The sequence below is a fragment of the Streptomyces gottesmaniae genome (genome assembly GCF_031845845.1).
GTDB classification, from domain to species: Bacteria; Actinomycetota; Actinomycetes; order Streptomycetales; family Streptomycetaceae; genus Streptomyces; species Streptomyces akebiae.
Genome location: NZ_JAVRFJ010000006.1, coordinates 56058 through 113728, shown reverse-complemented (window position 1 = coordinate 113728; position 57671 = coordinate 56058). Strand labels below are relative to the sequence as shown.

Below are 57671 nucleotides of genomic sequence, written 5' to 3'. Positions count from 1 at the left end.
GACGCGGCCAGCCAGATCGCCGTCCCCGAGTTCGACGGCCGGCTGATCACCGTCCCGTTCTCCTTCAAGGAGATCGACGAGGACGGCCTCCCGGCCTATGTCGCCGACCCCGAGCGCGCCGCCCGCGTCGCCGGGATCGCCGTACGCCACGCGCGACTTCGCCACATCGCCAACCCCGACAAGCGCCTCGCGCTCGTCCTCTCCGCCTACCCGACCAAGCACTCCCGCATCGGCAACGCGGTCGGCCTGGACACCCCCGCCAGCGCGGTCGCCCTGCTGCGGCGCCTGCGCGAGGAGGGCTACGACTTCGGGACGGACACCGAGGTGCCGGGCCTGGCCTCCGGCGACGGCGACGAGCTGATCCGTGCGCTGATCGAGGCGGGCGGCCACGACCAGGACTGGCTCACCGACGAGCAACTGGCCCGCAACCCGGTCCGCATCCCGGCCGCCGACTACCGTCGCTGGTTCGCCGAACTCCCCGAGGAACTGCGCTCGGCCGTCGAGGAGCACTGGGGACCGGCGCCCGGCGAGATGTTCGTCGACCGCAGCGCCAACCCGGAGGGCGACATCGTCCTCGCGGCCCTGCGCTTCGGCAATCTGCTGATCCTCATCCAGCCGCCGCGCGGCTTCGGCGAGAACCCGATCGCGATCTACCACGACCCGGACCTCCCGCCCTCCCACCACTACCTGGCCGCCTACCGCTGGATCGCCGCCCGCGCCGACGACGGCGGTTTCGGCGCCGACGCGATGATCCACCTCGGCAAGCACGGCAACCTGGAGTGGCTGCCCGGCAAGAACGCGGGCCTGTCCGCCGCCTGCGGCCCCGACGCCGCCCTCGGCGACCTCCCGCTGGTCTACCCGTTCCTGGTCAACGACCCGGGCGAGGGCACCCAGGCCAAGCGCCGCGCGCACGCCACCCTCGTCGACCACCTCGTGCCGCCGATGGCCCGCGCCGACTCCTACGGCGACATCGCGCGCCTGGAGCAACTCCTCGACGAGTACGCCCAGATCTCCTCCATGGACCCGGCGAAGCTCCCCGCGATCCGCGCCCAGATCTGGACCCTCATCCAGGCCGCAAAGCTGGACCACGACCTGGGCCTGGCGGACCGCCCGGAGGACGACGGCTTCGACGACTTCCTGCTGCACGTCGACGGCTGGCTCTGCGAGGTCAAGGACGCCCAGATCCGCGACGGTCTGCACGTCCTCGGCACCCCGCCGACCGGCGCCGACCACGTCAACCTGGTCCTCGCCGTCCTGCGGGCCCGCCAGATCTGGGGCGGCACCACCGCCCTGCCCGGTCTGCGCGAGGCCCTCGGTCTCGACGAGTCCGCCGCCACCCGCACCACCGCCGACGAGGCCGAGGCGAAGGCCCGCGCGCTGGTCCAGGCGATGGAGGACGCGGGCTGGGACCCGGCGGCCGTCCCCACGGTCGTGGCGGCGACCGTCCCCGCCGCCCACGGCGAACAGGTCGCCCCCGTCCTGGAGTTCGCCGCCCGCGAGGTCGTGCCCCGGCTCGCGGCGACCACGGCCGAACTCGACCACACCGTCCACGCCCTGAACGGCGGCTTCGTCCCGGCGGGTCCCTCGGGATCCCCGCTCCGCGGCCTGGTCAACGTCCTGCCGACCGGCCGGAACTTCTACTCCGTCGACCCCAAGGCCGTCCCCTCCCGCCTCGCCTGGGAGACCGGTCAGGCCCTCGCCGACTCCCTGCTGGAGCGCTACCGCGCCGACAACGGCGAATGGCCCACCTCCGTCGGTCTCTCCCTGTGGGGCACCAGCGCCATGCGGACGGCGGGCGACGACGTGGCCGAGGCCCTGGCCCTGCTCGGCGTTCGCCCGGTCTGGGACGACGCCTCCCGCCGGGTGACCGGTCTGGAGGCCATCCCCCACGAGGAGCTGGGCCGCCCGCGCATCGACGTCACCCTGCGCATCTCGGGTTTCTTCCGGGACGCCTTCCCGCACACCATCGGGCTGCTGGACGACGCCGTACGACTGGCCGCGTCGCTGGACGAGCCGGCCGAGGCCAACCACGTGCGCGCCCACGTCCAGGCCGACCTCGCGGACCACGGCGACGAACGCCGGGCCACCACCCGGATCTTCGGCTCCCGCCCCGGCACGTACGGCGCCGGACTGCTGCAGCTGATCGACTCCCGGGACTGGCGCACCGACGCCGACCTCGCCGAGGTCTACACGGTGTGGGGCGGCTACGCCTACGGGCGGCAGCTGGACGGCCGTCCGGCCCGTGAGGAGATGGAGACGGCGTACAAGCGGATCGAGGTGGCCGCGAAGAACACGGACACCCGCGAGCACGACATCGCCGACTCCGACGACTACTTCCAGTACCACGGAGGCATGGTGGCCACCGTCCGCGCGCTGCGCGGCACGGCCCCCGAGGCGTACATCGGCGACTCCACCCGGCCCGAGACGGTCCGCACCCGGACCCTCGTCGAGGAGACGTCGAGGGTCTTCCGGGCCCGCGTCGTCAACCCCAAGTGGATCGAGGCGATGCGCCGCCACGGCTACAAGGGCGCCTTCGAACTCGCCGCCACCGTCGACTACCTCTTCGGCTACGACGCCACCACCGGTGTGATCGCCGACTGGATGTACGACAAGCTCACCGAGACGTACGTCCTGGACGAGACCAACCGCGAGTTCCTCCAGCAGGCCAACCCCTGGGCCCTGCACGGCATCGCCGAGCGGCTGCTGGAGGCGGAGTCGCGCGGGATGTGGGAGAAGCCCGACCCGGCGGTGCTGGAGGGGCTGCGTCAGGTGTACCTGGAGACCGAGGGCGACCTGGAGGGCGGCGACAGCTGACGACGGGCGGGGGTGCGGGGCGGTCCACCTCCCCGCACCCCCCCCGCGGGGGTGTCAGCGCCGGTCGCCGGCGGCCCGCACGAGGGCGTCGAACAGGCCCTGCTGCGCGGGGTCCTCGTGGGCGGTGTCCTCGGGGTGCCACTGGACGGCGGTGAACCAACCGGGGGAGCCGGGGAGTTCGAGCCCTTCCACCGTGCCGTCGGCGGCGCGGGCGGTGACCTCCAGTCCCTCGCCCAGCCGGTCCACCCGCTGGTGGTGATAGCAGGACACCTCCACCTTCTGCACGCCGGTGGCCCGCTCCACCACGGTTCCGGGGCGGAGCGCCACCGGGTGCACGAGGTGGCGGTGTTCGCGGCCGGGCCCGCCCATGTCCTGCTCCAGGGTGCCGCCCAGGGCGACGTCGACCACCTGGAGGCCCCGGCAGATCGCCAGCAGCGGTAGGCCGAGGTCCAGGGCGGCACGGGCGACGTCGAGATCGAAGGCGTCCTGCGTCTCGTCCACGTCGTACACGGCGGCGTGCGTGTCGGTGGCGCCGTAGCGGTGCGGGGCGAGGTCGCCCCCGCCGGGGAGGAGGATCCCGTCGAAGCGGGCGAGACGCGCGGCGACACCGCCGTCGGCCGGGTGGATGCTCGCGGGTTCGCCGCCCGCCCGCCACACGGCCTCGATCAGGGCACGGGCGTTGACCTCGGCGGCGTACCGCAGCGCGGAGGTCGTGGCGGCGAAGCGGGCGGGCACCGCTATCAGGGGTCGGGTCACAGCTGGATCCACGTCGTCTTCAACTCGGTGTACTTCTCCAGGGCGTGGGCGGACTTGTCACGGCCGTTGCCCGACTGCTTCATGCCGCCGAAGGGGACGGTCAGGTCGCCCTCCTCGTAGCAGTTGACCCACACCGTGCCGGCCCGCAGCGCACGCGAGACCCGGTGGGCGGTGGACAGGTCGGAGGTCCACAGCCCGGCGGCGAGACCGTACTCGGTGGCGTTGGCCAGCCGTACGGCCTCGTCGAGGTCGTCGAAGGTGAGGACGGACAGGACCGGGCCGAAGATCTCCTCGCGGGCCAGCCGCATGCCCGGCTCCACCCGGTCGAAGACCGTCGGTCGCAGATAGCTGCCGCCGGTGTGGTGCAGGGTGCGCTCGCCGCCCGCGAGCAGTCGCGCGCCTTCGTCGACGCCGGTGCCGATGTGGTCGAGGACCCGGTCGAGGTGGGCCTCGCGGACCAGGGCGCCCATCTCGGTGGCCGGGTCGAGCGGGTCGCCGACACGCAGCTCCCGGGCACGGGCCACGATCGCCTCGGTGACGCGTTCGGCGACGGAGGAGTGCACCAGGAGCCGGGAGGGCGCGGTGCACATCTCGCCCTGGTTGAAGAAGATGCCCCAGGCGGCGGTGGCGGCGGCCCTCTCCAGGTCGGGGGCGTCGGGGAGGACGATGTTCGGCGACTTGCCGCCCAGCTCCAGCCAGACGCGCTTGAGGTTGGAGTCGGCGGCGTAGCGCAGGAAGTGCCGGCCGACCGCCGTGGACCCGGTGAACGCCAGCACGTCCACGCCGGGATGGAGCCCGATGGCCCGCCCCGCGGTGGGCCCGTCGCCGGTGACGACGTTGAGGACACCCGCCGGCAGTCCCGCCTCGGTGGCGATCCGGCCGAGCAGCAGGGCGGACAGCGGGGAGTTCTCGGACGGCTTCAGGACGACCGTGCAGCCGGCCGCCAGTGCCGGGGCGACCTTCCAACTCGCCAGCGTGAGCGGGAAGTTCCAGGGCACCACCGCCCCCACCACACCGGCGGGTTCCCTGGTGACCAGGGCCAGGGCGTCGGGGGAGGTGTGGGGCGACTCGTCGGTGAGTTTGTCGGCCAGCTGCCCGTACCAGCGGAAGGTGTTGATCGCCGCGCGCAGTTCGATGTCGTGCGCCTCCGTGTACGGCTTGCCCATCTCCAGGGTGATGGTCAGGGCGAGCTGCTCCCGCTTCTCCTGAAGGAGTTCGGCGACGCGCAGCAGGATCCGGCCGCGCTCGGCGGGGGCGAGACGGGGCCACGGGCCGGAGTCGAACGCGCGGCGGGCGGCGGCCACGGCCAGGTCGACCTCGGCGCTCCCGGCGTCGGCGACCTCGACGAGGAGCCGCCCGTCGCGGGGCGACACGACGGCGAAGGAGGCGCCCCCGCCCGGCTCGTCCACCCCGTCGATGTGGTGCCGGTCGGGCAGATCAAGTTCCTCGGCGCGACGGAGCAGGGTGTCGTGGGCGGGGGCGGGCATCAGCTCTCCTCTTCTTGTCCTTGCGTGGCGGGTGTTCGGGGGCGGCGGTCAGTCCGTGACGGTCCGGGCGCCCCGGGTCAGCCGTGCCACGACGAGCCCCAGGACGAGCACCGCGGGAACGGTCAGTTGCAGCCACACGGCGGTGGTCCGGTCGCCGCCGATGAGCGTGGTGAAGTTCTCGATGATCAGCCAGATCGCCCCGGCGATGCCGAGCGCGCCCAGGACCGGGGCGATCAGGGTGTTCCAGGGCCGGGTGTCGGCACGTGAGCGGCGGAAGAAGACGACCACGGAGACGGAGGTCAGGAAGTACAGCAGCATCATCGCGAGGACGGCCACGCCGCTGAACCAGGAGAACAGGGTGAGCACGGGGTCCTTGCCCAGCAGTGCGAAGGGCAGGACCAGGGCCGCCGCGATCACGGTCTGGACGAGGCCGGCAGCCCAGGGGGAGTGGCGTCCGTTGAGTGCGGTGAGCCCGCGCGGCAGCAGGCCCTCGCGGCCCAGGGAGAACAGGTAGCGGTTGGCGGAGTTGTGGAAGGCCAGGACGCCGGCGAACAGCGAGGTGGCCAGCAGCACGGGCAGGACGTCGCCGGTCCAGGCGCCGAACTCCGCCGCGATGGGCGCGAAGACCCAGCCGGCGGCGTCGCCGCCCTCCAGCGCCTTGCCCGCCTCGGCCGTGGCCCGGGACGCGCCGTGCGCGGAGACCAGCATCCACGAGGTGAAGGCGAAGAAACCGGTGACGACCGCGACGGACAGATAGGTGGCGCGGGGGACGGTCCTCCGGGGCTCCCGGGCCTCCTCGCCGTAGATGGCGGTCGCCTCGAAGCCGAACATGGACGCCACGGCGAACATCAGCGCCACTCCGGGGGCGCCCTGGAGCGCCGCGTCCGGCGAGAAGCTGTCGGCGAGGCCGAGCCCCTCGGGGCCGCCGCCCTTGAAGAAGGTCACGAAGGCGAAGGCGATCAGGATGCTGAACTCCGCCAGGACGAACACGGCCAGGACCTTGGCGCCCATCTCGATCCCGGCGGCGCCGAGGACCTGGACCACGACCATCGTGACCAGCGCCCAGACCCACCACGCGATGCTCACGCCGGCGTGGTGCTCGACGAGGCCGCTCACCGTCGCGCCGTACAGGCCGTACATCGCGGCCTGGATGGCGCAGTAGGCGAAGAGCGCGACACCGGCGCTGCCGGAGCCGGCCGAGCGGCCCAGCCCCTTGCCGATGTAGGTGTAGAAGGCGCCGGCGTCCACGACGTGGCGGCCCATGGCGACGAAGCCGATGGAGAACAGCAGGATCACGACGCCCGCCGCGAGGTACGCGGCGGGGACGCCCGCCCCGTTGCCGATGACGACGGCGATGGGGACGGCTCCGGCGATGCCGGTCAGCGGGGCCTGGGCGGAAAGGACGAAGAAGAGGATGCCCAGGACGCCGAGCGAGTCGGGTTTGAGCCTGCCTGCTGTGGAGGGGGCTGGTGAGCTGTGCGGGGCGACCGCCGTCTGACTGTCCACTCGGATCACCTGTCGGGGACGGGGAGGATGGATTCGTTTAGGCCCAAACGAGTTGCCTCATCGTGAGCCCGAACTATCCGTTTGGCAAGGGGTCGGGTGAAGATTTTCGGCAGGTGCAACAGCGGGTGTGACAGGCGTGCGCCAGAACGCCGAAAGGCCCCGGACGTCGGACGCCCGGGGCCAGAACAGCACAGGTCAGAGGCTAGGTGCGGGCGGTGTCGCCCACCACGTCGGCCCGGCCTGTCGGGTCGGTCACGCCCGTCGGATCCGCGTCACCCTTCGGGTCGCCCGCCTCGTCGGTCGCGCCGTCCTCGCACCCCTCGCCGTCGGCGTGGAGCAGCCGCAGAAGGGCACGCAGCTCCTCCACGGCCCGCTCCGTGACCTCGGGCTCGTCGAAGACCAGCTGGTGCAGCACCAGACCGTCGAGCGCGGCGAAGACCAGCCGGGTCAGCGCCCTGTCCGCGCCGGCCGGCAGCATCCGGCCCAGCTCGCGCTGGGCGGCGTCGAAGTACTCGTCGTAGAGCTCACGGATCTGCGGCAGCAGCTCCGGCCGGCGGCGGGACTCCAGCAGCAGTTCGTACTGGAACGCCTGGGTGTCCGGATCGGCCGTGACCATCTCCGACAGACCGGTGGAGAAGTCCGTGACCTTGCCGGTGCCCGGTTCGAGGGAGCTGGTGTCGAGGGAGGTGCGGATCGTGTGGGCGAGGGCCTCCTCGATCAGGGCGTCACGCGAACCGAAGTGGTGCACCACGAGCCCGTGGGTGACCCCCGCCTCCTCCGCGACCGCCCGATAGGTGAGCTTGCGCAACCCGCCCCGCGCCACCACGTGCACGGCGGCGTTGAGCAGGGCCTCGCGCCCCTCGCCGTAGTGGAGGCGCTTGCGTGGCCGTCGGCTCTTCGGGACGTCGGCGGAGTCGGTCATGCGCGTGACCCTACCCGTCCGCCGTCCCCCCGTCCCCGCCCCGGTACGTCACCGCCGGGGTGGCCGGATGCCACGGAACTCCCAGTCGCCGCCGAGCGCCGTGGACAGGACCTCCTCGGACTCGGTGGGCTGCGCGCCGACGTCGGCGCGTACGGCGGTGGGGCCGGTGACGATGTGGTTGGTGAGCCGGCCGAGGCCCTCCACCTCCACCTCCACGACATCACCGGGCTGTACGGGCCGCGAGTTGGCCGGGGTGCCGGAGAGCAGCACGTCCCCCGGGTACAGCGTGATGGTGCGGGCGATGTCGGCGACGAGATAGTGCATGTCCCACTTCATCTCGTCCGTCGATCCGTCCTGGACGACCTCGCCGTTGACGTACGTCCGCAGCCGCTTGCCGTGGAAGTCCCAGTCGGTGACCAGGCCCGGGCCGAGCGGGCAGAGGGTGTCGGACCCCTTCACCCGCAGCATCGAACCGGCGTCGGTGTCACGGAAGTCGTGCAGGCCGTAGTCGTTGGCGATCGTGTAGCCGGCGATGTACGCGCCCGCCTCGGCCGGGGAGATGTTCCTGGCCGTCCTCCCGATGACGATGGCGACCTCGCCCTCGTAGTTGAGCCACTTGCAGCCCTCGGGGCGGACGATCGCGCCCTTGTGGGAGTTGAGGGAGGAGGTCGGCTTGTGGAAGTAGGTCGGCGTCCCGGGCAGTTCGATCCGGAACTCGTCGACCCGGCTGCGGTGGTTGAGGTGGACGGCGACCACCTTCGACGGCACGACCGGCGGAAGGTGGTGCGCCTCCTCGATCTTGACGCGACGGCCGTCCCCGGCGACGAGCTCGTCCCCGTCGACGGTGACCTGGACGGTGGCGCCGTCCAGGAGGATGCGGCGGTACTCGGTCATGACAGGCCTTCCTGGGGGAGTCGGGGAGAGGAGGCGGTCCAGCCGCCCGCGGGGCGGTCGAACCAGAGGTGGACCTGACCCGTACCGATGGAGTTCTCGTACCGCCCGTACTGCCGGGCCCTGGCCACGCAGGCCCGCTCGCCCAGGGCGCCCGCCATCATCAGGTAGTGGAAGAACCTGGCCTCGGGCTTGAACTTCCAGAACTCGTCCATGGTGTCGAGGACCTTGTCGTGCCGGCCCTCCTTGAACCAGGCGATCCGCTCGTGGTCGGCCTCGCGGGCCTCCGCCGTGAAGATGTGCGCCGGATCGGAGGCCTCGTGGTTGCGCAGCTCGCGCAGCGGCCAGAAGGTGTGCGACAGCGCGCCCGAGGCGATCACCAGAACCCGCCGTCCGGGGGTGGCGGCGATCCCGTCGGCGAGCGCCCGCCCCAGTCGCAGATGGTCCTCCATGTCCCCGGTCTGACAGACCCCGATGGTCACCCACCGCTTGTCGGGCAGCCCCTCGCCGAGGAACTTCCAGAGGTTGATCGTGGCGTAGTAGATCGGCAGGTACTCGTCCTCGATCGCGGTGATCCACGTGCCGTGCTTGTCCGCGAACTTCTCGATGTTGAGGGCGAGTTCGGGGTCGCCGGGGAAGTCGTAGGGCATCCGGCACATCCCGCGCGGCAGCTCCTCGGAGGTGAAGAGACCGGCGCGGCGCGCCTGTGCGGCGACGACGAACTCGACGGTGGTCGCCCAGTGCGAGTCGAGGACGACGACGGTGTCGTAGTCGTCACGGTCGAAGACGTCCCGGCGCAGCTCCCGCAGACCGGTGACGAGGGTGATCTCCTTGCCCTCGTTCAGCTCCAGCCGGTCGGCCTCCGGCAGGACGATGGTGGGGACGTGGGCGAGGAGGCCCGCCCCGACGATCTCACCCATGGCTCTTCCATCCGTTCGGCGCGGTCACGGTGTTCTTCAGGTCGCAGTAGAAGTCGAAGCTCCAGGTGCCGCCCTCCCGGCCCACCCCGGACTGACGGGAGCCGCCGAAGGGCGCCTGGAGATCGCGTACGAAGAAGCAGTTCACCCACACCGTGCCCGCGACCAGCCGCTCCGCGACCCGTGCCGCACGCGCGGGGTCACCGGTGGCGAGGGTGGCGGCCAGTCCGAAGCGGGTGTCGTCGGCGAGCCGGACGGCCTCGTCCTCGTCGGTGAAGGTCTGGAGGGTCAGAACCGGCCCGAAGACCTCCTCCTGCACGATCTCCGAGTCCTGCGCGACCTCGGTGAGCAGCGTGGGCGCGTAGTACTGCCCGTCCACGCGATGCCCGCCGACGACCACCCGGGCCCCCGACGCCACGGCCCGCCGCACGAACCCGTCGATCTTCTCCAGCTGACGGGGATGGATGGTGGGCCCGATGTCGGTGGCCTCGTCCCGGGGATCACCCTGCCGCAGGGCGCCGGCCCTCTCCGTGAACCGCCGGGTGAACTCCTCGGCGACCGCCTCCTCGACGAGGAAGCGCGTCGCGGCCAGGCACACCTGCCCGGCGTTGTCGTACTGCTCCACCGCGAGGTCCACCGCCAGGTCCAGGTCGGCGTCGGCGAACACCAACAGCGGTGACTTGCCGCCCAGTTCGAGGCTGAGGGGGGTGAGGTTCGGCGCCGCCGACGCGGCGATCCGCCTGGCCGTCGGCACCGACCCGGTGAAGCTGATCCGCCGGACGTCCGGGTGCGAGGTGAGCGTGTCGCCGATCTCCGAGCCGTACCCCTGGACGACGTTGAGCACCCCGGCGGGCAGCCCCGCCTCGGCGGCGATGTCCGCCAGCAGCGACGCGGTCAGCGGCGTCCACTCGGCGGGCTTCAGGACGACGGTGTTGCCGGCGGCCAGCGCCGGCGCGACCTTCCAGGTGGCCAGCATCAGCGGCGCGTTCCACGGTGTGATCAGCACGCACGGTCCCGCCGGGTCCCAGCTCACGTGATTGGTGTGCCCGCGCGTCTCGAAGTCCTCGTGCTCCAGTGTCAGCAGCCGGTCGGCGAAGAACCGGAAGTTGTGCGCCACCCGGGGCATGACACCCCGCCGGTGGGACCGCAGCAGCGCCCCGTTGTCGTGCGTCTCGACGATCGCCAGCTCTTCGAGCCGCTTCTCGACCCCGTCGGCGATGGCGTGCAGGATCCGGGCGCGTTCGGCGCGGGGGGTGGCGGCCCAGGAGGGAAAGGCCTCCCGGGCGGCGGCGACGGCGGCCTCGGCCTCGGCGGGCCCGCCCCGGGCGATCTCGCCGAGGACACGGCCGTTGATGGGGGAGACATCGGTGAAGGTGCCGGCGGAGCCGACCCGTCGGCCACCGATCCAGTGCCGGGTGTCGACGGAGACCCCGGCGACGATGATGTTGTCGGACATGAGAGGGGATTCCTTTTCAGCGAGGGGTCGGACCGACCCACCCAGGGGCGCGGGAGGTGTCGATGTGCGGCTCCGCCGCGCGGGCGCGACCAGCCACGGACGGCCCGCGGCCGTCCACGGACCTCACCCGGCGGACGCTTCGGACGTTCCGGACTCCAGCAACCGCCCGCCGTCCCAGACGACCCCCACCTGCCGGTAGTACGCGGCGATGGGTTCCTCGACCGACAGCCGGGCCAGTTCCTCCGTCGGCGCCTCGAACAGCTCCAACTCGGCCTCGCCGACCCATGGCCGGCCCGCCTCGAAGGAGGCCGCCCCGGTCTCGATCAGCTCGTCCAGCGCCAGCCCCTTCCCGGTCTCGATCGACGGCAGCCACCGGTGATGCGCCATGGGATGGGCGTTCACGAACCCGTTGGTCTCCGCCGGCTCCCGCAGCGTCACCACCGCCTGGGCCAGCCGCCGGTCGGCCGCGGCCAGGGTCGCCCCGAACCGGGCCCCGGCCTCGATCCGCGGAGCGGGCCCGTACGGATGCGGCCGCGTCTGGTGGATGGACCCGAGCTTCTTCGGGTATCCCTGGTGCAGCCCGCGGGCGATCGCGAAGTCCTTGTCGACCCAGATGTGGACGCACCGCGAGTACGTCCTCCCCTTGTAGGCGCAGCGGACGACCGCGAAAGCCTCCTTGTACTGGGAGCGCACGGGGTCGAGCAGTTCCGTTCCCGACGCCGAGCAGGACTGCCAGTCGGCCCAGATGAGGGCCACGGCTCCCGGGTCCTCGTCGGCCGGCTCCAGCGGCTCGGGCAGCAGTTCACGCACCCGCGCCGGATCCGTGCGGTACTCGATCGTCAGCAGGTCGCCCGAGTAGTGCCACGGCGGCGACGGGATCAGCGACGAGGCTCCGCTCGCCGTCTTGGGGTGGAGGAATCCACGGACACTGGTCATGGTCAGGGGGGTCCTTACGCGGTGAGGGCGGGCTGCTGGAGCAGTGCGGCGCGGTGACGGGCGGCGGCGGAGACGGTCGCGGGGCCGCCGAGCGCGACGACCCCCACCAGCCGGCCGTGGTGGTGGTAGCCGACCAGGACGTCCGTGGCCGGGTCGCCGTCCAGGACCCGTACGTCGTCCTTGCCGAGCGCGGGCGCGCCGAAGGACTGGAGCCGGAAGTCGTGCTGGTCGCTCCAGAAGGTCGGCAGCGGCGCGAAGGGCGCGGTCTCGGCGCCGGTGAGGACCTTCGCCGCGTGCTTGGCGGTGTCCGTGGGGATGGACCAGTGCTCGACCCGGCGCGGGACCCCGTCGTAGCGGGCGTTGGGGAAACGGGCGACGTCGCCCACCGCGACCACCTCGGGCCGTCCGCCGACCCGGAGCCGCTCGTCGGTGAGCACCCCGTCGTCCAGGTCGAGGCCGTTGCCGTCCAGCCACTCGGTGTTCGCCAGCGAACCGACCGACTCCACCACCACATCGGCGGGCAGCACGGTCCCGTCGGCGAGCACCACGCCCGTGACCCGGTCCCCGCCCTCGAACCCGGCGACACCGGCGCCGAGCGCGAACCGCACCCCGCGTTCCTCGTGCCGTCGCAGCAGCGCGTGCCCGAGCAGTTCGCCGAGGGGGCCGACCATGGGCAGCGGCAGCGGATCGACGACCGTCACCTCGGCGACTCCGAGACCCACGGCGGTGGCGGCCACCTCGCAGCCGATGAACCCGGCCCCGACCACGACCACCCGGGCTCCGGGCCGGGTCAGCTCCGCCCGCAGGCCCCGCGCGTCGGCGAGGGTGCGGACGGTGTGCCGGCCGACGAGCGGACCGGGACAGGACAGCCGCCGGGGCCGCATACCGGTGGCGACGACCAGGGCGTCGTACGACAGCCGCGACCCGTCGTCGAGGTCGACGGTCCGCTCGGCGAGGCGGGAGGCGACGACCCTGGTGCCGAGCCGCCACTCCACGTCCGCCACGCTCGCCCGGGGCCGGAAGGCCAGCGACTCGAAGGGCGCCTTCCCGGCCAGCACCTCCTTGGAGAGCGGAGGCCGGTTGTAGGGCATGTGCGGTTCCTCGCCGACCAGGGTGATCGCCCCGGTCCAGCCCGCCGCGCGCAGCTGCTCGGCGGCGCGCAGACCTGCCATGGAGGCACCGGCGACGACCACCCCGCCCGGCCCTGCCTCCGGCCCCGCGCCGGTCACCGTGTCGGTCGGCGTGTCCCTCGGTCCGCCCGTCCCTGTCATGCGGCTCAGCCCTCGATCCGGATGGCCTGGAGCGGGCACACGTCGGCGGCTTCCTCGACCTCGTCCACGAGCGCGTCGTCGGGGTCGCTGACGTAGGCCAGACGCCCGTTCTCGTCGAGCTGGAAGACGTCGGGGGCGGCGAAGACGCACTGTCCGTGGTCCTGGCACTTGTTCATGTCGACGACGACCTTCATGGCCGGTCCTCCTGAAGTAGCTCGTTTGGCTCCAAACAACATAGGAAGCCGCTCACCCCTGGTCAATACCTGTCCAGGTGGATAATTTTTTGGCCCCGGCCCTTGCGGGCCGCTTCACCCGTTCATATCGTTTGGCACCAAACAAACGGCCTCAGTCGTCGAGGAGACAACGGTGAGCGCATCCGAAACACCGGCCGTCAGGCAACACCAGGAGCGGCTGGCCGCCGAGGGCATCGACGTGGTCCGGGTGACCTACCCCGACCTGATCGGTACCGACCGGGCCCGGGACGTGCTGCTCGACCAGTTGCCGACGGCCTGCGAGCACGGGCTCGCCTTCTGCCGGGCGGTCTACCACACCTCACCCCAGGGCGACGTGGTCCCCGTGGCCGGCGGTCTGGACGCGGGCCTGCCCGACATCCATGTGCGCCCCGACCTCGACACCCTGGTCGCCCTCCCCTGGGAGCCCGGCGTCGCCACCTGCCTCGGCGAGACCGTCGACCCGGCGACCGGGGCACCCGCCCCCGAATCCCCCCGCGACCTGCTGCGCTCGGTGCTCGCCCGCTGCGCCGAACAGGGTCTGCGCCCGGTGGTCGGCCCCGAACTCGAATACTTCCTCTGCGACGCGGACCCGGCCTCCCCGAGCGGCTGGAAGCGCTACTCCGGCGCCACCGGCGCCGTCTACACCGCCGGCCTGCGCGCCGACCCCGACAACCACCTGCTGCGCACCCTGCGCCACCTCCGCGACCTGCGCATCGGCGTCACGGGCGGCAACCACGAGTTCGACGGCGGCCAGTTCGAGATCAACCTGGCGCACTCGGAGGCGCTCTCGGCCGCCGACCGCTCCTTCCGCTTCAAGGCCGCCGTCAAGGAACTCGCCCGCAAGGAGGGCCGTCTCGCCACCTTCATGGCCAGGCCCTTCAACGACGCGGGCGGCTCCGGCTTCCACCTCCATCTGTCCTGCGACGACGAGCGGGGCCGCAACACCTTCGACGACCCCGCGGGCCGCCACGGACTGTCCGACACCGCCCGCCACGCCATCGCCGGTGTCCTCGCCCACGCCCCGGCGCTCGCCGCCCTCGCCAACCCGACGGTCAACTCCTACAAACGCTTCGGCCCGGACACCCTCGCCCCCTGGTTGATCGACTGGGGCTTGGACAACCGCAGCGCCATGGTCCGCGTCCCGCCCGAGCGCGGTTCCGGCGCCCGGCTCGAACTGCGCCTCGGCGACGCCGGCGCCAACCCCTACCTGCTGATCGCGGGCACGATCGCCGCCGCGCTGCTCGGCGTCCGCGCCGGCGAGGAACCCCCGGCCCCGCTGGAGGGCTACGGCTACGACACCGCCAGGTCGGCCGTGCTGCCGATGGACCTCTCCGCCGCCCTCGACGCCCTGGAGGCGGACACCGCCCTCACCGAGATCCTCGGCAAGGCCTTCACCACCTCGTACCTCACCTACAAGCGCGACGAGGTCGCACGCTTCCAACGGCACGTCACCGACTGGGAGTTCACCGAGTACGCCTACCACCTGTGACGCCTGGGAGCACCCGACCATGACCACTTCAGCCCGCCCCGCCTCCGTGCGCGAGGCCGTGCAGGAACCCATGCCGCTGGACGACGTGGACCTCGCCGACCTCGACAACTTCACCGACGGCGTCACCCCGTGGCGCATGTTCCACACCCTGCGCCACCAGGACCCGGTCCACTGGCAGCCCGAGGAGGCCCCCAACTCCGGCTTCTGGGCGGTCACCCGGCACGCCGACATCGCCCGCGTCGACCGGGACGCCGACACCTTCACCTCGACGAGGTTCGTCAACCTGGAGGAGGTCGACGAGGACCAGATCAGGACCCGCGCCTCCATCCTCGAACTGGACGGCGTCCGCCACCGCGCCCTGCGCAGCGTGATCCAGCGCCAGTTCGGCGCGAGCGTCATCAACAGCTACACCGACTTCCTGCGCGGCCTGACCGCCACCACCCTCGACGCGGCCCTCGCCAAGGGCACCTTCGACTTCGTCGCCGACGTCTCCGCCGACTTCCCCATCAACGTCCTCGCCCGCCTCCTCGACGTCCCCCCGGAGGACAACCAGAAGCTCATCGACTGGGGCAACCGCATCATCGGCAACACCGACCCCGACTACGCCGACGTCCTGCTGAACAGCGCCGAGAGCGAGCAGTACCGGCACCTGCCGTTCCGCTCACCCGCCTCCCTCGAAGTCTTCGAGTACGGCCGCGAACTGGCCCGGCAGCGACGCGGCGGCGACGGCACCGACCTGGTCTCCAAGCTCGTCAACACCACCCCCCGCGACGGCGTCCCGCTCTCCGCGCAGGACTTCGACAACTACTTCCTGCTCCTGGTCGTCGCCGGCAACGAGACCACCCGCCACACCATCACCCACTCCATGCTGGCGCTGCTCCAGCACCCGGAGCAGCTCGCCCGCCTCCAGGAGGACCCGTCCCTGATCCCGGTGGCGACCGAGGAGTTCCTGCGCTGGGCGTCCCCCGTCTACCACTTCCGCCGCACCGCGACCCGTGACGTCGAACTCGGCGGCAAGCGGATCAAGGAGGGCGACAAGGTCGTCATGTGGTACGCCTCCGGCAACCGCGACGAGGAGGTCTTCGGCAACCCGTACGACTTCGACGTCGCCCGCGCCGACAACGACCACGTCACCTTCGGCAAGGGCAGCCCGCACCTGTGCCTGGGCAATCTGCTGGCCCGCACCGAGATCCGCATCATGTTCGAGGAGCTGATCCCGCGCCTCGCCGACATCCGCCTCGTCGGTGACGTCCCGCGCGTCCGCTCCAACTTCGTCAACGGCATCAAGAAGCTGCCGGTCGAGGTCACCCTCGCCTGACAGACGCTCGGGCACCGGTGGGGGAGATGCCCGCCGGTGCCCGTCACGTCTCCGTGTCACCTCTCAGACGTCACGCGCGCCCGTCACCTCGCTCCGTCTCAGCGGGCGAGTTCCTTGGTGATGCGGTCCCGCATGAACGCGGACGACTCCTTCGCCCGCTCCTCCCACGCGAAGACACAGGCGGTGGCCACCCCGTCGAAGTCCAGCTCGCGCAGGGTGCCGAAGAAGGCCTCCCAGTCCACCTCGCCCTGGCCGACGTCGGGTCGGCGCCGGAGAGATGGAAGGAGTGCGGGGCGCAGGGGAGGAACAAATCGATGAGCGGCGGTGCCTGGTCCCCCACCCGACCGGAGCGGGCACAGGATGTCGGGTGGGGCGGGGTGGCCGCTTCCTAGCGTGGTGGTCGAAAGGAAGGAGGCCGGGGTGCTGGAGCGGCTCAACCAGGCCATGGAGCACATCGAGCGCCATCTCGATCAGCCGATCGAGGTGGCGGACCTGGCACGGATCGCGGTGACGTCGGAGTACCACCTGCGGCGGCTCTTCTCCGCGCTCGCGGGCATGCCGCTGTCGGAGTACATCCGACGGCGTCGGCTGACCGTGGCCGGTGCCGAGGTGCTGACCGACGAGCGGACGCTGCTGGAGATCGCGGTGCGCTACGGCTACGGCTCCGGAGAGGCCTTCGCACGGGCGTTCCGTGCCCTGCACGGCGTCGGCCCCGGGGAGGCCCGGCGTACCGGTGCCAGTCTGCGGTCGCAGCCCCGGATGTCCTTCCGCCTCGTCGTCGAAGGGAGCAGCAGCATGCGTTATCGCGTCATGGACAAGGAGGAGTTCCGGGTGGTCGGGAGGAAGACCCGTGTGCCGCTCGTGCACGAGGGGATGAACCCGGCGATCGCCGACTTCATCCGGGGCCTCGGGCAGCAGACGCTCGACCGGATCGAGAGCCTGTCCGACCAGGAACCGAAGGGGATCGTCTCGATCAGTGACAACCTCGACGCCAGTCGGGCCGAGGGCACCGAACTCGACTACTTCCACGGAGCGGTGACGCGGGCCGCCACCCCCGAGGACATGGACGAACTCGTCGTCCCGGCCGGCACCTGGGCCGTGTTCGAGAACTCCGGGCCCTTCCCGCAGGCGCTGCAGCACCTGTGGCGGGACGTGTTCACCCAGTGGTTCCCGTCCAACCCGTACCGGAGCCGTCCGGGCCCCGAGATCCTGCGGACCAGGCTCTCGCCCGACGCGACGCGGGCCGACGCGGAGCTGTGGATCCCGGTGGAGCGGGCCTCGCTCTGAGCGCCGGCGCGCGGCGGCTCCACGTCGTCGCGCGCCTGCCCCCCGCTCTCGTCCGCCGGTAGCGTGGAACGACGTCGACCTGAGGTGGGGGCATGAGGGCGATCGTCGTGGGGGCGGGCATCGGCGGACTGGCGGCCACCCTGAGTCTGGGTCGCGCCGGCTGCGAGGTGACACTCGTCGAGCAGGCGCCCCGGTTCACCGAGACCGGCGCGGGCATCCAGCTCGCGCCCAACGCCACCCGCGTCCTGCGCCGGCTCGGCCTGCTCGACGCGGTCGACGCCCGGTCCACCCGGCCGTCCCGGCTGAGCTTTCGCACCTGGTCCGACGGCGGCGAGATCTGCCACTACGCGCTGGGACGCGAGGTCGAGGAGGCCTTCGGGGCGCCGTATCTCCAGGTCCACCGGGCCGATCTGCACCGAGCGCTGGCCGCCGCGGTACCGCCCGAGGCGGTGCGGCTGGACACCATGGTCGTAGGCATCGGACAGGACGCCGGATCGGCCCGGGTGACCACGGCCGGCGGGGAACAGCTGGAGGCGGACCTCGTCGTCGCCGCCGACGGCATACGGTCCTCGGCCCGCCGATGGCTCTTCGGCGCCGACGAGGCCCTGTTCTCTGGGACCGCCGCCTACCGGGCCCTGCTGCCGGCCGAGCAGGTGGCGGATCTGGACCTGCCGGAGTACGCGCTCTGGCTCGGCCCGGGACGGCACTTCGTGCACTACTGGGTGCGTCGCGGAGAACTGCTCAACGTCGTGGGTGTCGTCGAGACCGACGCGGCACAGGAGTCATGGACCGCCCGGGCCGAGCCGGAGGAGCAGCTCCACGCGTTCCGGGGGTGGGACCCCCGGGTGCGCGCCCTCCTCGGCCGGACCGGGACGGTGCTCCGTCACGGCATCCACACCCGTGCCCCGCTCGCCCGCTGGAACATCGGCCGGATCACCCTCCTCGGCGACAGCGCCCACGCGATGGCGCCCTTCCAGGCGCAGGGTGCGGCACAGGCCCTGGTCGACGCGGCCGTGCTCGGCGACTGTCTGACGGACGCGACATGCGCCGACGTACCCGACGCGCTCGACCGGTACGTACGCCGTCGGCTGGCCGTCGCCACGAAGGTGCAGGCCGGTTCCGCTCGGGCGGGCGAGGACTACCACCTGCCCGACGGACCCGAGGCCGACGCCCGCGACGCCCGTATGGCCGCCCAGGCGGCGGAGCACGAGTTCGGTCCCCACGCGGGTGCCTGGGGAATCGACCCGTTCGACGAGTGACGCGCCCTGGCGGAGCAGCGATGCCAGCCGCGCGGGCAGGACCAGTCCACGGACCTTCACGTGTTCCACGACGGACAGCGTGTCACGCCCGGTGCGCCCTTGACCGGCCGTGGTCCCGGGCCGGCTCCTGCCCGCGCCGCGTCGGCCGGCACCGTGGCCGAGGCGGTGGGTCGACGCGGGTCCAGGTGACGGCGCAGCCGTGCGCCGGGTTGTCCCGCGTTGTCGACAGCGACCGGCTCCCACCTCGTTCCGACCACGCAGGTGAACGGTTCACCGGCTCCACCGCCGCTTGCTGACCCCCTAGGCAAGCGGCCCCAGGAACCGTATGTGGGGCCCGTCGTCCGGGCCGGTGCGGGTGACCGTGGCCCGTACGCCGTAGACGTCGGCGACCAAGGACTCGGTGAGGACGTCGTGCGGGGTGCCGACGGCCACCACGCGGCCCTGGCGCAGTACGACGAGGTGGTCGCAGTACATCGCGGCGAGGTTCAGGTCGTGCAGGGCGACGACGCTGGTCAGGCGGAGGGTGCGGATCAGGGTCAGCAGGGCGAGCTGGTGCTGGATGTCGAGATGGTTGGTGGGCTCGTCCAGGAGGAGTTCGCTCGGCTCCTGGGCGAGGGCGCGGGCGATCTGGACGCGCTGGCGCTCCCCGCCCGACAGGGTGTGCCAGGACCGGTGGGCCTTGTCGGTGAGACCGGTGCGGACCAGGGCCGTGCGGACGGCCTCCTCGTCGTCGGCGGAGACGGACGCCCAGGCGCGACGGTGCGGGACCCGGCCCAGCCGTACGACGTCCTGGACCGTCAACTCGACCTGGGTGTCCGCCTGTTGGGCCACGACCGCGATCCGTCGGGCGACCGCGCGGCGGCCCACCCGGTCCAGTGGACGGTCGTCGAGGGTGACGACTCCCGAGGCGGGCGCGAGGACCCCGGCGAGCAGGCGCAGCAGTGTGGACTTGCCCGAACCGTTGGGGCCGAGCAGACCGGTGACGGTGCCGGGCCGGGGCGACACACTGACCCCGTCCAGGATCAGCGTGCCGTCGGCGGCGCGGGAGACCCGCTCGGCGCGCAGCCCGGAGGAGGCGCCCGGGTCGGCGGCGGTGTCGGTCATCGGGTGCTCCTGGTCCGGTACATGATGGCGACGAACGCCGGGACGCCGATGAGGGACGTCACCACGCCGACCGGGACCTCCTGCGGGTCCAGGACCGTACGGGCCAGGGTGTCGACCCACACCAGGAACACCGCCCCGGCCAGCGCGGTGGCCGGCAGCAGCCGACCGTGGCCGGAGCCGGTCAGCGCGCGGGCGGCGTGCGGCAGCACCAGACCGACGAAGCCGATCGCCCCCGACGAGGCGACCAGGGCGGCCGTGAGCAGAGCGGTGGCGCACAGCAGTACGAGCCGGGTGCGGGCCACGGAGACGCCGAGCGAGGCCGCTGCGTCCTGCCCGAACGCGAACGCGTCCAGTGCGTGGGTGTGCCCCAGGCAGACCAGCAGCACCACCACCAGCACCGCCAGACACACCGTCACATCCGTCCAGTCGGCCCCGCTGAGCGAGCCGAGCAGCCAGAACAGCACCGCGCGGGTCGTCTCGGCGTCGGCCGCGGTCATCACCATGAAGGAGGTGAGCGCGGAGAACAGTTGCATCGCCGCGACACCCACCAGCACCACGCGGTCCGTGGTGCCGCCGAGGGTGTGGCTGAGCAGCAGCACGAGCCCGAAGGAGGCCACCGCGCCCAGGAACGCGCCGCCGGAGACCGACAGGACCCCACCGCCCACGCCGAGCACCACGACCACGACCGCGCCGGTCGACGCGCCGGAGGAGACGCCCAGCACGAAGGGGTCGGCGAGCGGGTTGCGCAGCAGGGACTGCATCACCGCGCCGCACACGGCCAGTCCGGCCCCGCACACGGCGGCCAGCAGGGTGCGGGGCAGCCGTAGGTTCCACACGATGCCGTCCCGGATGGGCGTCAACTCCGTGTGCCCCCAGCCGAGATGGGCCACCACCGTGGACCAGACGTCGACCACGCCGATGTCGGCCGGACCGATGGTGATCGCGAGGGCGACGGAGAGAAACAGTCCCCCGAGCCCGGCCGTCCACGCCGATCCCGAGCGCAGCCGACGGCCGAAGGCCACCGCCACCACCGCCACCGACGAACCGTCCGCTCCACCGGTCTCCGCCAGGCTCGGCCCACCGGTCCGCGTGGGGGCCGGCCCACCGGTCTTCGCCGAGGGCGGCCCACCTGCCTGGGCCGGCGCCGACGTGTCGGTGACCGCGTCGCCGACCGTGTCGGGCTCCGCGTCGTGCTCCGTGCCGGTCATCCCGTGAGGCCGTACTCGCGCAGTGCCGCCGCGAGCTTCTCCACGCCCTCGACGGTCCGGACGGTCGGGTTCATGGCCTGGCCGGGCAGCAGCACATAGCGCTTCTCCCGCACCGCCGTCATGTTCCGGGTGACCGGGTCGGACTCCAGGAACTCGATCTTCTTCGCGGCCGTCTCGGCCGTCTGCTGCTTGCGGACCAGGTCCCCGATGACGAGGACGTCGGGATCGCGATCCGCCACGGTCTCCCAGTTGACCTGGGGCCACTCCTCCTCGGTGTCGTCGAAGACGTTCTTCGCGCCCAGTTCGCGGGTGATGACCCCGGGAGCGCCACAGCATCCGGCGAGGTACGGGGACTGGGCGTTGGCGAACCAGTACATGACGGTGACGTCCTCTGCGTCGAGTCCGGCGGTCGCCTTCCGCACCCGGGACCTCAGCTCGGCCACCAGCTTCTCGCCGCGCTCCTCGACCCCGAAGACGCGGGCCAGATCGCGGACTTCGCCGTAGACCGTCTCCATGGTCAGCGGCTCGGTGCGGACGCCGTCGCCGTCACCGCTGTTGTCCTTGCCCACACAGTCGGAGGGCGACAGATACGTGGGGACGCCGAGCTTCTCGAACTCCTCCCGGCTCGCCACACCGCCCTTGCCGAGCGTGGAGGCGAACGAGGAGACGACGAGGTCGGGTTCGGTGTCCAGGACCTTCTCGAAAGAGGGCGCGTCGTCGGCGAGCCGAGGCACCTTCGCGTCGGCCTTCTCCAGCCCCTTCGGCAGCGGATCGGTCCAGGTGGCGGTGCCCACCATGCGGTCGGCGAGCCCGAGGGAGAGCAGGATCTCGGTCGTGCCCTGGTTGAGGGAGACGGCGCGCTCGGGCGGGCTGTCGACCCGCACCTCCCGCCCGCAGTTGTCGAGGGTCACCGGATATCCGGCGGACCCGCCCGAGGCCGGGCCACCGCCCGGAGGCGCCGCGGAGCCGGAGCCTCCGCAGCCGGTCAGCAACAGGGAACCGGCGGCCAGGAACAGGACGGCATGGCGGACGGGGCGTGCGAGTGGCACGGGACTTCCTTCGGCGTCGAGGGCTCATGCGCGAAGCCCGGTCGTACGGTGCTTCCCCGGGCACCCCTCGGTGCCGGGGACCGCCAGCAGGTCTTCGGACTCGGGGTCACCCGGACGGGACGCCTTCCCGGACCGCGATCGTGATCGCCGTCCAGTGGCAGTTGTCCCGCCCGTCACCCTCACCGCTGCGCGTCAGCTCCGGATTCACACCGGATTCCCTGACCCGTACGCGTACTTACGTGTGCGTACGTGGGTTCGACTGGCGTCGGCAAGCTATCACAGGCCGCCGGAGTGCCTGGGCCGCCCGAGCGTCGGAGGCCACCCGGGGGCTCGTCAGGCCGCGGGCTTCCAGCCCGGGAGCGTCGGCAGGACCTTCTCGGCCACACGGAACAGGGCCGCGTCGTCGGGCACCTGCGAATCCTGGCGATAGATGACGAGCTCGAAGGTGGTGCCGCTGTCCTTCGGGTCGGTCGCGACCAGCAGCCGCCGGGCGACGCCGCCGGGGCCGGACTGCGGGTCACTGCCGTCGAGGCGGAACGAGATGGAGATGGTCTGACCCGAGTACAGGGCCGCCGCATGTCCCAGGACCGTCCTGCTCTCGACGCCGGCGCCCAGATGGCCGACCGACTCGGCGACAGGGAGGTCCTCGTACGACGCCGAGAGCTCCACGGTGTAGGTGTCGAGGTCGACGGTCGCCTCGGGGGTGACGGTCCTGGTGCCGTCGAACCAGGTGGACTCGTTCTCGCTGCCCGACGCGCTGACCGCCTGCTCGGTGGGTGTACCGAGGAGCTTCGGCAGGTCGGAGCGGTTCAGGGCGGTGCACAGCTGTGCGCCCGAGACCCTGCCCCGTGGGGTGGGAGAGGCGTCGTCCGAGGTCGAGCAGACGGCCGGCCCCAAGGTCTCCGGGGTCGTGTCGAGGAGGTCGGCCAGCAGCCACATCCCGCCCAGCAGCACCCCCACGGTCGCCACCGCCGAGACCACCTGTGCGCCCGTGCTCATTTCCTTCGGCGGGCCGACTCGGGAAGCCGCTCTCGCACCCGCCTCCGGATCCGCTGCCGATCTCGTCGCCGGATCTACTGCCGATCCCGTATCCGGACCTGCTGTCGCCGCCGTCGCCGGACTTACGACTGATCCCGTCGCCGGATCCACTGCCGATCCTGTCTCCGGACCTACGACCGCTCCCCTCGCCGGACCTGCTGCCGAACCCGTCTCCGCATCCCCATCACCTTCCGAGCCCGCTCCGGAATCGGCGAATTCGTCGACCATGTCCCCCGTGCCCCCACCTTGATGTGCACACGCCTGACGCGCGCCGGGGGAGCCTAACCGTTGATCGTCGCGCGGGGAAACGCAATTCCGCGTGGGCCGCTTGCCGTGGCCGGCGAAGCCCGTCGCGCAGGCGTGAAGAAGGGCTCCTCGGGGGAGACCGAGACCCTGTGCGCCCGCAGCCCCGGGCGCCGCCCCGGCCCGCACGAAAGGAAGAAGCGGTATGACCGAGCAGGGCTCCCTCGGTGTCGCCGTCGTCGGCACCGGCCGGATGGGCGCCGACCATGTGCGCCGGATCTCCGAGGTGATCAGCGGCGCCCATGTGACCGCCGTCGTCGACCTCGACACCGACCGCGCCCGGACGATCGCCGCCGGCATCGAGGGGTGCGTGGCCTACGGCGACCCGGCCGAGGCGCTGGCCGCACCGGGCGTCGACGCCGTCCTGGTGGCCTCACCGGGCCCCGCGCACGAGGCGGCCCTGCTCGCCGCGTTCGCCCACGACCTGCCCGTACTGTGCGAGAAGCCCCTCACTCCGGACACCGCCTCCGCGCTCCGGCTGCTGGAGGCGGAGCAGCGGCTGGGGCACCGCCGGGTACAGGTGGGGTTCATGCGCCGCTACGACCGTGAGTACGTCAAGCTCAAGGCCCTGCTGGACAGCGGTGACCTGGGCCGGCCGCTGCTGCTGCACCACCGGCACCGCAACGCCGAGGCCCCGCCCGGTTTCACCGACGCCATGGCCGTCAACGACTCCGTGGCCCACGAGATGGACGTCACCCGCTGGCTGCTCGGCCAGGAGATCACCGCCGTCAGCGTGCTGCGGCCCCGGCCGTCCGCGCACGCCCCCGAGGGTCTGAGCGACCCGCAGCTCGTCGTCTTCGAGACCGACGGCGGCGCGGTGGTCGACGTCGAGATCTTCCTCAGCGCCCGCTACGGCTACCAGGTGCAGGCCGAGGCCGTCTGCGAGGACGGCACGGCCCGCATCGGCGACGGGCACGACATGCTCGTCAACACGGCGGGCCGCTGGGGCGGCACGGTCACCCCGGGCTACATCGAGCGGTTCGAGGACGCCTACGACCGACAGGTCCAGGCCTGGGTGGACGCCACCCGTCGCGGCCAGGTCACCGGACCCAGCACCTGGGACGGGTACGCCGTCGCCGCGATCTCCGAGGCGGGCGTCCGCGCCCAGACCGAGGGCGTCCGCACCGAGGTCGAACTCGTCGAACGCCCCGCCCTCTACCGCTGACCTTCAGCACCCGGCGGTCGTCGGCACCTGACGCCCGCTCACGCCCGCTCGGTCAGATCCAGCAGCACCTTGGAGGCGACCGTGCGGTCCCGGGCGGTCTCGAAGGCGACGGCGGACCGTTCCAACGGGAAGGTGTGCGTGACGACCGGATCGACGGGGAGGCCCTGGGCCAGCAGGGACAGGGCCTCGTCGAACTCGGTGTCGAAGCGGAAGGAACCGCGCAACTCCAGCTCACGGGTGACCGCCACATTGCCGAGCAGCCCGATCTCCCCGAGCGGCAGCAGCCCGAGCATGACCACGGTGCCGCCGCGCCGCGTCCGCTCCACACAGCTGCGCAGCCCGGCCGGCGCCCCGGACGCCTCCACGGCGACGTCGAAGACGCCGGCCCAGGTCGGGTCGCCGGGCCGGTCCGCCCGCACCGTGGCGGTCGCGCCCACCTCTGTCGCGATCCGCAGCGGCTCCTCGTGCAGATCGCTGACGACGACCTCGGCGGCTCCGGCGTGCCGCAGCGCCGCCACGACCAGACAGCCGATCGGACCTGCCCCCGCCACCAGGACCCGCCTGCCCCGCACATCGCCGGCCCGGCGCACGGCGTGCAGCGCCACCGCCAGCGGCTCGGCGAGCACGGCACGGCGCAGGTCGAGCCCGACAGGCAGCTCCCGGACCTGACCGGCGGGCACGCCGAGGCGCTGTGCGAACCCGCCCTGCACATGCGGGGTGTGGGCCGCGCTGCCCAGATAGCGGGTGTGGGCACAGACGTTGCGCATGCCCCGAGCGCACTCCGGGCAGACCCCGCAGGGCGTGGCCGGATGGATCGCGACCGGCGCTCCCACCGCCGGGACGTCCGGCCCCTCGACCCCGGGACCGAGCGCGGCGACATGGCCGACCACCTCGTGACCGAGCACCATGGGCTCGCTCACCGCGAAGTCGCCCACCCGGCCCCGGTGGTAGTAGTGCAGATCGGACCCGCAGATACCGCCGAGCGCGACGGCGACCGCGATCTCACCGGCCGCGGGACCGTCGTACGGCCGTTCCTCGACCCGGAGGTCACCGGCTCCGTGGACAACACACGCGTGCATGAGGGCTCCTTGGGGGACGGGCCGGGTCACAGGACGGACAGCATGCCGCCGTCGACGTACAGCAGCTGGCCGCCCACGAAGTCGGAGGCGGGGGAGGCGAGGAAGAGCAGGGCGCCGACCAGGTCCTCGACCCTGCCCCAGCGGCCGGCGGGCGTCCGCCCGCGGACCCAGGCGCTGAACTCCTCGTCGGCGACCAGCGCCGAGGTCAGCTCGGTGTCGAAGTAGCCGGGGCCGATGCCGTTGACCTGGATGCCGTGCGGTCCGAGGTCGGCGCACATGCCCTTGGTCAGCATCTTCAGGCCGCCCTTGGTCGCCGAGTAGGGCGCGATGCCGGGGCGTACCGCCTCGCTCTGCAGCGAGCAGATGTTGATGATCTTGCCGTGCCCCCGGGGGACCATCCGGCGGGCGACCTCGCGGCCCACGAGGAAGGCGCTGGTGAGGTTGGTGTCGAGCAGGGTGTGCCAGTCCTCGTCGGTGAAGTCGAGGAACGGGGCGCGGCGTTGGGCGCCGGTGTTGTTGACCAGGATGTCGATGGGGCCGGCCCGGTCCTCGATCCGGGGGACGGCGGTGGCGACCGAGGCGGCGTCGGTGACGTCGAAGGCCTCCGTGAGGACCGCCTCGCCGAACGTCACGGCCAGCTCCGCGCGGGTGGCCTCCAGGACGACGGCGTCCCTGCCGTTGAGGACCACCGTGCAGCCGGCCTCCAGGAGGCCCACGGCCAGCGCACGACCGATGCCTCGGCTGGACCCGGTGACCAGGGCGACCTTTCCGGTGACGTCGAAGAGGGGGTGGCTCGTCATGCGTGATCTCCCTGGTTTCCCACTGAGTGGAAAAGGTATCTGCTCAACGGAAAATCATCGTCGGGGCGGCGGGCTGCCGCTGTCAACCGTGGGAGGCCTTTCCACTCAGTGGTAACTTGCCGCCGTGAGCGGCAGCGAGGTACCCACGGACGTGGTCGGACGGGCGATCCGGTTGCTCGTCCTCGTCGGCGAGCACCCGCGCGGCATCACCCTGTCCGAACTGGCCCGCGCCAGCGGCGTCCCCGTCAGCACGGCCCACCGGCTGGTCAACTCCCTGTGTCGCGAGGGCCTGGTGGAGTTCGAGGCCGACGGCAAGCGCTACAAGCCGGGCCTCAGACTCTTCCAGCTCGGTCAACAGGCCGGTCAGGTGTACGGCTTCGCCGGCACCGCCCTCCCCGTGATGCAGCGCGTGACCCGGCAGACCGAGGAAGCCACCCTGATGTCCGTCCTCGACGGCACCCGGCACCTGTACGTGCACTATGTGGACGGCCCCCTCCCGGTCGGCGTCCGCAGCGACCCGGGCCGACACGGCCCGCTGCACTGCACCTCGATGGGCAAGGTCCTGATGGCCTTCGCGTCCGCCGACGTACGCGCCGACCTCCTGGACCGCGTCGAACTGACCCCGCACGGACCGAACAGCGTCACCGACCGCGACGTCCTGCGCGCCCACGTCGCCCGCGCCGCCGAACTCGGCTACGCCACGGCCGACGAGGAACACCACGCCGGTCTGCGCGCCGTGGCGGTACCGATCCTGCGCCCCGACGGCACCGTCTTCGCCGCCCTCTCCACCGCCGCGCCCGCCTTCCGCCGCAGCATGGACGACCTGGTCGCCATGGTGCCGCTGCTGCGCTCGGCGGCGGACGAGCTGGGCGTCCGGCTGCCGGCCCGCTGACGCACCCTCCCCACGGGCCCCGGGACCGGGGATCCTCACTCCCGAGGGCGCTCGGCCGCGCCCTGCCGGGAGGGGCGACGGACATGGGACATCACGAGGAACAGCGGACGCGAGCACTCGACGGAAAGACCGCGCTGATCACCGGGGCCGGCACCGGCATCGGCCGCGCGACGGCCCTGATGCTCGCCGAGGAGGGCGCCACGGTGGTCCTCGCCGGGCGGCGACGCCACCTCCTCGACGAGGTGGCCGCCGTCGTCGCGGACGCCGGGGGCACCGCGCTCGCCCGCGCCACCCACGTCGAGAACGCCGACGACGTGGGGGAGCTGATCCGCTGGACCCGGGACACGGCGGGCCCCGTCGACATCCTCGTCAACAACGCGGGGGCAGCCGGCCGGACCGGCGACGTCCGCCGGCTCGGCGAGGACGAGTGGCACGCCGTGGTCGACGTCAACCTCACCGCGGTCTATCTGCTCGCCCGGGCCGTCCTGCCGGACATGGTGGAGCGCGGCGGCGGCTCGATCATCACCATCTCCTCGCTCGCCGCCGTACGGCCCACGCCCCTCGGCGGGGCCCCGTACGGCGCGGCCAAGGCAGGCGTGCGCACCTTCATGACCTATCTGCGCAACACCTACCGCGACGACCTCGTGCGTGCCACCTGCATCCTCCCGGGCGAGGTCGACACCCCCGTCCTGGACAGCCGCCCGGAACCACCGAGCGCGGAGCGCCGGGCCGCCATGGTGCGACCGGAGGACGTGGCCCGCGCCGTACTGCTGTGCGCCACGCTCCCCGCGCGTACGGTCGTCGAGGAACTCGTCATCGCCCCTACGGTGTCGGGGCGGACCGAGGGCCGGCCGGGGTCAGGGCCGCCGCGGCCGTCTTGAACAGCGGCTGCTTCGAGGCGGGGTCCCAGGCGGTGAGGGTGGTCTCGTTCGCCGCCCGGGGCGGGGACTTCTCGGCGCGGCCCACCCCGGAGGGCGTGTCCCAGTAGCCGTAGTGGAACGGCACGAACAGCACCCCGGGCCGTACGTCCGTCAGGCGGAGCCGCCCCCGCACGGCACCCCGGCGGGTGCGCACCTCGACCGTCTCGCCCTCGCCGAGCCCGAGCCGTCGCGCGTCGGCCGCCGAGACCTCCACCCACACCTCCGGCTCCTTCGCGTCGAGCTGCGGTGTCCGGCCCGTCTTGGTGCGGGTGTGGAAGTGGTGGAGCGTCCGCCCGGTGGTGAGCTGGAACGGGTACTCCGCGTCCGGTTCCTCCTGCGGGGCGACGTACGCGGCGGCCTTGATCATGGCCTTGCCCTCGGGGTTGCGCGCGCGGTACTCGGCCGCGTCCGCGGGGTCGCCCGTCACCAGGTCCTTGCCGTGGTCCTCGCACAGGTCGGGGTGCGCCCAGTCGAAGCCGTGCGTGTAGAGCCGCCGGGTGGCGTCCGGGTCCCGGTCGTCGTACGGCCACTGGACACCGCTGCCGCCGCGCAGCCGCGCGTACGACAGACCGGTGTAGTCACAGGGGCGGCCCGCGCAGCACCGCTGCCACGCCTCGAACGCCGACTCGGGGTCGTGCCAGGCGACCAGCGGTCCGCCGTCCTTGTCCCGGAAGTCCATCCGCCCCGCGTAGTCGAGGAAAATGTCCAGGTCCGGACGGGCCTCACCGGGCGGCTCCACCGCCTTGTCCGACAGATGCACCGTACGGTCGGCATTGGTGAACGTGCCCTGCACCTACCGCCCCACCGAATCGGGCCGTACGCCCTCCGCGAGGCACATGTCCACCCGCGTCGGTCACGGCTCGCCCCGGCCGTACGGTGTCCGGTCGCCCCAGGGCCGCTCGATCCGGTCGTGCGACCTCACCATGCCCGCCTCCCCGCTACCGCCGTCCCCACGCGGAACCATGCGCTCCGCAGGCGGGGCGGTACCCGGGCGCGGGGGCGGCCAATGGAGGACCGCGCGCGCGAGAACGACCGGGCCGGCCCCGTGAGGAGCCGGCCCGGCCGCGGTGTTCGAGTCGATCAGACCAGGTCGAACCGGTCCAGGTCGGAGACCTTGGCCCAGGCCGCGACGAAGTCCTTCACGAACTTCTCCTTGGCGTCGTCGCTCGCGTAGACCTCGGCGAGGGCACGGAGCTCGGAGTTGGAGCCGAAGACGAGGTCGGCACGGGTGCCGGTCCACTTGACCTCGCCGGTGTCCGCGTCACGGCCCTCGAAGAGGGTCTGGTCGGCGGAGGTGGACTTCCAGGTCGTCCCCAGGTCGAGCAGGTTGACGAAGAAGTCGTTGGTGAGCACGCCCGGGGTGTCGGTGAAGACGCCGTGCGTGGACTGGGCGTGGTTGGCGCCCAGGACACGCAGACCACCGACGAGCACCGTCAGCTCGGGGGCGCTCAGCGAGAGCAGGTTCGCCCTGTCGATCAGCAGGTACTCGGCGGGGAGGCGGTTGCCCTTGCCCTGGTAGTTGCGGAAGCCGTCGGCCGCCGGCTCCAGCGCGGCGAAGGACTCGGCGTCCGTGTGCTCCTCGGTCGCGTCCACACGGCCCGGGGTGAAGGGCACCTCGACCGCGTAGCCGGCGTCCTTGGCGGCCTTCTCGACCGCGGCGGCACCGCCGAGGACGATCAGGTCGGCCAGGGAGACCTTCTTGGCGCCGGTGTTGAACTCGGCCTGGACGCCCTCCAGGACGCTCAGGACGTGACGCAGGTCGTCCGGGTTGTTGACCTCCCAGCCGCGCTGGGGCTCCAGACGGATCCGGGCACCGTTGGCGCCGCCGCGCTTGTCGCTGGAGCGGAAGGTGGAGGCCGACGCCCACGCGGTGGACACCAGCTGCGAGACGGACAGACCCGAGGCGAGCAGCTTGCTCTTGAGCGCCGCGATGTCGGCCGCGTCGATGACCTCGCCCTCGGCCTCCGGCAGCGGGTCCTGCCAGATCAGGGTCTCCGCCGGGACCTCCGGGCCGAGGTACAGCGACTTCGGGCCCATGTCACGGTGGGTCAGCTTGAACCAGGCGCGGGCGAAGGCGTCCGCGAACTGGTCGGGGTTCTCGTGGAAGCGCTTGGAGATCTCGCCGTAGATCGGGTCGAAGCGCAGCGAGAGGTCGGTGGTGAGCATCGTGGGCAGCTTCTTGGCGTCACTGTGGGCGTCGGGAATGATCGCCTGTGCGTCCTTGGCCACCCACTGGTTGGCGCCGGCGGGGCTCTGGGTGAGCTCCCACTCGTAGCCGAAGAGGATGTCGAAGAAGTCGTTGCTCCACTGGGTGGGCTTGGTGGTCCAGGTGACCTCCAGGCCGGAGGTGATGGCGTCGCCGCCCTTGCCCGTGCCGTAGGTGGACTTCCAGCCGAGGCCCTGCTGCTCCATGGAGGCGGCCTCGGGGTCGTCGCCCACGTTGTCCGCGGGGCCGGCGCCGTGGGTCTTGCCGAAGGTGTGGCCACCGGCGATGAGGGCGACGGTCTCCTCGTCGTTCATCGCCATCCGGCGGAAGGTCTCACGGATGTCGCGGGCCGCGGCCAGCGGGTCCGGGTTGCCGTTCGGGCCCTCCGGGTTGACGTAGATCAGGCCCATCTGGACGGCGCCGAGCGGGTTCTCCAGCTCACGGTCGCCGGTGTAGCGCTGGTCGTCCAGCCAGGTGGTCTCGGGACCCCAGTAGACGTCCTCGTCGGCCTCCCAGACGTCGGCGCGGCCGCCGGCGAAGCCGAAGGTCTCGAAGCCCATCTGCTCCAGGGCGACGTTACCGGTGAGGATCATGAGGTCGGCCCAGGAGATGGACTGGCCGTACTTCTTCTTCACCGGCCACAGCAGACGGCGGGCCTTGTCCAGGTTGCCGTTGTCCGGCCAGCTGTTCAGCGGCGCGAAGCGCTGCTGGCCGCGGCCGCCACCGCCGCGGCCGTCGTGGATGCGGTAGGTGCCGGCGCTGTGCCAGGCCATACGGACCATCAGCGGGCCGTAGTTGCCGAAGTCGGCGGGCCACCAGTCCTGCGAGGTGGTCAGCACCTCCGCGATGTCCTGTTTCACGGCCGCGAGGTCGAGGTTGTTGAACGCCTCGGCGTAGTCGAACGTCTCACCGAGGGGGTTGGCGACGACGGGGTCCTTGGCGAGGATCTTCAGGTTGAGCCGCTCCGGCCACCACTGACGGTTCCCGCCGCCCTGGGTCGGGTGCGCGGCACGCCCGTGAGCGACCGGGCAGCCTCCCGTCTCCTCGGGCTTCGCGTCCGTGACGATCGCGTCGTGGTTCTCAGTCATGGGAGTCCTTCCGGAACTGGTGGATCACGGTGCTGAACTGCTGGCTTCGGAACATTGGGGGCACAGGCCCCAGTAGATGACCTCGGCCTCGTCGATCGCGAAGCCGCGGTCGTCGGAGGCGGTCAGGCACGGGGCGTGCCCGACCGCGCAGTCGACGTCGACCACGACTCCGCACGAGCGGCACACGAGGTGGTGGTGGTTGTCCCCGACGCGGCCCTCGTACAGGGCCGGGCTGCCGGGTGGTTCGAGGCGGCGCACGAGTCCCGCGCCGGCGAGCGCGTTGAGCGCTTCGTACACGGCCTGGAGCGAGATGTGGCCCACACGAGCGCGTACGCCCGAGGCGATCGCTTCGACGCCGAGGTGGTCGCCGTCCCGGACGGTCTCCAGCAGCGCCACGCGCGCGGCCGTCACCCGCAGGCCGGCACCGCGGAGCTCCTCGGCGGTGTTCGGAGGCTGGGATGCGGTCATGGCGACCAACCTACCCTCATAAACACGAACAGTTCAAGAAAACGAACCACCCAAGTTTTAGTGGGCGTGCCGGCCCCCGTCCGTGGCCGCGCCGGCAGGGCCCCGCGCCCCCGGTGGCTGGGGCGATCGAATCAGCCCAAGGTGAGCAGCAGGATCGCGATCATGGCTCCGACGAGCCCGGCCGTCTGCCGGAAGTTCACCCGTTCGTGGAGCAGGGTCAGGCCGAGGACCGTGGGGACGGCCGGGTACAGGGACGCCAGGACGACCACCACGGACACCAGCTGTCGCTGGGCCGCCCAGAGGTAGAGGATCAACGCGAGCGCGGCCCCCGCCCCGATCGCGGCCGCCGCTCCCCACACCGCCGCCGGCTGTCGTAACCGTCCGGCCCGCCGCCACATCCCCGGCGCCAGCAGGACGACCGCCGCCGCCCGCCCCGCGACCACGGGCCACACCCCGCTTCCCGCCCCGGCCTGGGCCAGCGCGAGGTACTGCACCGCGACACCCAGGCTGGCGAGCAGCCCGTCCGCAGCCGCCCCCGCCCGGAACCCGGGCACCCCGCGGCCGTCCCCGGCCCTCGTCGCGGGGGCCTCACCGTGCCCTGGACCGGCCGACTCCGTCCGGCTGTCGCACCGGCCGCCGTAGGACACGAGCCACAGCGCCGGCACCGTGACGCAGATGCCCAGCCACGCCGTACCGGCGGGCCGGTCACCGAGAAGGAGGACCCCGCACAGCACGGACAGCGCGACCCCGGTGAGCGCGCTGACCGGCACCACCACCGTCATGCCGCCCCGGCTCAGGCCCCGGTTCAGATACGTCATCGCCGTCGCGCTGCCGACTCCGGAGACCGCACCCCACAACAGGTCCGGGAGCCGCACGTCCGGCGCCGGCACGGCGAACGCCACCACGAGCGCCAGCAGCAGGCCGCCCGCCTGGCCGAGCAGTGTGACCGCGGCGAAGTGCACCCGGCGGGACAGCAGCCCGCCGGCGAAGTCGACGATGCCGTACAGCGCGGCGGACGTGAGCGCGAGGAAGGCGGCCATGCGTCCGTGGGTGCCCCACGGGAGGCGATCCATGGTGCATCGCGACGGGAGACGGGTACCCGGAAGCAGCCCCGAGCGGTCCCCGGCCCCCGGCGCGGCGCTCGGGCTCCGTCGAGCGCTCCGGCCCCGCGAAGCGCTCAGGCCGGGCTTCCCGCCCAAGGAGGTGTCCCCGGATGAGCCCCATCGAGCACGCGAGCCCCACGAGGGCCCGCTCCCCAAAAGCACAGGCCTACGACGCCGAGCCGTTCCTCCCGAGTCGCGGCGGCCTCCCCGCGCACCGCCGGGCCGCGGCCGACTGCCGGGGCTGCCCCCTGCACGAGGACGCCACGCAGACCGTCTTCGGCAAGGGCGACGGGTCCGCCCGGATCCTGCTCGTCGGAGAGCAGCCGGGGGACCAGGAGGACCGGCAGGGCGAGCCGTTCGTCGGCCCGGCGGGGCGGCTGCTGCGACGGGCCCTGGACGAGGCCGGGATCGAGTGGGACGCGACCTACGTGACCAACGCGGTCAAGCACTTCAAGTTCACCCGACCCCCGGGCGGCGGCAAACGCCGCATCCACAAGGCGCCCGACCTGCGCGAGGTCGCCGCCTGCCGTCCCTGGCTGCTCGCCGAACTCCGCCTCGTCCGGCCCGAGATCGTGGTGGCCCTCGGCGCCACCGCGGGCAAGGCACTGCTCGGCGGCTCCTTCCGGGTCACCAAGGACCGCGGCGCGCTGCTGCCCATGCCGTCGGAGGGGGCGCGGGGGCCGTACGTCGTCGCCACCCTCCACCCCTCCGCCGTACTCCGTGCCGACGACCGCGACGCCGCCTACGCGGGACTGGTGTCCGACCTCAGGGTGGCCGCCGAGGCGTTGGCCAGGAGTGAGCCGTGACCCCGACGCCCCGAGCCCTCGCGCGCCCGTCCCACGGTGCCCTGGTCTAGCTCTGGCCGCCGCCCCCGGTCACCAGGACCACCTCCAGGGTGCGCGGGCCGTGGACGCCCTCCACCCGGTCCAGCTCGATGTCGCTGGTGGCGGACGGGCCGGAGATCCACGTCAACGGGCGGGTCGGATCCAGGAGTTCGATCGCCTGAGGCACCGACGACACGACCTGCTCAGGCACGCGGACGACGCAGATGTGGTGGTCGGGTACCAGGGTGATCCGGCGGCGGCCCTGGTCGGGGGAGCCGTCGAGGACGATGGTGCCGGTCTCGGCGATCGCGAGGGCGCAGGCCGTGACGACGCTGTCGACCCGGTCCAACTCGTGCGCGGTGCTCTCCGCCCGGTCCGCCACCCGTGTCAGGTCGGTCGCCGACAGCCACTCCTCGCGCAGCCCCGGCGGCACCAGCACCGTCTCCGAGCCGTGCGCGCGCAACAGCCCCGCGACCACGTCCGCGAGTCCGGCCGCGTCCGTGCGGTGCACGAGCGCCCGGTAGTCCGCCAGGTTCTCCGCCAGCAGCTCCACCGTCTCGGCGGGGCCCAGCCCCCCGTGCTCGCGGAGATAACCCCGCGGCACGGCCTGCTCGTACTGGGGGTCCCTCCCAGGCCCTTCAGGCACTAGGGGAGTGTCGTCCCGGCGCACGTCGGCGAGGGCGCGTCGCACCCGGCCCAGGATCAGATCCCTGCTGCTCACTTGCCCGTCTCCCTTCCGCCGTTCGTCCTCTGCCACCAGTCGCGAAACGGCTCGGGGGGCAGCGCCGGAAGATCACGGCTGGCGCTCCACGCCTTGCCGGGGCCCGGCAGCGTACGGGGATGGAAGCGCCGTGTGCGGGACGCGAGCCGCTGCCCGGTGCGCAGCGCGCCGGGGCGGCTGAACGCCCACCGTGCCGCCCGCATCGCCGCCCGCTCGGCGCCGTGTCCCTTCGCGGGCTTGAGGACGACCTTGTTGCCGTTCTCCGTCACCGGTCCGCCCTGCGCGACCCGCTCCCGCAGGTGCACCAGCACCTCGGGGATGTCGATGGCGACGGGGCACACCTCGTAGCAGGCGCCGCACAGCGAGGAGGCGTACGGCAGCGAAGCGTCGATGTCGCTTCCCGTGCCCCGGAGTTGAGGGCTGAGGATGGCACCGATCGGGCCCGGGTACACCGAGCCGTACGCGTGGCCGCCCGCCCGCTCGTACACCGGGCAGACGTTCAGGCAGGCCGAGCAGCGGATGCAGCGCAGGGCCTGCCGGCCGACCTCGTCGGCGAGCGTGTCGGTGCGGCCGTTGTCGATGAGGACCAGGTGGAAGGTCTGCGGCCCGTCCTCGTCGGTCGTGCCGGTCCAGGTGGAGGTGTACGGGTTCATCCGCTCGGCGGTCGAGGAGCGGGGGAGGGTCTGCAGGAACACCTCCAGGTCCCGCCAGGTCGGCACGATCTTCTCGATGCCCACCACCGAGATCAGGGTCTCGGGGAGGGTGAGGCACATCCGGCCGTTGCCCTCGGACTCCACGACCACCAGCGTGCCCGTCTCCGCGACCATGAAGTTGGCGCCGGAGACACCGACCTTGGCCCGCAGGAACTTCTCCCGCAGATGCAGCCGCGCCGCCTCCGCCAGTTCGGCCGGGGTGTCGGTCAGGCCCTCGGGGGCCGGGCGGCCCCACTCGCTCATCTCGCGCGCGAAGATGTCCCGGATCTCGCCCCGGTTGCGGTGGATCGCCGGAACCAGGATGTGCGAGGGCCGGTCCTTGCCCAACTGCACGATGAGCTCGGCGAGGTCGGTCTCGTAGGCGCGGATGCCCTCGGCCTCCAGCGCCTCGTTCAGCCCGATCTCCTGCGTGGCCATCGACTTGACCTTGACGACCTCGCTCTCGCCGGTCGCCTTGACGAGATACGTGACGATCCGGTTGGCCTCGTCCGCGTCGGCGGCCCAGTGGACCGTGCCGCCCGCCGCCGTGACCGACTCCTCCAACTGCACGAGATACCGGTCGAGATGACGGAGCGTATGGTCCTTGATCTGCTTGCCGGCCTCCCGCAGCGCGGCCCAGTCGGACACCTCCGCGACCGCGTTGGCGCGTTTGGCGCGGATGGTGTGGGTGGCGTGGCGCAGGTTCCCGCGCAGGGTCGTGTTGTGCACGGCCTCGTGTGCGGCCTCGGGGAACGCCGGCATCCCGACGAATGTCCCGCTCATACCAGCGGCTCCTCTTCCGTGCTCGCCAGGATCTCCGCGATGTGGACGGGCCGCAGGTCCGTCCGCAGGCGGGTCATCGTGCCGCCGATGTGCATCAGGCACGAGTTGTCGGCCGCGCACAGCACCTCGGCGCCCGTCGACTCGGCGTTGCGCACCTTGTCCGCGCCCATCGCCGCCGAGACATCGGAGTTCTTCACGGCGAACGTACCGCCGAAGCCACAGCACTCGTCGGCACCGGGCAGCTCCACCAGCTCCAGCCCCTTCACGGCCCGGAGCAGCCGCAGGGGCCGCTCACCGAGGCCGAGGCTCCGCAGCCCGTGGCAGGTCGGGTGGTAGGTCACCTTGTGCGGGTAGTACGCGCCGACGTCCGTCACGTCCAGCACGTCCACCAGGAACTCCGTCAGCTCGTACGTCTTCGGCACGACGGGCGCCAGCGTCCGCGCCAGGCCGTCCCCGCGCCCCTCGGCCCGGGCTCGCTCACCCATGCGGGGATACAGCTCCCGCACCATCGCCCCGCACGAGCCGGACGGCGTCACGATCGCCTCGTACTCCCGGAATACATCGGAGAACTTCCGGGCGAGTGGCTCGGCCTCGTGCCGGTATCCGGTGTTGTAGTGCGCCTGCCCGCAGCAGGTCTGACCCATCGGGAAGTCGACCTCCACACCCAGCCTGGTCAGCAGTTTCACCACGGCCCGGCCGGTGTCGGGATAGAGCGTGTCGTTGACACAGGTCAGGAACAGGGCGACACGCATCGCGGCTCCTTGGGGGTCGGTCATCGGATGAGTCAGAGTACGACGCGCGTACGCGAAGAGCGAGGGGTCCCGCGCGACGATCGGCGGAGACGGGTGCACCCGCGCGCCGACCGTCGTCGGAGACGATCCCGCCGGAGGGGGCCCCACCGGTGGAGGCCCCGCCGGTGGAGGCCCCGCCGGAAGAGGTCGCTCACCTGCCGGCGAGCCGGGCCTCCGCCGCGCGCCAGGCCTCCGGGTCACCTTGCGGCTCGTACCGCACCAGCGGCTGGGTGCGGACGAGCAGTCGCCGCATCGAGGCCCGGTCGCCGACCAGGCCGTGGGCGCGGGCCTGGACGAGGACGTTGCCCAGGGCCGCCGCCTCCGCCGGCCCGGCCACCACCGGCAGCCCGCAGGCGTCGGCGGTGAGCTGGCACAGCAGGGCGTTGCGGGTGCCGCCGCCCACGATGTGGACGACGTCGACGGGGTGGTCGGCCAGCGCCTGGGCCTCGGCGACGGCCCGCCGGTGGGCGAGGGCCAGCGAGTCCAGGATGCACCGGGTGGTCTCGGCGGGCGTCCGCGGGACGGGTTGCCCCGACTCCCGGCACGCCTCGGCGATCCGCTCGGGCATCCGGCCGGGCGCGAGGAACGCCGAGTCCCCGGCGTCCACCACCGACCGCAGCGCGGGCACCGCGGCGGCGCCCCGCAGCAGTTCACCCAGATCCGGGTCCCCCCACGCCCGTACGCACTCCTGGAGCAGCCACAGCCCCATGATGTTCCGGAGGTAGCGGACGGTGCCGTCGAGCCCCAGCTCGTTGGTGAAGTTGGCCGCCCGGCTCGCCTCGGTCAGCACCGGGGCACCGAGCTCCAGGCCGGCCAGCGACCAGGTGCCGGTGCAGATGTACGCGAAGCGCTCCCCGGTCGCCGGCACGGCCGCCACCGCCGAGGCGGTGTCGTGCGACCCGACCGTCGTCACCGGAACCGGTCCGGAGAGCCCCGTGGCCTCCAGCACCTCGGGCCGCAGCAGACCCGCCGGGTCGCCGGGCCGCCGCAGCGGTGCGAACAGGCCGAGGTCGATGCCCAGCCGGTCCGCGACGTCCCGCGACCAGTCACGGGTGCGGGGGTCGATCAGCTGCGTGGTGGAGGCGTTGGTCAGCTCGGTGCCCTGCTCCCCGGTCAGCCAGTACGTCAGCAGATCGGGGATGAGCAGCAACCGCTCGGCATGGGCGAACTGGGCGGAGGACCGGGCGGCGATCAGTTGGTACAGCGTGTTGAAGGGCGCGTACTGCAACCCGGTCGCCGCGTAGAGCTCGGCGGCGGGCACGGTCGCCCACACCTTCTCCGCGACACCCTCGGTCCGGGTGTCCCGGTAGTGCACCGGATTGCCCAGCAGGGCGCCGTCCGCGTCCAGCAGCCCGTGGTCGACGGCCCAGCTGTCGATCCCGACGGAGTCGACCCGCCCACCGCCGAGGGCACCGGCCGCCTTCAGCCCGTCGAGCACCCCCGCGTACAGCGAGAGCACGTCCCAGCGCAGCCCCTCGGGGGTGCGCACCGGCCGGTTCGGGAACCGGTGCGCCTCGACCAGCTCCAGCGAGTCCCGCCCCGCGCGGCCGACCATGACGCGCCCGCTGGACGCACCGAGGTCGACCGCCGCGTACGACTTCACGGACCCTCCGGTCGCGGACGCGCTCATCGGAGGAAGGCGGCGGCCACGCCGGCGTCGACCGGCACGTGCAGACCGGTGGTGTGCGTCAGCTCCCCGCCGGTCAGCGCGAACACCGCGTTCGCCACGTGCTCCGGCAGCACCTCGCGCTTGAGGATGGTCCGCTGGGCGTAGAACTCGCCGAGCTTCTCCTCCTCGATCCCGTAGGTCGCCGCGCGCTGGGCACCCCAGCCGGCCGCGAAGATCCCGGAGCCGCGCACCACACCGTCGGGGTTGACGCCGTTGACGCGGATGCCGTGCTCGCCCAGTTCGGCGGCGAGCAGCCGCACCTGGTGGGCCTGGTCGGCCTTGGTGGCGGAGTAGGCGATGTTGTTCGGCCCGGCGAAGACGGCGTTCTTCGAGGCGATGTAGACGATGTCGCCGCCCAGCCCCTGCGCGATCATCGTCCGCGCCGCCTCACGCGACACCAGGAACGATCCACGGGCCATGATGTCGTGCTGGAGGTCCCAGTCCTTGGCCGACGTCTCCAGCAGCGGCTTGGAGATCGAGATGCCCGCGTTGTTGACGACGAGGTCGACCCCGCCGAAGGCCAGCGCGGCGGCCTTGAAGGCCTCCCCGATCCGTTGCTCGTCCGTCACGTCGACGGTCACGGCGACGGCCTTGTCCGCTCCGCCCAGCTCCTCGGCGACGGCGGCGGCGTTCTCGGCGTTGAGGTCGGCGACGACCACACAGGCACCCTCGGCCACGAGCCGGTGCGCGATGGCCTTGCCGATCCCGCTGCCCGCGCCCGTGACGAGCGCGACCCGGGTCGCCAGCGGCTTCGGCTTCGGCATCCGCTGCAGCTTGGCCTCCTCCAGCGCCCAGTACTCGATGCGGAACTTCTCCGACTCCTCGATCGGCGCGTACGTCGACACCGCCTCGGCGCCGCGCATCACGTTGATGGCGTTGACGTAGAACTCGCCGGCAACCCGCGCGGTCTGCTTGTCCTTGCCGAAGCTGAACATGCCCACACCCGGGATCAGCACGATCGCCGGGTCGGCGCCGCGCATCGCGGGGGAGTCGGGCTCGGCGTGCCGCTGGTAGTAGGCGGCGTACTCCTCGCGGTACTCGGCGTGCAGTTTTTTGAGCCGCGCGATCGCCGTGTCGAGGTCGGCGGTCGGCGGGAGATCCAGCACGAGCGGCCGGACCTTCGTACGGAGGAAGTGGTCGGGGCAGGAGGTCCCGAGGGCGGCGAGCCGAGGGTGCTCGGCACGCGCGAGGAAGTCGAGCACGACCTCCGCGTCGGTGAAGTGCCCGACCTGCGCCTTGTCCTGCGAGGCGACGGCCCGGACGTGGGGCGCGAGGGCCGCCGCCCGCTCCCGGCGCTCCGCGTCGTCCAGTGCCGCGTATCCCTCGACGAGGGGCCCGAACGGCTCCGCCTTCCCCCGCTCGGCGAGGAACCGCTCGGCGGTACGGATGATGTGCAGCGAGTTCTTCTCGCACTCCTCGGCGGTGTCGCCCCAGGCGGTGATCCCGTGCCCGCCGAGCACACAGCCGATGGCCTGCGGGTTCTCCCGCTTCACGGCGGCGATGTCCAGGCCCAGCTGGAATCCGGGCCGGCGCCACGGCACCCACACCACGCTGTCGCCGAAACACTCGGCGGTCAGCTTCTCCCCGTCGGCCGCACAGGCGAGGGCGATCCCGGAGTCGGGGTGCAGATGATCCACGTGCGCGGCGTCGACCAGACCGTGCATCGCGGTGTCGATCGACGGCGCCGCCCCACCCTTGCCGTGCAGGCAGTAGTCGAACGCGGCCACCATCTCGTCCTCGCGCTCCACCCCCGGATAGACGTCGACGAGCGCCCGCATCCGGTCCAGCCGCAGCACGGCGAGCCCGGACTCGGTCAAGGTGCCCAGGTCGCCGCCGGACCCCTTCACCCACATCAGCTCCACGTCACCCCCGGTGACGGGGTCGGTGTCCGTCCCCTTGGCGGACGCGTTCCCACCGGCGTAGTTGGTGTTCCGCGGATCGGCGCCGAGCCGACGGGACCGGGCGAGCAGAGCTGCGGCTTCGGGATGGGTGGCCATACGAGATCAATCCTTACGGTGACGTGTGCGAAAAAAGGGGGGGGGAGTGCGGCGCCCCGTCAAGGGCGCGGGGAACTGCGTGACCAGCCACGAACGGCCCGCAGTCCGCGACCGGCGGTTACCCGGCAGACGAATCGCGGCAGCTCACGCCCCCCAACCGGCCTGCTCTCCGCCGACCCGCTCCTCGACGATCTTCGCCGCCCACCCGGACGCGCGGTACGCGGCAAGGGGATCGGGGTCCAGCCCCATCTCCTCCCGCACCTCCCGCAGCAGCGGCCGCACATCCGTGTTGTACGCGTCCATCACCACGGCGTTGGCCTCCAGCACGTCCCCGGCCCGCTGGGCGGCGCGCAGCGCGTCCCCGTCGACGAGCAGAGCCTTCGCCGTGGCCTCCTGCACGTTCATCACCGATCGGATGATCGCCGGGATCTTCGCCTCGATGTTGTGGCACTGGTCGAGCATGAACGCGACCTCGGGAGTGAACCCGCCCCCACGCACCACCTCGTACATGATCCGGAACAGCTGGAACGGGTCGGCCGCCCCCACCATCAGGTCGTCGTCGGCGTAGAAGCGCGAGTTGAAGTCGAACGCGCCGAGCTTCCCCTCCCGCAGCAGCGTCGCCACGATGAACTCGATGTTGGTCCCCGGCGCGTGGTGCCCGGTGTCGACCACGACCTGCGCCTTCGGGCCGAGCTTCAGGCAGTGCGCGTAGGCGGTGCCCCAGTCCGGCACGTCGGTCGTGTAGAACGCCGGCTCGAAGAACTTGTACTCCAGCAGCATCCGCTGGTCGTCCCCGAGCCGCTGATAGACCTCGGCGAGGCCCTCGGCCAGCCGGTCCTGGCGCTCACGGATGTCGTCCTGGCCGGGATAGTTCGTCCCGTCCGCGAACCACAGCTTCAGATCGCGCGACCCGGTCGCGTCCATGATGTCGACGCACTCCAGCAAGTGGTCGACCGCCTTGCGGCGGATCGCCGCCTCGGGGTGGCAGATGCTGCCCAGCTTGTAGTCGTCGTCCTGGAAGGTGTTGGAGTTGATGGCGCCCAGCTTCACGCCGCGCTGCTGCGCGTGCTTGGCGAGGGCCGCGTAGTCCTCCACCTTGTCCCAGGGGATGTGCAGCGCCACGGTCGGCGCCACCCCGGTGAACTCGTGGACCTTGCCGGCGTCGTCCAGCTTCTCCCAGGGATCGCGCGGGACACCCGGTTGGGCGAACACCTTGAAACGGGTTCCGGAGTTTCCGTACGCCCACGACGGCGTCTCGACGGCCTGGGTCTTGAGGGCGGCCTTCACCGCGGCGAGCTCGGTCACGTCAGGGCTCCTACCGGCTTTGATGTCTGAAACGATTCAGCACCGGAAACTATGAGCGACGCGCCGGGCTGTCAACCCCCCAGGTCAAGTCGGCTTTCCGTGATCCGGTCGTGACCTCTCCTATCGAAAAAATTTCGACCGAAACCCATTGACGTGACCTGGGCCGGGTGCCTAACGTCCCGGCAACCCAGTTGAAACCTTTCACGACGCAGTGAGGCAGCTTCTCCGCTAGCCACCGGCCGTCGTCGAGGAGCCCTCATGACCCACCGGTCCGACAAGGGTCCGGCCCCCGTTCTCGCTCTGAAGGGCATCTCCAAGTCCTTCGGCGCCGTACGCGCCCTGCGGGACGTGTCCCTGGAGCTGTTCCCGGGCGAGGTCCACGCACTCGCCGGGGAGAACGGCGCGGGCAAGTCGACCCTGATCAAGAGCCTCGCCGGGGTGCACCGACCGGACTCCGGTCAGGTGCTCCTCGACGGCGAGCCCACCGTGTTCCACGGCCCGGCCGACGCCCGGGACGCGGGCATCGCCGTGATCTACCAGGAGCCCACTCTCTTCCCCGACCTCTCGATCGCCGAGAACATCTTCATGGGCCGCCAGCCGCGGCGCGCCCTCGGCCGCATCGACCACAAGGCCACCCACGCGGCCACCCTCGCGCTGATGCAGCGGCTCGGTGTCGAACTCGACCCCGACCGTCCGGCACGCGGCCTGTCCATCGCCGACCAGCAGATCGTCGAGATCGCCAAGGCGCTGTCCTTCGACGCCCGCGTCCTGATCATGGACGAGCCGACGGCGGCCCTCACCGGCAGCGAGGTGGCCCGGCTCTTCGGAGTCGTCCGCACCCTGCGCGAGCAGGGTTCGGCCGTCCTCTTCATCTCCCACCGCCTGGAGGAGATCTTCCAGATCTGCCAGCGCGTCACCACCCTGCGCGACGGGGCCTGGATCTCCAGCGAACCGATCGACGGCATGACCGAGGACGACCTGGTCCGCCGCATGGTCGGCCGCGATTTGGCCGAGCTGTACCCGAAGCAGGAGGTCGAGCCGGGCGAAGTCGCGCTGAGCGTACGCCGGTTGACCCGCGAGGGCGTGTTCACCGATGTCTCCTTCGACGTCCGCCGCGGTGAGATCGTCGGCCTGGCCGGCCTGGTCGGGGCCGGCCGTACGGAGGTCGCACGCGCCGTCTTCGGCATCGACCGCTGGGACGCGGGCGAGGTCTCCCTCGACGGCAAGGCGCTCATCAACGGCGCCCCCTCCACCGCGATGGCCGCCGGGCTCGCCCTGGTCCCCGAGGACCGCCGCGCCCAGGGCCTGGTGATGGACATGTCCATCGAGCGCAACATCGGCCTCACCGGACTCCGTACGACCGTCAAGGCCGGTCTGATGGACCGCGGCGCCGAGCGCAGCCGCTCCCTCGACTGGGCCGTCAAGCTCCAGGTCAAGTACGCCAGGATCGCCGACACCGTCAACACCCTGTCCGGCGGCAACCAGCAGAAGGTCGTCCTCGCCAAGTGGCTCGCCACCGGCCCGAAGGTGCTGATCGTCGACGAGCCCACCCGGGGCATCGACGTCGGCACCAAGGCCGAAGTGCACCGCCTGCTCAGCGAGTTGGCCGCCGACGGGGTGGCCGTGCTGATGATCTCCTCCGACCTGCCCGAGATCCTCGGTATGGCCGACCGCGTGCTGGTGATGCACGAGGGCCGACTCACCGCCGAGATCCCTCGCTCCGAAGCCACCGAGGAATCCGTGATGGCCGCAGCCACCGGGAGGGCCGCCGCATGACGGTGACCACCCCTCAGAACACCCCCGTCGCCGAGGTGCCCAAGTCCAGCGGCACCCGGCTCGTGGACCGCGTCTTCAAGATGCGTGAACTCGCCATCCTGGTCGTCTTCCTGGTGATGATCGTCGTCACCCAGCTGGGCAACAGCGAGTTCCTCACCGAGCAGGGCATCAAGGACCTGCTGCTCAACGGAACCATCCTGGTGCTGGTCGCCGTCGGCCAGTCACTGGTCGTCATCACCCGCAACGTCGACCTCTCGGTCGGCTCCACCCTCGGTATCAGCGCGTTCGCCGCCGGCACCTATCTCCAGGGCGGCGGCAACGCGGTGGTGGCCGTGCTCCTGGCGATCCTGATGGGCATCGGCTTCGGCCTGCTGAACGGACTCCTCGTCAGCCTCGGCCAGGTGCCCGCCCTCGTCGTCACCCTCGGCACGCTCTACATCATCCGCGGCATCGACTCCATCTGGGTCGGCTCCCGCCAGATCGTCGCCTCCGGCCTCCCGGACGGGTTCATCGACTTCGGCTCCGGCGGCATCTCCGCGGTGCCCTACCTCGCCCTGATCGCGCTGGCGGTCCTGGTGGCCACGGCCTACTACATGAAGCACTTCGGCAGCGGCCGTGAGCTGTACGCGCTCGGCTCCAACCCGGAGGCCGCCCGCCTGGCCGGTATCCCGGTCCGCAAGCGGATCCTGATGGCGTACACCTTCTGCGGCGCCCTCGCCGGGCTCGCCGGCGCGCTGTACCTGGCCCGCTTCGGCAACGTCGACTCCAGCACCGGCAACGGCTACGAACTCACCGTCGTCAGCGCGGTCGTGGTCGGCGGCGTCGTCTTCACCGGCGGCTCCGGCAGTGTCTACGGCGCGGCGCTCGGTGCCCTGCTGCTGACCTCCATCAACAGCGTGCTGCCCGCCCTCGGCGTCAGCTCGGTGTGGGTGCTCGCCATCAACGGCATCCTGCTCATCCTCGCCATCGCCGTGGACCGCGTGGTCGCGGTGCGCGTGGCGACCGCTCTGAAGAAGAGGAACGCCCGCCATGGCTGACTCCACCCTGTCGCGTGCGATCCGCTGGGACACGGTCGTCGGCGCCCTCCTCATCGTCGTGCTCCTGCTGTCCTTCACCACCGTCGACGGCTTCGGCAACGCGCTCAACCTGTCCTTCCTGATCGGCAACACCCTGCCGATCGCACTGGTCGCCCTGCCGATGACCCTCCTCGTGGTCTCCGGTGAGATCGACCTGTCGGTCGCCTCCACCGCGGGCCTGTCCGGTGCGGTGATGGGCGCCCTGTGGAACCAGGGCATGACCATCGAGACGATCATCCCGATCTGTCTGGCCCTCGGTGTGGTCTGCGGGCTGATCAACGGCCTGCTGGTCACCAAGCTCGGCCTGTCGTCCCTCGCCGTCACCATCGGCACGCTCGCCGCCTACCGGGGCATCGCGCAGATCGTCCTCGGCTCCGACGCGGTCACCGACTTCCCCACCCAGTACCTGGACTTCGCCGCGGGCCGGATCGGCGACAGCTTCGTCCCGCAGGCGTTCATCCCCTTCCTGGTCCTGCTGGTGATCGCCGTGATCGCCCTGCACGCCACCCCCTTCGGCCGCTCGGTCTTCGCGACCGGGGCGAGCGAGGAGGCCGCCCGGTTCGCCGGCATCCGGGTCAAGCGGCAGAAGCTGATTCTCTTCACGGTGACCGGCCTGATGGCCGCCCTCACCGGCGTCTTCTGGGCCCTGCACTACGCCAGCGCCCGCTACGACAACGCCACCGGGCTCGAACTCTCGGTCGTCGCGGCCGTACTGCTCGGCGGTATCGACTTCGACGGCGGCAAGGGCACCCTCGGCGGCGCGATCGCCGGTGTGTTCCTCCTCGGCACCCTGCAGAACGTCATGAGCCTCCAGGACGTCTCCGCCCAGTCGCAGATCGTCGTCACCGGCGTCCTGCTCGTCCTCTCCGTGCTCGGCCCCCGGGTCGCACGCCAGATCTCCGTCGCCAGGGCCGGCCGCAGAGCCGCCTCGGCGCCGGTCACCAAGGCGCCCACTCCAGCCCCCTGACGGCTGGGCCCCCACCGCCGACCCGTACACCGCACACCCGCCCGCCCCTCCGTATCAAAGGACCCCTCATGCGCAAGGCAACCCTCCGCCGTTCCTGTGCGGCGCTCGCCGCCGTCACCTCCTTCGCCCTCGGCGTCACCGCCTGCGGCGGCACCACGAAGAGCGACGTCAAGGACGACTCCGCCTCGGCACAGGCCACCGGCAAGGCCGACCCCAACGCCGAACTGAAGAAGGGCCTGACCGTCGGCTTCCTGCCGAAGCAGGTCAACAACCCCTACTTCACCTCCGCGGACAAGGGCGGCGAGACGGCGCTGAAGGAGCTGGGCTCCAGCTACAAGGAGGTCGGCCCGTCCAGCGCCACGGACACCTCCGGCCAGGTCACCTACGTCAACACGCTCACCCAGCAGCAGGTCGACGCGATGGCCGTCTCCGCGCAGGACCCGGGCGCCCTGTGCCCCGCGCTCAAGCAGGCCATGAGCAACGACATCAAGGTCGTCACCTACGACTCCGACACCAAGCCGGAGTGCCGCAACGCCTTCGTCTCGCAGGCCAGCGCCGAGGACCTGGGCCGCACCGAGGTCCAGCTGCTCGCCGAGCAGATCGGCTACAAGGGCGAGATCGCGATCCTGTCCGCCGCGCAGACCGCGACCAACCAGAACACCTGGATCGAGTTCATGAAGGACGAACTCAAGGACCCCAAGTACAAGGACATCAAGCTCGTCAAGGTCGCCTACGGTGACGACGACGCCCAGAAGTCCTTCCAGCAGACCCAGGGCCTGCTCCAGGAGTACCCGAACCTGAAGGGGATCATCTCCCCGACCACGGTCGGCATCAAGGCCGCCGCCCAGTACCTGTCGGGCTCCAAGTACAAGGGCAAGGTCAAGCTGACCGGCCTCGGCACCCCCAACGACATGCGCAAGTACGTCAAGGACGGCACGGTCGAGGGCTTCGAGCTGTGGGACCCGGCGAAGCTCGGCGAGCTGGCCGCCCGTACCGCCGTGGCGCTGGTCTCCGGCCAGATCACCGGCAAGGAGGGGGAGACCTTCACCGCCGGTGACATGGGCGAGTACACCATCGGCAAGGACGGCGTCATCAGCCTCGGCAAGCCCACCGTGTTCAACAAGGAGAACATCGACAAGTTCGACTTCTGATCTCCGCACACGAGTCACGCCACCCCCTCACCCCCCAGGAGCGGTATCTCATGCAGCGCGTCTGCTTCCTCCTCAAGGTCCGTCAGGACCGGATCGACGAGTACCGCGAGCGGCACGCCGCCGTGTGGCCGGAGATGCTCGAAGCACTCTCGGCCACCGGCTGGCACAACTACTCCCTCTTCCTGCGCGACGACGGCCTGCTGGTCGGCTACCTGGAGACCGAGGACTTCCAGGCGGCGCTGGCCGGCATGGAGGCCGCCGAGGTCAACGCCCGCTGGCAGAAGGAGATGGCGCCGTTCTTCGAGTCCCTCGACGGCGCCCGGCCCGACGAGGCCATGAAGCCGCTCACCGAGGTCTTCCACCTAGCCTGACCCCCCACGAAGCAGCACCCCTTCCCTTTCCCCTCCCCACCTCGCTCGACAACGGAGTCCCCGAGATGAAGAGACGTACGCTGCTCGGTGCCGCCCTCGCCGGCGCCGTCGTGACCCCCGCCCTCGGCGCCGCCACCGCCCGGGCCGCCGACCCCGGGCCCTCGGTCACCCAGACCGGCAACACCCTGCTCGACAGCCAGGCCATCTACTTCGTCTCCTACGACGGCCTGGTCAACAACAACTCGTTCCAGAAGAACGCCCTGCTGACCTACAAGGGCTACCAGTACGCCGTCTGGTACACCGCCGACCGCAACGCCGTCGTCGGCCGCCGCGTCCTCGGCTCCGGCACCTGGTCCACCGTCAAGGTCGGCCACACCCTGCGCTACAACGACTCCCACAACGTCATCTCCATGGGCGTCTCCAAGGTCGACGGCCGCCTCCACCTCAACATGGACTCGCACAGCGACGGCTTCACCTACGTCAAGTCCGTCGCCGGCCTCATGGACGACCCGGCCGGCCTGAGCTGGACCACGAGCCGCTTCGGCGCACCCCAGTCCACCCTCGACGGCCTCGCGCTCACCTCGCAGTTCACCTACCCGCAGTTCGTCTCGACGCCCGACGGCAAGCTCCAGCTGAGCTACCGCGTCGGCATCTCCGGCAACGGCCGCAACGCCCTCGCCGAGTACGACGGCACCTCCTGGACCAACCTCGGCGAGTGGACGTCCTCCACCGGCACCTACACCAGCGAGCACGGCTCCTCGACGGCCCGCAACATGTACCTGCACGGCATCGACTACGACCGCAACGGGCGCCTGCACGCCCTGTTCACGTGGCGCGAGCAGAGCAACAGCGTCATGTGCAACAGCGGCGGCATCACCAACCACGACACCGGCTACGTCTACTCCGACGACCGCGGCCGCACCTGGCGCAACAACGCGGGCACCGTCGTCGGTACCACCGGCGGCTCCGACCGGGTCTCCGTCACCGACGCGGGCCTCGTCGTGGACGCGCTCAACCCGGACCACTCCCTGATGAACCAGGAGAGCCAGTGGACCGACTCGGCCGGCCGGCCGCACGCCATCATCAGCTACGTCCCCGGCCGCTTCGGCCAGTGCACCACGAACTACGTCGCCAACCGCACGGCCAACGGACGCGCCTTCCTCGTCCGCAAGAGCGCCTCCGGCCCGTGGGTGAAGACCGAGATACCCGTGCCGCTGAACTCCAGCCAGCGCACCAAGCTGGTCATGGACAAGTACAACAACGCCTACGCGATCTTCCCCTTCGGCCGGATCGCCGGAGCCACGGCGGCTTCCGGGCACACCGACTGGAAGATCCTGTTCGACGGTTCCGGGCTCAACGCCTTCGGTGAGGTCGTGTTCGACGAGAGCCGGATCGCCCAGGACAATGTCCTGTCCGTGATGTACCAGGTGAAGTCGAGCGGCACCACACCGTCGGCGCTCCGAGTGATCGACTTCGCCCTGCCCGCCTGACCCGTCGTACGACCCGTACGACAGCTACGTTTCCGTCGCTGACCGGGCCATTTCCCCTCAGGCCCGGCGGTAGTGTGAACGTATGCCCGCCGCTCCGTACCTTCCTGGAGGTCCCCGTCCGATGTCGCAGTCGGTGGGTATCAAGGACGTCGCCGCCGCCGCCGGAGTCTCCGTCGGCACGGTCTCGAACGTCATCAACCGGCCGGACTCGGTGGCTTCCGGCACCCGGGCCCGCGTGCTGGCCGCCATCGACCGCCTCGGCTATGTCCGCAGCGAGTCGGCACGCCAGCTGCGGGCCGGGCGGAGCCGCATCATGGGGCTGCTCGTGCTCGACATGGGCAACCCCTTCTTCGTCGACGTCGCGCGCGGTGCCGAGCGGGCCGCGCGCGACGCCGGGCTCGGCGTGATGGTCTGCAACAGCGCGCAGAGCGCCGGCGAGGAGTCCGAGTACCTCTCGCTCTTCGCCGAACAGCGGGTGCGCGGGGTGCTGTTGACCCCCGCCGACGCCACGGGACGCAACATCGCGGCGTTCCGTCGCCACGGCATCCCCTTCGTCCTCGTCGACCGGGTGGCCGAGGGCACCACCGAGTGCTCGGTCTCCGTCGACGACGTCGCGGGCGGCGCCCTCGCCGTACGTCATCTGGTGGACGCGGGCCACCGCTCCATCGCGTACGTCAGCGGACCGGCGGGTCTCAACCAGGTCCGCGACCGCCGTACGGGCGCCCTGAGCGCCCTGCAGGAGGCGGGACTCGGCCCCGAGGCCCTGCGGGAACTGCCCACCGAGCGCCTCGACGTGGCCGCCGGCCGGGACGCGGGCGCCCGTCTCCTCGGCCTCGCCGACCGCCCCACCGCCGTCTTCTGCGCCAACGACCTGCTCGCCCTCGGCGTGCTCCAGGCCATGTACGCGGCCGGGGTGAGCGTGCCCGAGGACCTCGCCATCGTCGGCTACGACGACATCGAGTTCGCCGCCGCGGCCGCCGTCCCCCTCACCTCCGTACGCCAGCCCGCCGTCACCATGGGCGCCCTGGCCGCCGAACTCCTGCTGGAGGAGACCGAGGCCGAGACCGCGACCGTCCCGCACGAGCACCGGCGGGTCGTCCTCCAGCCGGAACTGGTGGTGCGGCGCTCCAGCCTCTCCGCGCGCTGAGCTCCCGTTCAGTAGCCGCACACCGACGGCGGCCGGTGTACCGATCCCATGCTGATCCCCGGTTCAGCGAGAATTTCTTGATCCACGGGGTCGGCCGGGCGGAGAATCTGTGCTGGACTGGACCACGGCCTGGAATCCGTCCGCTCAGGGAGCCCTGTTGTCCGTCAGCTACCGGCAGCCCGGTGTCGTCCTCACCGACCGCCGCTTCACCGTCCCCCTCGACCACGACCACCCGGCGGGGGAGCGGATCGAGCTCTACGCGCGCGAGGTGGTCGCGAGCGACAAGGCGGACGCCGAACTGCCCTGGCTGGTCTATCTGCAAGGCGGCCCCGGCTTCGGGGCGAACCGTTTCGTCGGCCGTGAGGCCTGGCTGGAGAGGGCCCTGCGGGAGTACCGGGTCCTGCTCCTGGACCAGCGCGGCACCGGTGCCTCCACCCCCGCCAACCGCCAGACCCTCCCCTCGCGCGGCGGCCCCGCCGAACAGGCCGACTACCTGGCCCACTTCCGCGCCGACTCCATCGTCCGCGACTGCGAGGCCATCCGCCCCGAGGTCACCGGCGGCGCCCCCTGGGCCGTCCTCGGTCAGAGCTTCGGCGGCTTCTGCGCGGTCACCTATCTGTCGACCGCTCCCGAGGGGCTGAGCACCGCCGTCATCACCGGCGGACTGCCGACGCTGGACGGTCACGCGGACGACGTCTACCGCGCCGCCTACCCGCGCGTCGAGCGCAAGGTCGCCGCGCACTACGCCCGCTACCCCCAGGACGTCGAGCGGGCCCGCCGGATCGCCGAGCACCTCCTCGAACACGACACCGTGCTGCCGGGCGGCCACCGGCTCACCGTCGAGGCCTTCCAGTCCCTCGGCATCCTCCTCGGCCGCGGAGACGGCAGCCACCGGCTGCACTTCCTGCTGGAGGACGCCTTCGTCCGCACCCCCCGGGGCCCGGCGCTCTCCGACGCGTTCCAGGAGGCGGTCCAGGGCCTGCTCTCCTTCGCCGGGCACCCCCTGTACGCCCTCGTCCACGAGGCCTGCTACGCCCAGGGCGGGCGGTCCACCGCCTGGTCCGCCGAGCGGGTGCGCGCCGAGTTCCCGCAGTTCGACGCCGCCAAGACCCTCACCGGGGACGGGCCGGTCCTCTTCACCGGCGAGTCCGTCCACCCCTGGACGTTCGCCACCGACCCGGCCCTGCGCCCCCTGCGGGAGACCGCCGAGGTACTGGCCGCCCGCACCGACTGGGCCCCGCTGTACGACCCGGCCCGCCTCGCCGTCAACGAGGTGCCGGTCGCCGCCGCGATCTACCACGACGACATGTACGTCGACACCGAGCACTCCCTCAGGACGGCCCGCTCGATCCGGGGCCTGCGCACCTGGGTCACGGACGAGTTCGAGCACGACGGCGTACGCGCCGGGGGACCGAGGGTGCTGGACCGACTGCTGGCGCTGACGCGCGACGAGGCGTGACCACGAGCGAAGGGTCCGTGCCCGGCGCTACTGTGCCGACATGAGCGACCCTCAGCAGGAGCAGCCGGCGCAGCTCGCACCCATGCCCGACGACTGGCGGCGCGCCCTCGCCGTCGTGGCCCACCCGGACGACCTCGAATACGGGTGCTCGGCGGCGATCGCCGCGTGGACCGACGCGGGCCGTGAGGTCGCCTACGTCCTCGCGACCCGCGGCGAGGCCGGCATCGACACGCTGGAGCCCGCCCGGTGCGGCCCGCTGCGGGAGCGGGAGCAGCGGGCGAGCGCCGCCGTCGTGGGCGTGTCGGAGGTGGAGTTCCTCGACCACGAGGACGGCGTCGTCCAGTACGGGCCCGCGCTGCGCCGGGACATCGCGGCCGCCGTCCGTCGGCACCGCCCCGAGCTGCTCATCACCCTCAACCACCGCGACACCTGGGGCGGCGTCGCCTGGAACACCCCCGACCACGTGGCGGTGGGCCGTGCCACACTCGACGCCGCCGGTGACGCGGGGAACCGCTGGATCTTCCCCGACCTCCTCGACCAGGGACTGCAACCGTGGGACGGCGTCCGCTGGGTCGCCGTCGCCGGCTCCTCCAGCCCCACCCACGCGGTCGACGCCGGCCCCGGCCTCGACCGCGCCGTCGCCTCCCTCCTCGAACACCGCACCTACATCGAAGCGCTGACGAAGGAGGACCCGGAGAGCTACGCCCGCGCACTCCTCACCGGGTACGCCCGCGCCGCGGGCGAGCGGTTCGGCGGGAGGCCGGCGGTGGCCTTCGAGGTGTTCTCCCGGTGACGGGTGGTGCCCGTGGCGCACGCAGACCCCGTCGGTGAGTCCTGGTTAGGGTGGACCGTATGGAACAGACATCCGGTGCGGCCCGTCGCGCGCCCGACCTGCGTGATCTGCGCGCGGACTGCGGCAGTTGTTTCGGCCTGTGCTGTGCCGCCCTGCCCTTCACCGCCTCGGCGGACTTCGCCGTCGACAAGGCCGCGGGCACGCCGTGCGGGAACCTCGGGGAGGACTTCCGCTGCGGTATCCACGACCGGCTCCGGGGTGAGGGGTTCACCGGCTGCACGGTCTACGACTGCTTCGGCGCCGGGCAGAAGGTCTCGCAGGACACGTTCGGGGGCCGGAGCTGGCGAACCGGTGGTCGCGAGCACGCCCGGCGGATGTTCGACGTCTTCCCGGTCGTCCGTCAACTGCACGAACTGCTCTGGTACTTGACCGAATCCCTGACCCTTCCCGCCGCTCGCCCCGTGCACGCCGACCTCCGGCGCGCGCTCGACGAGACCGAGCGGCTGACCCGGCGGACGGCCGAGGAACTGGCGGAGCTGGACGTCGCCGCGCACCGGCAGCGTGTCAACGCACTGCTGCTGAAGGTCAGCGACCTCATGCGCGCGGGCGCCGGACGCAAGCAGAACCGGCGGGGAGCGGACCTCATCGGCGCCCGCCTCAAGGGCGCCGACCTGAGAAAGGCCAACCTTCGGGGTGCCTATCTGATAGCCGCCGACCTGACCGGCGCCGATCTGCGCGGCGCGGACCTGATAGGCGCCGACCTCCGCGACACCGACCTCACCGACGCGGACCTGACCGGTGCCTTCTTCCTGACCCAGCCCCAGCTCAACGCGGCCCGTGGCACCGCCGGCACCCGGCTGCCGACGTCAGTCACCCGCCCCGGTCACTGGACAGTCTGACGGCGACGGCGACGGCGACGGCGACGGCGGCGAGGACGGGAGCCGCGCGGTGCCCCGCCCCGCCACCCCCACCCGGCGCTCCACGTTCAGCCGCAGCCCCTCCGGCATCAGGGTCAGCCGTTCCGCCACCCGCAGGCGGTACCCCGGCTCCGGGCTCAGCTCGTAGCGGCGCAGCAACAGGCCCAGCACCAACGTGGCCTCGTGCAGCGCGAACTGGCGGCCGATGCAGGCCCGAGCCCCCGTGCCGAACGGCTTGAACGTGTGCGGCGCCCGCGAGCGCACCGCCGCCGCGTCGAAGCGGTCCGGGTCGAACCGGTCGGCGTCCGCGCCCCACACCTCCGGGTCCCGGTGCAGCATCATGGTCAGCACCAGTGCCCAGGCGCCCCGCCGCATCGGATGGACCCCGCCCAGCACGGTGTCCGCCCGGGCCTCCCGGGAGAAGGCGGGCGCCGTCGGCCACAGCCGCAGTGCCTCGTCCAGCACCCGGCGGACATACCGCAGCCTGGCCACCTGCTCGTAGCCGGGCCGTACGGTGTCGCCCCACACCCGGTCCACCTCGGCGCGGGCGCGGGCCGCGAGGTCCGGGTACCGGGCGAGGTAGTGCAGGGCGAAGCTCAGGGCCCCCGAGGTGGTCTCGTGCCCGGCGACCAGGAAGGTGATGACCTGCCGTCGGACGTTCTCGGCGGACAGCCGCTCGCCGGTCCGCGGATGCGACGTCTCCAGCATCCGGTCGAGCAGGTCACCGCTCCCCGCCCCGTGATCCCGGACGCCGGTCCCGCCCCGGTTCCCGGTGCCACCTGAGGACCGCCGCGCCCGCACCAGCGCGTCGACGGTCTCGTCGAGGTACGCCATGTCCGCCCGGTTGTGCCGGGAGGCGCCCCGCAGCAGCAGGGGCACCAACGGGTCGGGGACGACGTTGCGGCGCTGGGCGTAGGTCAGGGTGCCGACCATCGCCTCCACGAAGGGGTGCGGCCGGGAGCGTTCGAAGGAGCCGAAGTCGTGACCGAAGCCGGTGCGGGCGATCGTCTCCAGCGTCAGCTTGGTCATGTCGCCGGGCACGTCCACGGTCTCGCCGGCCGCGCCCGCCCGGTCCCAGTGGTCCATCAGCCGCTCGGCGACGTCGAGCATCAGCGGGTGGTACCCGGCCATGGCCTCCCTGCTGAAGCCCGGGGCCAGGACGTCGTGGGCGAGCTGCCAGTTGGGTTCGTGGTTGTAGGCCGTGAAGAGCCCGTCCCCGGCCACCGGGCGCAGATTGGCCACGCCTACGCCCACGTGCTTGGCGAACCGTGACTCGTCCGCCAGTTCGGCCGCGAGACCCGCGCCCCCGACGAACACGATCTCCTTGGTGAACGCCTTCCGCCGGAAGATCGGCCCGAGCCGCCGCCCGAGCCGCAGGGACTCCTGGACCGGCGTGCGCAGATTCGTCCCGAGGGCGTCGCCGAGGACGGGGAGCCGGTACGGCGGGTGCGGTATGCGGCGCAGTTCGGGCCAGCCGAGCTCCGCGCTGCGGAAACCCCTGGCGGTCGTGGTCTCCGTCGTCGCCGTCATGACCACCTCTCCCTCGCGCGCACGCCGTGCCGGAGCCCCCGCGACTGTTGTACTCGGGTTCAATAGTGGGGTCAGTCTCGACCCGCTGTTGAACCCGCGTCAAGTAAAGTGACGGCATGGCAGCCAGGCAGGGAGAGCGCCCCCGTCGTCGGCTCAGCACCGAGGAGCGGCGGGAGCAGCTCCTCGCGGTCGGGGCCCGGCTCTTCTCGGAGAGCCCCTACGACGACGTGTGGATCGAGCAGGTGGCCGAGATCGCCGGTGTCTCCCGTGGGCTGCTCTACCACTACTTCCCGAACAAGCGGGTCTTCTTCGCGGCGGTCGTGGAGCGCGAGAGCGAGCGGATGCTGCGGATCATGACCCCGGCCCCCGGTGACTCGGCGCGCGAGCGGCTGGCCAACGGGCTCGACGCGTTCCTCGCGTACGTCGAGGAGCACGCCCACGGCTTCCGGGCGTTCCACCGCGCCGACGCCACCGGGGACCAGGCCGTGCGCAAGGTCTACCAGCGGGCGCTCGCCGCCCAGGAGGCCCGGATCCTGGCGGCCCTGTCGTCGGACGCGGAGTTCGCGGCGGCCCTCGACGGGCGACCGGAGATGCGGCTCGCCGTGCGGGGCTGGCTGTCGTTCACGACGGCCGTCTGCCTGGAGTGGCTGAGGGGCTCGGAGCTGTCCCGGGAGCAGGTGCGGGATCTGTGTGCGCGGGCCCTCTTCGGGGTGCTCGCCCCCTGATCCGGTCCGCCGCGGCGAACGGAAAGTTCACGGACTGCCCGGACGGTGGTTGGCGTACGCTCCGATCTTCGATAGGTTAGGCAAGGCTTACCTAAGGGAGGTTTGGGATGGGTGACCGTCACACCTGGACGGCCGCGCCCGCCGCGGCGGAGCGTGCCCGCTCGGTGCTCGCGGCGGCGTGGTCCTGCGCGGTGACCGCCGAGGGCGGCCGCGAGGAGTTCGTCGGCGCGCACAGCGTCACGGAGGACGGCCGGGTGATCCTGTGCGTCCCCGAGGACAGTACGCTCGTCGCCGCCGCGATCTGCGCACCGCGCGGCGAGCCGTCCGCCGTGCTGGAGTTCGCCGACGTGGCGCCCGTCCCCGTGCGCAACCGCATCCGGGCCCGGCTGTGGATCGCCGGCTGGTTCGCGCCCAAGGACGGAGACCTGGAGTTCAAGGCCACCCGTATCGTGCTGCGCGAGCCGTCCGGAGCGGTCGTGGTCGGCCTCGACGAGTTCGCCGCCGCCCGGCCCGACCCGCTGGCCACGGCCGAGTCCCGGCTGCTGACCCACCTCGCCGACGCGCACCCGGACGCCGTCGAACGCCTCACCCGGCTCGTCCCGCACGACAGTCTGCACGGCGCCGTACGCGTCCAGCCGCTCGCCGTCGACCGGCACGGCCTGACCCTGCGCATCGAGCGGGCCCGCGGCAACGGCGACGTACGCCTGACGTTCCACAAGCCCGCCGACGACATGGCGCAGCTCACCGAGCGGATGCACATCCTGCTCTCCCAGGCGAGCGCCGCGTCCTGCCCGCGCGCCCTACAGCGGCAGCGCACAGACGGCGACGGGTGACGCGAACGGCGCCGCCGCGCGCCGCAGTCCACCGCTGTCCGCGTCGACCTCGAAGACGCTGACCGCGTTCGACCGCTGGAGCGCGGCGAACAACAGGCTCCCGTCCGGCGAGAGGGCGATCTGGCGCGGGAAGTCCCCGCCGACCGGCACGGTGCCGAGGAGCCTCAGCCGCGCGCCGTCCGCCTCGACCGCGTAGCGCGTCAGACTGTCGTGCCCCCTGTTGGCGAGATACGCGTGCGCGCCGTCCGGCGTCACGACCAGCTGGGCCGGGTAGTTGGTGCCCGACCCCGTGCCCGTGGACTGCGGCGGGCCCGGCGTGAGCCGCCCGCGGTCGGGCTCGTAGGCGCAGACCACGACCGTGTTGTCGACCTCGTTGGCGAGATAGGCGTACCGGCCCTCGGGATGGAAGGTCAGATGCCGGGGCCCCGCACCCGGTCGGACGCGCGCCCGGGACACCTCGGTGAGCGTGCCCCGGGACTCGTCCAGCCGGTAGGTGTAGACCGTGTCGTTGCCCAGGTCGACGGCGAGGACATGACCGCCGTCGGGGCTCGTGACGATCTGGTGCGCGTGCGGCCCGTCCTGGCCGGGGCCCGGCGCCGGACTGCGGTGCACCACCAGGTCCGTGCGCTCGCCCAGCGCGCCCGACTCCTCCACGGGGTGCACGGCGACACTGCCCGAGCCGTAGTTGGCGCTCAGCAGCCACCGTCCGCTCGGGTGCACCGAGAGATGGCAGGGCGCCTCGCCGCCGCTGCCGCGGGTGCCGAGGACCTTGCGGTCGGAGAGCCGTACGGCGGTCACCCCGCCCTCCGGCCGCTCGTTCACGGCGTACAGCGTCCGGCCGTCCGGGTGTACGGCGAGATACGACGGGTCGCCGACCCCGGTGATGGTCCCCTCACCCGTGATCCGGCCGCTCCGGGCGTCGTACGTCGCCACGCCGATCCCGGTGCCACCGCCCTCGACCGAGGTGTACGTCCCGATGTAGAGCGGCCGGGGGCCGGTGCGGGCGGGGGAGGGGGTGGCGGCCGCGGACTCGGTTCCGGCCCCGGTTCCGGTCTCCGCCGACGGGCCCGTCGGGGCGTTCGTCGCGGGGGAGGACGACGCGGACCCGGCCGTCCCGTCGGATCCCGCGCAGCCCGCCAGGGCGGCCGGCACGGCTCCCGCCAACAGTCCGAGGGCACGGCGCCTGCTCCAGCCGCCCCGGTCCCCAACCGCCTCGCTCGTCATTCGCGCACCTCGGGTCTCGCTTCTCTCGGCCGCCACCACCTTGACGGGTGCGAGCGCCCCGGCGCAAAAGGCGACGGCGGGCGTTGCGCGCCATGCAACGCCCGCCGTTCGTCCTCGACTACCAGTCGCCGTCCTGGATCGGCTTGCCCGGAGCGTCACCCAGCGGTGTGACCTGGCCGGGAGCGGGTGCCTGCCACGGATCGAGGTCGTCGCCGAGCCAGTCACCGACGGGCTTCACCGTGCCGAGGGCGTCGGCCGGGTCGAGATCGTGGGCGTCGTTGTCGTAGTACTCGAACCAGGGGAGCCCGGCCCGGGTGTAGGCCGCGCGGTCCACGGGCGACGGCGGCGGTGCCTCCCCGGTGATCCGGCGCCACTCGGGCGGGGTGACCAGATGGACGAAGATCCGCCCGGACGGCCGCTCCGCCCAGCTGCCGCGCGGCCAGGTGTCCCGGTAGACCTCCTGCC

Annotated in this window: 49 protein-coding genes, 2 pseudogenes and 1 riboswitch (2 of these 52 cut by a window edge); of the genes and pseudogenes, 21 read left to right on the top strand and 30 right to left on the bottom strand. The window is 72.0% G+C overall.

Annotation, left to right across the window (positions count from 1 at the left end):
* Positions 1–2814: the 3' portion of a cobaltochelatase subunit CobN gene (cobN, locus tag RM704_RS09285; RefSeq protein ID WP_052146147.1), read on the top strand. The gene continues 840 nt to the left of window position 1, outside the view; only the last 2814 of its 3654 coding nucleotides appear in the window; the start codon falls outside the window, past its left edge; the stop codon is at positions 2812–2814.
* 54 nt (positions 2815–2868) lie between these two features.
* On the opposite strand, the gene RM704_RS09280 is transcribed toward cobN, so the two are convergent.
* The 10 genes from RM704_RS09280 to RM704_RS09235 form a co-directional block, all read right to left on the bottom strand.
* Positions 2869–3570, bottom strand: a complete 702-nt coding sequence (locus RM704_RS09280) for a gamma-glutamyl-gamma-aminobutyrate hydrolase family protein (protein ID WP_033528502.1) — start codon at positions 3568–3570, stop codon at positions 2869–2871.
* On the bottom strand, positions 3567–5057 hold the full coding sequence (locus RM704_RS09275; RefSeq protein ID WP_033528503.1) for an aldehyde dehydrogenase: 1491 nt from the start codon (positions 5055–5057) through the stop codon (positions 3567–3569). The genes RM704_RS09280 and RM704_RS09275 overlap by 4 nt, the downstream gene beginning before the upstream one ends.
* Before the next feature lie 48 nt (positions 5058–5105).
* Positions 5106–6563, bottom strand: coding sequence for an APC family permease (locus RM704_RS09270; RefSeq protein ID WP_033528504.1), 1458 nt, complete (start codon positions 6561–6563; stop codon positions 5106–5108).
* A gap of 202 nt (positions 6564–6765) precedes the next feature.
* A complete protein-coding gene (locus RM704_RS09265; RefSeq protein WP_311590477.1) occupies positions 6766–7485 on the bottom strand; it encodes a TetR/AcrR family transcriptional regulator in 720 nt (239 codons plus the stop codon).
* A 48-nt stretch (positions 7486–7533) separates the two neighbouring features.
* Complete coding sequence (locus tag RM704_RS09260; protein ID WP_033528505.1) at positions 7534–8379, bottom strand: fumarylacetoacetate hydrolase family protein; 846 nt, start codon at positions 8377–8379, stop codon at positions 7534–7536.
* Positions 8376–9296 (bottom strand): 3,4-dihydroxyphenylacetate 2,3-dioxygenase, encoded by a 921-nt coding sequence (locus tag RM704_RS09255; RefSeq protein WP_033528506.1) that lies wholly within the window; start codon positions 9294–9296, stop codon positions 8376–8378. The genes RM704_RS09260 and RM704_RS09255 overlap by 4 nt, the downstream gene beginning before the upstream one ends.
* On the bottom strand, positions 9289–10749 hold the full coding sequence (locus RM704_RS09250) for an aldehyde dehydrogenase (RefSeq protein WP_033528507.1): 1461 nt from the start codon (positions 10747–10749) through the stop codon (positions 9289–9291). Before RM704_RS09250 ends, RM704_RS09255 begins: the two co-directional genes overlap by 8 nt.
* A 123-nt stretch (positions 10750–10872) precedes the next feature.
* Positions 10873–11685 (bottom strand): acetoacetate decarboxylase family protein, encoded by an 813-nt coding sequence (locus RM704_RS09245; protein ID WP_033528508.1) that lies wholly within the window; start codon positions 11683–11685, stop codon positions 10873–10875.
* Positions 11686–11699: 14 nt separating this feature from the next.
* A complete protein-coding gene (locus RM704_RS09240; protein ID WP_033528509.1) occupies positions 11700–12878 on the bottom strand; it encodes an NAD(P)/FAD-dependent oxidoreductase in 1179 nt (392 codons plus the stop codon).
* Positions 12879–12961: 83 nt separating this feature from the next.
* Positions 12962–13150 (bottom strand): ferredoxin, encoded by a 189-nt coding sequence (locus tag RM704_RS09235; RefSeq protein WP_033528510.1) that lies wholly within the window; start codon positions 13148–13150, stop codon positions 12962–12964.
* A gap of 172 nt (positions 13151–13322) precedes the next feature.
* Here RM704_RS09235 and RM704_RS09230 point away from each other — a divergent pair, with 172 nt between their 5' ends.
* Both RM704_RS09230 and RM704_RS09225 read left to right on the top strand, forming a co-directional pair.
* Entirely contained in the window at positions 13323–14678 is a 1356-nt protein-coding gene (locus RM704_RS09230) for a glutamine synthetase family protein (RefSeq protein ID WP_033528511.1), read from the top strand.
* Positions 14679–14697: 19 nt separating this feature from the next.
* The gene (locus RM704_RS09225) at positions 14698–15996 is read left to right on the top strand and encodes a cytochrome P450 (RefSeq protein ID WP_033528512.1); all 1299 of its coding nucleotides are present in this window, start codon (positions 14698–14700) and stop codon (positions 15994–15996) included.
* 98 nt (positions 15997–16094) lie between these two features.
* Here RM704_RS09225 and RM704_RS09220 read toward each other — a convergent pair.
* A pseudogene (locus RM704_RS09220) lies at positions 16095–16256 on the bottom strand (TIM barrel protein); the annotation flags it as partial.
* A 160-nt stretch (positions 16257–16416) separates the two neighbouring features.
* Here RM704_RS09220 and RM704_RS09215 point away from each other — a divergent pair.
* Complete coding sequence (locus RM704_RS09215) at positions 16417–17283, top strand: AraC family transcriptional regulator (RefSeq protein ID WP_033528513.1); 867 nt, start codon at positions 16417–16419, stop codon at positions 17281–17283.
* 92 nt (positions 17284–17375) lie between these two features.
* A complete protein-coding gene (locus RM704_RS09210; RefSeq protein ID WP_033528514.1) occupies positions 17376–18542 on the top strand; it encodes an FAD-dependent monooxygenase in 1167 nt (388 codons plus the stop codon).
* 300 nt (positions 18543–18842) lie between these two features.
* On the opposite strand, the gene RM704_RS09205 is transcribed toward RM704_RS09210, so the two are convergent.
* The 4 genes from RM704_RS09205 to RM704_RS09190 form a co-directional block, all read right to left on the bottom strand.
* The gene (locus tag RM704_RS09205) at positions 18843–19646 is read right to left on the bottom strand and encodes an ABC transporter ATP-binding protein (protein ID WP_033528515.1); all 804 of its coding nucleotides are present in this window, start codon (positions 19644–19646) and stop codon (positions 18843–18845) included.
* Positions 19643–20854, bottom strand: a complete 1212-nt coding sequence (locus RM704_RS09200; protein ID WP_311590472.1) for a FecCD family ABC transporter permease — start codon at positions 20852–20854, stop codon at positions 19643–19645. Before RM704_RS09200 ends, RM704_RS09205 begins: the two co-directional genes overlap by 4 nt.
* Positions 20851–21903 (bottom strand): ABC transporter substrate-binding protein, encoded by a 1053-nt coding sequence (locus tag RM704_RS09195; protein ID WP_033528516.1) that lies wholly within the window; start codon positions 21901–21903, stop codon positions 20851–20853. The genes RM704_RS09200 and RM704_RS09195 overlap by 4 nt, the downstream gene beginning before the upstream one ends.
* 68 nt (positions 21904–21971) lie before the next feature.
* Positions 21972–22182: riboswitch (cobalamin riboswitch) on the bottom strand.
* Between the two features lie 54 nt (positions 22183–22236).
* Positions 22237–22902 carry a DUF6215 domain-containing protein gene (locus RM704_RS09190; protein WP_033528517.1) on the bottom strand — a complete coding sequence of 222 codons (666 nt, stop codon included), beginning with the start codon at positions 22900–22902 and terminating at the stop codon, positions 22237–22239.
* A 487-nt stretch (positions 22903–23389) separates the two neighbouring features.
* Here RM704_RS09190 and RM704_RS09185 point away from each other — a divergent pair, with 487 nt between their 5' ends.
* Positions 23390–24409 (top strand): Gfo/Idh/MocA family protein, encoded by a 1020-nt coding sequence (locus RM704_RS09185; protein ID WP_033528518.1) that lies wholly within the window; start codon positions 23390–23392, stop codon positions 24407–24409.
* Between the two features lie 38 nt (positions 24410–24447).
* Here RM704_RS09185 and RM704_RS09180 read toward each other — a convergent pair whose 3' ends face one another.
* Both RM704_RS09180 and RM704_RS09175 read right to left on the bottom strand, forming a co-directional pair.
* Positions 24448–25488, bottom strand: a complete 1041-nt coding sequence (locus RM704_RS09180) for an L-idonate 5-dehydrogenase (RefSeq protein ID WP_033528519.1) — start codon at positions 25486–25488, stop codon at positions 24448–24450.
* Between the two features lie 26 nt (positions 25489–25514).
* On the bottom strand, positions 25515–26288 hold the full coding sequence (locus RM704_RS09175; RefSeq protein ID WP_033528520.1) for an SDR family oxidoreductase: 774 nt from the start codon (positions 26286–26288) through the stop codon (positions 25515–25517).
* A 124-nt stretch (positions 26289–26412) separates the two neighbouring features.
* Between RM704_RS09175 and RM704_RS09170 the strand changes: the two genes are divergently transcribed.
* Positions 26413–27180, top strand: coding sequence for an IclR family transcriptional regulator (locus RM704_RS09170; RefSeq protein ID WP_033528521.1), 768 nt, complete (start codon positions 26413–26415; stop codon positions 27178–27180).
* Between the two features lie 83 nt (positions 27181–27263).
* Positions 27264–28061, top strand: a complete 798-nt coding sequence (locus RM704_RS09165) for an SDR family oxidoreductase (RefSeq protein ID WP_052146148.1) — start codon at positions 27264–27266, stop codon at positions 28059–28061.
* Here RM704_RS09165 and RM704_RS09160 read toward each other — a convergent pair.
* The 4 genes and pseudogenes from RM704_RS09160 to RM704_RS09145 all read right to left on the bottom strand — a co-directional run.
* Positions 28006–28887, bottom strand: a pseudogene (locus RM704_RS09160) (molybdopterin oxidoreductase family protein); the annotation flags it as partial. The gene RM704_RS09165 and the pseudogene RM704_RS09160 overlap by 56 nt on opposite strands.
* A gap of 293 nt (positions 28888–29180) precedes the next feature.
* Positions 29181–31394, bottom strand: a complete 2214-nt coding sequence (gene katG / locus RM704_RS09155) for a catalase/peroxidase HPI (protein WP_033528522.1) — start codon at positions 31392–31394, stop codon at positions 29181–29183.
* Between the two features lie 24 nt (positions 31395–31418).
* Complete coding sequence (locus RM704_RS09150; RefSeq protein WP_033528822.1) at positions 31419–31862, bottom strand: Fur family transcriptional regulator; 444 nt, start codon at positions 31860–31862, stop codon at positions 31419–31421.
* Between the two features lie 131 nt (positions 31863–31993).
* On the bottom strand, positions 31994–32902 hold the full coding sequence (locus tag RM704_RS09145) for an EamA family transporter (protein WP_033528523.1): 909 nt from the start codon (positions 32900–32902) through the stop codon (positions 31994–31996).
* 173 nt (positions 32903–33075) lie between these two features.
* Here RM704_RS09145 and RM704_RS09140 point away from each other — a divergent pair, with 173 nt between their 5' ends.
* Positions 33076–33771, top strand: coding sequence for a UdgX family uracil-DNA binding protein (locus tag RM704_RS09140; protein ID WP_033528524.1), 696 nt, complete (start codon positions 33076–33078; stop codon positions 33769–33771).
* Positions 33772–33817: 46 nt separating this feature from the next.
* On the opposite strand, the gene RM704_RS09135 is transcribed toward RM704_RS09140, so the two are convergent.
* The 6 genes from RM704_RS09135 to rhaI all read right to left on the bottom strand — a co-directional run bounded on the left by RM704_RS09135 (position 33818) and on the right by rhaI (position 41747).
* On the bottom strand, positions 33818–34510 hold the full coding sequence (locus RM704_RS09135) for a LutC/YkgG family protein (RefSeq protein WP_033528525.1): 693 nt from the start codon (positions 34508–34510) through the stop codon (positions 33818–33820).
* Positions 34507–35985: a LutB/LldF family L-lactate oxidation iron-sulfur protein gene (locus RM704_RS09130; RefSeq protein ID WP_192829702.1), complete on the bottom strand. Its 1479-nt coding sequence runs from the start codon at positions 35983–35985 to the stop codon at positions 34507–34509. The genes RM704_RS09135 and RM704_RS09130 overlap by 4 nt, the downstream gene beginning before the upstream one ends.
* Positions 35982–36737 carry a (Fe-S)-binding protein gene (locus RM704_RS09125; protein WP_033528527.1) on the bottom strand — a complete coding sequence of 252 codons (756 nt, stop codon included), beginning with the start codon at positions 36735–36737 and terminating at the stop codon, positions 35982–35984. The genes RM704_RS09130 and RM704_RS09125 overlap by 4 nt, the downstream gene beginning before the upstream one ends.
* A 190-nt stretch (positions 36738–36927) precedes the next feature.
* On the bottom strand, positions 36928–38379 hold the full coding sequence (locus RM704_RS09120; protein ID WP_033528528.1) for a rhamnulokinase: 1452 nt from the start codon (positions 38377–38379) through the stop codon (positions 36928–36930).
* A 23-nt stretch (positions 38380–38402) separates the two neighbouring features.
* The gene (locus RM704_RS09115) at positions 38403–40442 is read right to left on the bottom strand and encodes a bifunctional rhamnulose-1-phosphate aldolase/short-chain dehydrogenase (RefSeq protein WP_033528529.1); all 2040 of its coding nucleotides are present in this window, start codon (positions 40440–40442) and stop codon (positions 38403–38405) included.
* 144 nt (positions 40443–40586) lie between these two features.
* The gene (rhaI, locus tag RM704_RS09110; RefSeq protein WP_033528530.1) at positions 40587–41747 is read right to left on the bottom strand and encodes an L-rhamnose isomerase; all 1161 of its coding nucleotides are present in this window, start codon (positions 41745–41747) and stop codon (positions 40587–40589) included.
* Between the two features lie 258 nt (positions 41748–42005).
* Here rhaI and RM704_RS09105 point away from each other — a divergent pair, with 258 nt between their 5' ends.
* The 10 genes from RM704_RS09105 to RM704_RS09060 all read left to right on the top strand — a co-directional run bounded on the left by RM704_RS09105 (position 42006) and on the right by RM704_RS09060 (position 52876).
* Positions 42006–43523, top strand: coding sequence for a sugar ABC transporter ATP-binding protein (locus tag RM704_RS09105; protein WP_033528531.1), 1518 nt, complete (start codon positions 42006–42008; stop codon positions 43521–43523).
* Complete coding sequence (locus RM704_RS09100; RefSeq protein WP_033528532.1) at positions 43520–44560, top strand: ABC transporter permease; 1041 nt, start codon at positions 43520–43522, stop codon at positions 44558–44560. The genes RM704_RS09105 and RM704_RS09100 overlap by 4 nt, the downstream gene beginning before the upstream one ends.
* The gene (locus RM704_RS09095; protein WP_033528533.1) at positions 44553–45566 is read left to right on the top strand and encodes an ABC transporter permease; all 1014 of its coding nucleotides are present in this window, start codon (positions 44553–44555) and stop codon (positions 45564–45566) included. Before RM704_RS09100 ends, RM704_RS09095 begins: the two co-directional genes overlap by 8 nt.
* Positions 45567–45634: 68 nt before the next feature.
* Positions 45635–46717: a rhamnose ABC transporter substrate-binding protein gene (gene rhaS / locus RM704_RS09090; RefSeq protein ID WP_033528534.1), complete on the top strand. Its 1083-nt coding sequence runs from the start codon at positions 45635–45637 to the stop codon at positions 46715–46717.
* Positions 46718–46767: 50 nt separating this feature from the next.
* Positions 46768–47088, top strand: coding sequence for an L-rhamnose mutarotase (locus RM704_RS09085; RefSeq protein WP_030043960.1), 321 nt, complete (start codon positions 46768–46770; stop codon positions 47086–47088).
* Positions 47089–47153: 65 nt separating this feature from the next.
* Entirely contained in the window at positions 47154–48578 is a 1425-nt protein-coding gene (locus RM704_RS09080; protein WP_033528535.1) for a BNR repeat-containing protein, read from the top strand.
* 121 nt (positions 48579–48699) lie between these two features.
* Positions 48700–49725 (top strand): LacI family DNA-binding transcriptional regulator, encoded by a 1026-nt coding sequence (locus tag RM704_RS09075; protein ID WP_033528536.1) that lies wholly within the window; start codon positions 48700–48702, stop codon positions 49723–49725.
* Positions 49726–49882: 157 nt separating this feature from the next.
* Complete coding sequence (locus RM704_RS09070) at positions 49883–51184, top strand: alpha/beta fold hydrolase (RefSeq protein ID WP_033528823.1); 1302 nt, start codon at positions 49883–49885, stop codon at positions 51182–51184.
* Positions 51185–51224: 40 nt separating this feature from the next.
* Entirely contained in the window at positions 51225–51977 is a 753-nt protein-coding gene (locus RM704_RS09065) for a PIG-L deacetylase family protein (RefSeq protein ID WP_033528537.1), read from the top strand.
* Between the two features lie 59 nt (positions 51978–52036).
* Complete coding sequence (locus RM704_RS09060; protein ID WP_052146149.1) at positions 52037–52876, top strand: pentapeptide repeat-containing protein; 840 nt, start codon at positions 52037–52039, stop codon at positions 52874–52876.
* Here RM704_RS09060 and RM704_RS09055 read toward each other — a convergent pair.
* Positions 52844–54424: a cytochrome P450 gene (locus tag RM704_RS09055; RefSeq protein ID WP_033528538.1), complete on the bottom strand. Its 1581-nt coding sequence runs from the start codon at positions 54422–54424 to the stop codon at positions 52844–52846. The two genes, RM704_RS09060 and RM704_RS09055, sit on opposite strands and share 33 nt — an antisense overlap.
* A 116-nt stretch (positions 54425–54540) precedes the next feature.
* Here RM704_RS09055 and RM704_RS09050 point away from each other — a divergent pair, with 116 nt between their 5' ends.
* Positions 54541–55149, top strand: a complete 609-nt coding sequence (locus RM704_RS09050) for a TetR/AcrR family transcriptional regulator (RefSeq protein ID WP_033528539.1) — start codon at positions 54541–54543, stop codon at positions 55147–55149.
* A 107-nt stretch (positions 55150–55256) separates the two neighbouring features.
* Entirely contained in the window at positions 55257–55982 is a 726-nt protein-coding gene (locus tag RM704_RS09045; RefSeq protein WP_033528540.1) for a DUF2470 domain-containing protein, read from the top strand.
* Here the strand turns inward: RM704_RS09045 and RM704_RS09040 are convergent.
* Both RM704_RS09040 and RM704_RS09035 read right to left on the bottom strand, forming a co-directional pair.
* The gene (locus tag RM704_RS09040; protein ID WP_311590458.1) at positions 55950–57206 is read right to left on the bottom strand and encodes a lactonase family protein; all 1257 of its coding nucleotides are present in this window, start codon (positions 57204–57206) and stop codon (positions 55950–55952) included. The two genes, RM704_RS09045 and RM704_RS09040, sit on opposite strands and share 33 nt — an antisense overlap.
* A gap of 118 nt (positions 57207–57324) precedes the next feature.
* Positions 57325–57671 carry the end of a membrane protein gene (locus RM704_RS09035; protein WP_033528541.1) on the bottom strand. The gene runs 841 nt beyond the window's last position, so only the last 347 of its 1188 coding nucleotides appear in the window; its start codon lies beyond the right edge, outside the window; the stop codon is at positions 57325–57327.

Coding starts and splice junctions, on each gene's coding strand:
- RM704_RS09185 (WP_033528518.1), top strand. CDS start 23,390: ATGACCGAGCAGGGCTCCCTCGGTGTCGCCGTCGTCGGCACCGGCCGG.
- rhaS (WP_033528534.1), top strand. CDS start 45,635: ATGCGCAAGGCAACCCTCCGCCGTTCCTGTGCGGCGCTCGCCGCCGTC.
- RM704_RS09150 (WP_033528822.1), bottom strand. CDS start 31,862: ATGACCGCATCCCAGCCTCCGAACACCGCCGAGGAGCTCCGCGGTGCC.
- RM704_RS09225 (WP_033528512.1), top strand. CDS start 14,698: ATGACCACTTCAGCCCGCCCCGCCTCCGTGCGCGAGGCCGTGCAGGAA.
- RM704_RS09245 (WP_033528508.1), bottom strand. CDS start 11,685: ATGACCAGTGTCCGTGGATTCCTCCACCCCAAGACGGCGAGCGGAGCC.
- RM704_RS09235 (WP_033528510.1), bottom strand. CDS start 13,150: ATGAAGGTCGTCGTCGACATGAACAAGTGCCAGGACCACGGACAGTGC.
- RM704_RS09060 (WP_052146149.1), top strand. CDS start 52,037: ATGGAACAGACATCCGGTGCGGCCCGTCGCGCGCCCGACCTGCGTGAT.
- RM704_RS09180 (WP_033528519.1), bottom strand. CDS start 25,488: ATGCACGCGTGTGTTGTCCACGGAGCCGGTGACCTCCGGGTCGAGGAA.
- RM704_RS09210 (WP_033528514.1), top strand. CDS start 17,376: ATGAGGGCGATCGTCGTGGGGGCGGGCATCGGCGGACTGGCGGCCACC.
- RM704_RS09085 (WP_030043960.1), top strand. CDS start 46,768: ATGCAGCGCGTCTGCTTCCTCCTCAAGGTCCGTCAGGACCGGATCGAC.
- RM704_RS09055 (WP_033528538.1), bottom strand. CDS start 54,424: ATGACGGCGACGACGGAGACCACGACCGCCAGGGGTTTCCGCAGCGCG.
- RM704_RS09140 (WP_033528524.1), top strand. CDS start 33,076: ATGAGCCCCATCGAGCACGCGAGCCCCACGAGGGCCCGCTCCCCAAAA.
- RM704_RS09080 (WP_033528535.1), top strand. CDS start 47,154: ATGAAGAGACGTACGCTGCTCGGTGCCGCCCTCGCCGGCGCCGTCGTG.
- RM704_RS09105 (WP_033528531.1), top strand. CDS start 42,006: ATGACCCACCGGTCCGACAAGGGTCCGGCCCCCGTTCTCGCTCTGAAG.
- RM704_RS09125 (WP_033528527.1), bottom strand. CDS start 36,737: ATGCGTGTCGCCCTGTTCCTGACCTGTGTCAACGACACGCTCTATCCC.
- katG (WP_033528522.1), bottom strand. CDS start 31,394: ATGACTGAGAACCACGACGCGATCGTCACGGACGCGAAGCCCGAGGAG.
- RM704_RS09175 (WP_033528520.1), bottom strand. CDS start 26,288: ATGACGAGCCACCCCCTCTTCGACGTCACCGGAAAGGTCGCCCTGGTC.
- RM704_RS09190 (WP_033528517.1), bottom strand. CDS start 22,902: ATGAGCACGGGCGCACAGGTGGTCTCGGCGGTGGCGACCGTGGGGGTG.
- RM704_RS09100 (WP_033528532.1), top strand. CDS start 43,520: ATGACGGTGACCACCCCTCAGAACACCCCCGTCGCCGAGGTGCCCAAG.
- RM704_RS09045 (WP_033528540.1), top strand. CDS start 55,257: ATGGGTGACCGTCACACCTGGACGGCCGCGCCCGCCGCGGCGGAGCGT.
- RM704_RS09115 (WP_033528529.1), bottom strand. CDS start 40,442: ATGGCCACCCATCCCGAAGCCGCAGCTCTGCTCGCCCGGTCCCGTCGG.
- RM704_RS09250 (WP_033528507.1), bottom strand. CDS start 10,749: ATGTCCGACAACATCATCGTCGCCGGGGTCTCCGTCGACACCCGGCAC.
- RM704_RS09165 (WP_052146148.1), top strand. CDS start 27,264: ATGGGACATCACGAGGAACAGCGGACGCGAGCACTCGACGGAAAGACC.
- RM704_RS09145 (WP_033528523.1), bottom strand. CDS start 32,902: ATGGCCGCCTTCCTCGCGCTCACGTCCGCCGCGCTGTACGGCATCGTC.
- RM704_RS09130 (WP_192829702.1), bottom strand. CDS start 35,985: ATGAGCGGGACATTCGTCGGGATGCCGGCGTTCCCCGAGGCCGCACAC.
- RM704_RS09050 (WP_033528539.1), top strand. CDS start 54,541: ATGGCAGCCAGGCAGGGAGAGCGCCCCCGTCGTCGGCTCAGCACCGAG.
- RM704_RS09255 (WP_033528506.1), bottom strand. CDS start 9,296: ATGGGTGAGATCGTCGGGGCGGGCCTCCTCGCCCACGTCCCCACCATC.
- RM704_RS09065 (WP_033528537.1), top strand. CDS start 51,225: ATGAGCGACCCTCAGCAGGAGCAGCCGGCGCAGCTCGCACCCATGCCC.
- RM704_RS09040 (WP_311590458.1), bottom strand. CDS start 57,206: ATGACGAGCGAGGCGGTTGGGGACCGGGGCGGCTGGAGCAGGCGCCGT.
- RM704_RS09205 (WP_033528515.1), bottom strand. CDS start 19,646: ATGACCGACACCGCCGCCGACCCGGGCGCCTCCTCCGGGCTGCGCGCC.
- RM704_RS09275 (WP_033528503.1), bottom strand. CDS start 5,057: ATGCCCGCCCCCGCCCACGACACCCTGCTCCGTCGCGCCGAGGAACTT.
- RM704_RS09200 (WP_311590472.1), bottom strand. CDS start 20,854: ATGACCGGCACGGAGCACGACGCGGAGCCCGACACGGTCGGCGACGCG.
- RM704_RS09260 (WP_033528505.1), bottom strand. CDS start 8,379: ATGACCGAGTACCGCCGCATCCTCCTGGACGGCGCCACCGTCCAGGTC.
- RM704_RS09095 (WP_033528533.1), top strand. CDS start 44,553: ATGGCTGACTCCACCCTGTCGCGTGCGATCCGCTGGGACACGGTCGTC.
- RM704_RS09075 (WP_033528536.1), top strand. CDS start 48,700: ATGTCGCAGTCGGTGGGTATCAAGGACGTCGCCGCCGCCGCCGGAGTC.
- RM704_RS09265 (WP_311590477.1), bottom strand. CDS start 7,485: ATGACCGACTCCGCCGACGTCCCGAAGAGCCGACGGCCACGCAAGCGC.